Source organism: Chloroflexus islandicus (genome assembly GCF_001650695.1).
GTDB classification, from domain to species: Bacteria; Chloroflexota; Chloroflexia; order Chloroflexales; family Chloroflexaceae; genus Chloroflexus; species Chloroflexus islandicus.
In genome coordinates this window covers 1-57671 of sequence record NZ_LWQS01000040.1, presented here as the reverse complement: position 1 = coordinate 57671, position 57671 = coordinate 1, and the positions used below count along the sequence as shown (strand labels likewise).

General features: G+C 59.9%; 44 protein-coding genes. 18 read left to right on the top strand and 26 right to left on the bottom strand.

The features are described 5' to 3' along the window. The first annotated feature begins 136 nt into the window (after positions 1 to 136). The 4 genes from trxA to A6A03_RS06230 all read left to right on the top strand — a co-directional run bounded on the left by trxA (position 137) and on the right by A6A03_RS06230 (position 5030). Positions 137 to 667, top strand: coding sequence for a thioredoxin (gene trxA / locus A6A03_RS06245; RefSeq protein WP_066785015.1), 531 nt, complete (start codon positions 137 to 139; stop codon positions 665 to 667). Next, entirely contained in the window at positions 664 to 1047 is a 384-nt protein-coding gene (locus A6A03_RS06240) for a NifB/NifX family molybdenum-iron cluster-binding protein (RefSeq protein ID WP_066785013.1), read from the top strand. The genes trxA and A6A03_RS06240 overlap by 4 nt, the downstream gene beginning before the upstream one ends. A 934-nt stretch (positions 1048 to 1981) precedes the next feature. Beyond that, positions 1982 to 2350 carry a DUF3592 domain-containing protein gene (locus A6A03_RS06235; RefSeq protein WP_172812287.1) on the top strand — a complete coding sequence of 123 codons (369 nt, stop codon included), beginning with the start codon at positions 1982 to 1984 and terminating at the stop codon, positions 2348 to 2350. Between the two features lie 694 nt (positions 2351 to 3044). After that, positions 3045 to 5030, top strand: coding sequence for a CSLREA domain-containing protein (locus A6A03_RS06230; protein ID WP_066785006.1), 1986 nt, complete (start codon positions 3045 to 3047; stop codon positions 5028 to 5030). 164 nt (positions 5031 to 5194) lie between these two features. Here the strand turns inward: A6A03_RS06230 and A6A03_RS06225 are convergent, their stop codons facing one another. From A6A03_RS06225 to A6A03_RS20305, 5 genes are all read right to left on the bottom strand, one after another. After that, positions 5195 to 6769, bottom strand: coding sequence for a proline--tRNA ligase (locus A6A03_RS06225; protein ID WP_066785004.1), 1575 nt, complete (start codon positions 6767 to 6769; stop codon positions 5195 to 5197). A gap of 63 nt (positions 6770 to 6832) precedes the next feature. Then, complete coding sequence (locus A6A03_RS06220) at positions 6833 to 7690, bottom strand: DUF72 domain-containing protein (RefSeq protein WP_066785001.1); 858 nt, start codon at positions 7688 to 7690, stop codon at positions 6833 to 6835. 228 nt (positions 7691 to 7918) lie between these two features. Then, on the bottom strand, positions 7919 to 9484 hold the full coding sequence (gene pruA / locus A6A03_RS06215; protein ID WP_066784998.1) for an L-glutamate gamma-semialdehyde dehydrogenase: 1566 nt from the start codon (positions 9482 to 9484) through the stop codon (positions 7919 to 7921). Positions 9485 to 10917: 1433 nt separating this feature from the next. Further along, positions 10918 to 12651, bottom strand: coding sequence for a long-chain-fatty-acid--CoA ligase (locus A6A03_RS06210; protein ID WP_066784995.1), 1734 nt, complete (start codon positions 12649 to 12651; stop codon positions 10918 to 10920). A gap of 103 nt (positions 12652 to 12754) precedes the next feature. Continuing rightward, positions 12755 to 12925: a hypothetical protein gene (locus tag A6A03_RS20305; RefSeq protein WP_156525280.1), complete on the bottom strand. Its 171-nt coding sequence runs from the start codon at positions 12923 to 12925 to the stop codon at positions 12755 to 12757. A gap of 200 nt (positions 12926 to 13125) precedes the next feature. On the opposite strand from A6A03_RS20305, the gene A6A03_RS06205 reads away from it, so the two are divergent. Further along, positions 13126 to 14166 (top strand): tagatose 1,6-diphosphate aldolase, encoded by a 1041-nt coding sequence (locus A6A03_RS06205; RefSeq protein ID WP_066784992.1) that lies wholly within the window; start codon positions 13126 to 13128, stop codon positions 14164 to 14166. Between the two features lie 617 nt (positions 14167 to 14783). Here the strand turns inward: A6A03_RS06205 and A6A03_RS06200 are convergent. The 6 genes from A6A03_RS06200 to A6A03_RS06175 form a co-directional block, all read right to left on the bottom strand. Further along, positions 14784 to 15038: a hypothetical protein gene (locus A6A03_RS06200; RefSeq protein WP_066784989.1), complete on the bottom strand. Its 255-nt coding sequence runs from the start codon at positions 15036 to 15038 to the stop codon at positions 14784 to 14786. Between the two features lie 99 nt (positions 15039 to 15137). Beyond that, on the bottom strand, positions 15138 to 15881 hold the full coding sequence (locus A6A03_RS06195; protein ID WP_066784986.1) for a type 1 glutamine amidotransferase: 744 nt from the start codon (positions 15879 to 15881) through the stop codon (positions 15138 to 15140). Between the two features lie 41 nt (positions 15882 to 15922). Beyond that, positions 15923 to 17191 (bottom strand): glutamate-5-semialdehyde dehydrogenase, encoded by a 1269-nt coding sequence (locus tag A6A03_RS06190; protein ID WP_066784983.1) that lies wholly within the window; start codon positions 17189 to 17191, stop codon positions 15923 to 15925. After that, complete coding sequence (locus tag A6A03_RS06185) at positions 17184 to 17519, bottom strand: hypothetical protein (RefSeq protein WP_066784980.1); 336 nt, start codon at positions 17517 to 17519, stop codon at positions 17184 to 17186. Before A6A03_RS06185 ends, A6A03_RS06190 begins: the two co-directional genes overlap by 8 nt. A gap of 609 nt (positions 17520 to 18128) precedes the next feature. Then, positions 18129 to 18623 (bottom strand): anthrone oxygenase family protein, encoded by a 495-nt coding sequence (locus tag A6A03_RS06180; RefSeq protein WP_066784977.1) that lies wholly within the window; start codon positions 18621 to 18623, stop codon positions 18129 to 18131. 21 nt (positions 18624 to 18644) lie between these two features. Beyond that, positions 18645 to 19124, bottom strand: a complete 480-nt coding sequence (locus tag A6A03_RS06175; protein WP_066784974.1) for a DUF2269 family protein — start codon at positions 19122 to 19124, stop codon at positions 18645 to 18647. A gap of 106 nt (positions 19125 to 19230) precedes the next feature. Here A6A03_RS06175 and A6A03_RS06170 point away from each other — a divergent pair, with 106 nt between their 5' ends. Together A6A03_RS06170 and A6A03_RS06165 are read left to right on the top strand one after the other, a co-directional pair. Further along, on the top strand, positions 19231 to 20127 hold the full coding sequence (locus A6A03_RS06170; RefSeq protein WP_066784971.1) for an AraC family transcriptional regulator: 897 nt from the start codon (positions 19231 to 19233) through the stop codon (positions 20125 to 20127). Positions 20128 to 20681: 554 nt separating this feature from the next. Then, a complete protein-coding gene (locus A6A03_RS06165) occupies positions 20682 to 22100 on the top strand; it encodes a malic enzyme-like NAD(P)-binding protein (protein WP_066784967.1) in 1419 nt (472 codons plus the stop codon). 66 nt (positions 22101 to 22166) lie between these two features. On the opposite strand, the gene A6A03_RS06160 is transcribed toward A6A03_RS06165, so the two are convergent. The 8 genes from A6A03_RS06160 to pyrR form a co-directional block, all read right to left on the bottom strand. Further along, on the bottom strand, positions 22167 to 22979 hold the full coding sequence (locus A6A03_RS06160; RefSeq protein WP_066784964.1) for a gluzincin family metallopeptidase: 813 nt from the start codon (positions 22977 to 22979) through the stop codon (positions 22167 to 22169). 74 nt (positions 22980 to 23053) lie between these two features. After that, positions 23054 to 25051: a M6 family metallopeptidase gene (locus A6A03_RS06155; RefSeq protein WP_066784963.1), complete on the bottom strand. Its 1998-nt coding sequence runs from the start codon at positions 25049 to 25051 to the stop codon at positions 23054 to 23056. A gap of 156 nt (positions 25052 to 25207) precedes the next feature. Then, the gene (gene htpX / locus A6A03_RS06150; protein WP_066784960.1) at positions 25208 to 26101 is read right to left on the bottom strand and encodes a zinc metalloprotease HtpX; all 894 of its coding nucleotides are present in this window, start codon (positions 26099 to 26101) and stop codon (positions 25208 to 25210) included. A gap of 123 nt (positions 26102 to 26224) precedes the next feature. Further along, complete coding sequence (locus tag A6A03_RS06145; RefSeq protein WP_066784957.1) at positions 26225 to 27187, bottom strand: ring-cleaving dioxygenase; 963 nt, start codon at positions 27185 to 27187, stop codon at positions 26225 to 26227. A gap of 544 nt (positions 27188 to 27731) precedes the next feature. Further along, a complete protein-coding gene (locus tag A6A03_RS06140) occupies positions 27732 to 28391 on the bottom strand; it encodes a response regulator (RefSeq protein WP_066784955.1) in 660 nt (219 codons plus the stop codon). 122 nt (positions 28392 to 28513) lie between these two features. Continuing rightward, entirely contained in the window at positions 28514 to 29974 is a 1461-nt protein-coding gene (locus A6A03_RS06135; RefSeq protein WP_066784951.1) for a dihydroorotase, read from the bottom strand. Between the two features lie 11 nt (positions 29975 to 29985). Next, a complete protein-coding gene (locus A6A03_RS06130; RefSeq protein WP_066784948.1) occupies positions 29986 to 30912 on the bottom strand; it encodes an aspartate carbamoyltransferase catalytic subunit in 927 nt (308 codons plus the stop codon). Beyond that, the gene (gene pyrR / locus A6A03_RS06125) at positions 30905 to 31453 is read right to left on the bottom strand and encodes a bifunctional pyr operon transcriptional regulator/uracil phosphoribosyltransferase PyrR (protein ID WP_066784946.1); all 549 of its coding nucleotides are present in this window, start codon (positions 31451 to 31453) and stop codon (positions 30905 to 30907) included. Before pyrR ends, A6A03_RS06130 begins: the two co-directional genes overlap by 8 nt. A gap of 295 nt (positions 31454 to 31748) precedes the next feature. On the opposite strand from pyrR, the gene A6A03_RS06120 reads away from it, so the two are divergent. Continuing rightward, a complete protein-coding gene (locus A6A03_RS06120; protein WP_066784943.1) occupies positions 31749 to 32888 on the top strand; it encodes an MGDG synthase family glycosyltransferase in 1140 nt (379 codons plus the stop codon). Continuing rightward, positions 32881 to 34053: an MGDG synthase family glycosyltransferase gene (locus A6A03_RS06115; protein WP_066784940.1), complete on the top strand. Its 1173-nt coding sequence runs from the start codon at positions 32881 to 32883 to the stop codon at positions 34051 to 34053. The genes A6A03_RS06120 and A6A03_RS06115 overlap by 8 nt, the downstream gene beginning before the upstream one ends. A 27-nt stretch (positions 34054 to 34080) precedes the next feature. Here A6A03_RS06115 and A6A03_RS06110 read toward each other — a convergent pair whose 3' ends face one another. The 3 genes from A6A03_RS06110 to hemN form a co-directional block, all read right to left on the bottom strand. Further along, positions 34081 to 35010: an ADP-ribosylglycohydrolase family protein gene (locus A6A03_RS06110; RefSeq protein WP_066784937.1), complete on the bottom strand. Its 930-nt coding sequence runs from the start codon at positions 35008 to 35010 to the stop codon at positions 34081 to 34083. Positions 35011 to 35421: 411 nt separating this feature from the next. Continuing rightward, a complete protein-coding gene (gene hemG / locus A6A03_RS06105) occupies positions 35422 to 36846 on the bottom strand; it encodes a protoporphyrinogen oxidase (RefSeq protein ID WP_066784934.1) in 1425 nt (474 codons plus the stop codon). 12 nt (positions 36847 to 36858) lie between these two features. Beyond that, positions 36859 to 38232 carry an oxygen-independent coproporphyrinogen III oxidase gene (hemN, locus tag A6A03_RS06100; protein ID WP_066784931.1) on the bottom strand — a complete coding sequence of 458 codons (1374 nt, stop codon included), beginning with the start codon at positions 38230 to 38232 and terminating at the stop codon, positions 36859 to 36861. Positions 38233 to 38629: 397 nt separating this feature from the next. Here hemN and A6A03_RS06095 point away from each other — a divergent pair, with 397 nt between their 5' ends. From A6A03_RS06095 to A6A03_RS06070, 6 genes are all read left to right on the top strand, one after another. After that, entirely contained in the window at positions 38630 to 39478 is an 849-nt protein-coding gene (locus A6A03_RS06095) for a class I SAM-dependent methyltransferase (protein ID WP_066784928.1), read from the top strand. A 247-nt stretch (positions 39479 to 39725) separates the two neighbouring features. Beyond that, positions 39726 to 40988 (top strand): glycosyltransferase family 4 protein, encoded by a 1263-nt coding sequence (locus tag A6A03_RS06090; RefSeq protein WP_066784925.1) that lies wholly within the window; start codon positions 39726 to 39728, stop codon positions 40986 to 40988. Positions 40989 to 41040: 52 nt separating this feature from the next. Next, the gene (locus A6A03_RS06085) at positions 41041 to 41811 is read left to right on the top strand and encodes a LamG domain-containing protein (RefSeq protein WP_066784922.1); all 771 of its coding nucleotides are present in this window, start codon (positions 41041 to 41043) and stop codon (positions 41809 to 41811) included. A gap of 22 nt (positions 41812 to 41833) precedes the next feature. After that, complete coding sequence (locus tag A6A03_RS06080; protein ID WP_066784919.1) at positions 41834 to 44176, top strand: Ig-like domain repeat protein; 2343 nt, start codon at positions 41834 to 41836, stop codon at positions 44174 to 44176. Positions 44177 to 44377: 201 nt separating this feature from the next. Next, complete coding sequence (locus A6A03_RS06075; RefSeq protein WP_066784916.1) at positions 44378 to 45148, top strand: LamG domain-containing protein; 771 nt, start codon at positions 44378 to 44380, stop codon at positions 45146 to 45148. Positions 45149 to 45219: 71 nt separating this feature from the next. Further along, positions 45220 to 47523 carry a sialidase family protein gene (locus A6A03_RS06070; protein WP_066784909.1) on the top strand — a complete coding sequence of 768 codons (2304 nt, stop codon included), beginning with the start codon at positions 45220 to 45222 and terminating at the stop codon, positions 47521 to 47523. 83 nt (positions 47524 to 47606) lie between these two features. On the opposite strand, the gene A6A03_RS06065 is transcribed toward A6A03_RS06070, so the two are convergent. The 3 genes from A6A03_RS06065 to A6A03_RS06055 all read right to left on the bottom strand — a co-directional run bounded on the left by A6A03_RS06065 (position 47607) and on the right by A6A03_RS06055 (position 52045). Further along, complete coding sequence (locus A6A03_RS06065; RefSeq protein WP_066784907.1) at positions 47607 to 48530, bottom strand: nitroreductase family protein; 924 nt, start codon at positions 48528 to 48530, stop codon at positions 47607 to 47609. A 31-nt stretch (positions 48531 to 48561) separates the two neighbouring features. Beyond that, positions 48562 to 50895 carry an FTR1 family protein gene (locus A6A03_RS06060; RefSeq protein ID WP_066784905.1) on the bottom strand — a complete coding sequence of 778 codons (2334 nt, stop codon included), beginning with the start codon at positions 50893 to 50895 and terminating at the stop codon, positions 48562 to 48564. A 73-nt stretch (positions 50896 to 50968) separates the two neighbouring features. Continuing rightward, positions 50969 to 52045, bottom strand: coding sequence for an EfeM/EfeO family lipoprotein (locus tag A6A03_RS06055; RefSeq protein ID WP_066784902.1), 1077 nt, complete (start codon positions 52043 to 52045; stop codon positions 50969 to 50971). A gap of 212 nt (positions 52046 to 52257) precedes the next feature. On the opposite strand from A6A03_RS06055, the gene A6A03_RS06050 reads away from it, so the two are divergent. Beyond that, on the top strand, positions 52258 to 53712 hold the full coding sequence (locus A6A03_RS06050) for a glycosyltransferase family 39 protein (protein ID WP_066784900.1): 1455 nt from the start codon (positions 52258 to 52260) through the stop codon (positions 53710 to 53712). An 824-nt stretch (positions 53713 to 54536) separates the two neighbouring features. Here A6A03_RS06050 and A6A03_RS06045 read toward each other — a convergent pair. Continuing rightward, positions 54537 to 55178 carry a histidine phosphatase family protein gene (locus A6A03_RS06045; protein ID WP_066784897.1) on the bottom strand — a complete coding sequence of 214 codons (642 nt, stop codon included), beginning with the start codon at positions 55176 to 55178 and terminating at the stop codon, positions 54537 to 54539. Positions 55179 to 55391: 213 nt separating this feature from the next. Here A6A03_RS06045 and A6A03_RS06040 point away from each other — a divergent pair, with 213 nt between their 5' ends. Next, positions 55392 to 55784, top strand: a complete 393-nt coding sequence (locus A6A03_RS06040) for a diacylglycerol kinase family protein (protein ID WP_066784894.1) — start codon at positions 55392 to 55394, stop codon at positions 55782 to 55784. Between the two features lie 177 nt (positions 55785 to 55961). Beyond that, positions 55962 to 57635: an ABC1 kinase family protein gene (locus tag A6A03_RS06035; RefSeq protein ID WP_066784891.1), complete on the top strand. Its 1674-nt coding sequence runs from the start codon at positions 55962 to 55964 to the stop codon at positions 57633 to 57635. The last annotated feature ends 36 nt before the right edge of the window (positions 57636 to 57671 follow it).

The window sequence follows — 57671 nt, the reverse complement described above, 5'->3', positions numbered from 1 at the left end:
AGTGCGGTAGTTTAACTGCCGCACTCCATATCGAGCGATGTAACATCAGGAGGGTAGTGCGCATCTTACCTATCAGAGGTATTGCTGTCGCTCTGACCGGCGCACGTGTCTGCCGGCAGCGATTGAGGAGACGATTATGAACCTTGCTGAATTTCAAGCCCAATTGCGCACCTATACCCAGCCGGTGGTAGTGGATTTTTGGGCGCCGTGGTGTATGCCCTGCCGGGTGACGCGGCCCATTTTGAAGCGGCTGGCGCAAGAATATCAGGGGAAGGTGGCGCTCTGGGAGATTAACGCCGAAGATCATCCTGACCTGTTGCGCGAGTTGAAGATTTTTGGCATCCCAACCCTGATCGCGTTTCGCGATGGACAAGAGATTTCGCGCCATATTGGCGCCAAGCCGGAAAGCGATCTGAACGAGATGTTTCGCCTGCTCTCGGAAGGCAAGACGCCGCCGCGCCTAAAGCCGGTCGAGCGCCTGCTGCGGATTGTGATCGCGCTGGTGCTGGTGGCGCTGGCCTTTTCAACCAGCGGCGGTTGGCCGTTGTATGTGCTAGCCGGTCTCGTCTTCTTCAGCGCCGTCTACGATCGTTGTCCGGTGTGGAAAGCGATTACCGGCTGGGTGCAAGACATCGCCAGCAAACAGAACTCGGGGAGGGCTTCATGAAGATTGCCTTTGCCACCGATGACCATCAGACAATTAGCCCGCACCTTGGCCGGGCCCAGTGGTATGAAGTCGTGACGATCGAGCAAGGGCAGGTGGTGAATCGGGAAGCGCGTCCGAAAGGGCGGCACCATCATCAGGCAGAGGAGCACGATCATCACCATCATCACCACCATCATGGCTCGCACCATTGGTTGGTGGAAGCCGTGCCTGATTGCCAGATGGTGGTGGCCCGCGGTATGGGTGAACCGGCCTTTCAGGGGGTGCAAGCTGCCGGTATACAGGCCATCTGCACTCCCTTACGTACAATTGATGATGCGGTGCAGGCGTTTATCAACGGCACGCTCATCCACCATCCTGAGCGGGTGCATCACCGGCATTGAGCAGCGCTGTGTGCTTTGGTGTGGCCCTCACCCCCCGGCCCCCTCTCCCGCCGCAAGGTGGGAGAGGGGGAGCTGTTATAAGCCGGAAGAGGCATAGTAGCGCGGAACGCAGCCGCACCCCGCTCCTGCTGTGCGGGAGCAGGTATGGCGGGGAAGGTACACCCCTCCCCCAGCAGGGGAGGGGTTGGGGGCGGGGGCCAATGATCAAGTCGTAAAGGGCAAAGGCGCAAAGACCTTAAACGCAAAGCCGCCAAGAACGCAGAGAGCGCGAAGATGTTTTGGGGATGGTGAATATTCTCGGCGACTGCGCCTTCGGCGATAAGCTGCCATTCCTCTCTCCCTCAGCGTTCAAGGGCGGACAGAACGTATGAGCGCATATGTGGTTAATAACTTTGCGATGTGTTGGTTCATCCTCATCCCCCTTCCCCTCTCCCACCTCGCGGCGGGAGAGGGGAAGGGGTGAGTGCTATCTAGCTCTTACCCCAAGAGCGCAGGGTCGCGAGGAAGATCGCCATCCCAACGATCTTTGCACTCTCTGCGTTCCTTTGCGCCTTTGCGTTCCCATCCCCTGCGCCTTTGCTCGCTTTGCGCGTTTGTGTTAACTCCCTCACCCTCCTCGGACTCCATTCCCTTCTAACGGCGACTGGCCATCCATCAATGCCACTCATCAATCTACCCTGAAATCATTCTGCGCTGCGATTTGCTGCAATAGAGCAAAGGCAGTTAAATACGATCATGTGAACATTGAGTCTGCACTATTGATCTCATTAGGGTATTATAGAGCGGCGCAGGCTAATACTCCCATAGAGCGCAGCATGTTTCCTTTCGGAGTACGGCAGCTTGACTGATGCTCGCGCTGCCAACCTGTGTCTATATCAGTATTCGTCACCATCAATACACAAGCAACCGCAACATTCACAACAATAGGAGTGGTATGATGAAAGTTATGCATATCGTAATATTTTTTCTTCTTGGTTTAGGATTAATGTTTCTATCAGCTACAGCCTACATCTTTTTTCACATCCGTCCGTTCCAAAACGGTCTAGAAACTCAAGGTGCAGTTATTGGTTTTGTTAAGCGCCGTGTCAAGCATGGCAAGGCCTATGCTCCTTTGGTCCGGTTCGTCGCACGGAATGGCCAAGAGGTTACTATCACCGGGATAATAAATTCTGAACCGCCTGCCTACCAAATCGGCCAAATTGTTACTGTGGCTTACCCGCTCCATCAACCTGAACAGGCTCGCATTAAGGGTAAAGGCAAGCTCTTTCTCTGTTTGCCTTCAGTGTGGCAATTATTTTGCTGATTGGGTCTGGGATGCTGTTAGGCTTGATGAGTCTCTTCGCTTTGCCCTAATGGCGAATTGCCAAAGGGTCGTGGATCGAGTTTTATGTTCGGAATGGGTGTATGCCTTGTAGGCTTGCTTTGGTAGTCTTTATTGTACTGACTGACTGGTTATTCATAGGGTCAAAGTTGGCAATGCTTTGTGGATTGTATTTACTTTAACCTATACCTCTAAACTATAGCTTTGTTGGCATGGATTGGAGCAATAGGTGGCATAACTTAGCACCATGCAGCAAAGAATACGATATTGCGAAATGGTCTCGGTTGGTTCAATGTTTCACAAATGACTTTGTATGCTTTTATTGCTTAGTCAAATGATTTGATGATTTTAGATGAATATTTTGTAACTTCACAGTGAAAAGATCGCAGGTGTATAATTTGTCACAAACAAGACATTTTGCGAAACCTACACATAACTCTTGATAATGTTCACATTGTCACTGGCTTATGTTGTGCCATTTGCCGCTTTGCTTACCTGTCGCTACTTCCAGTATATCCCCGCCTGATCCGCTTGCGCCGCCGCAGCGTCCTCCCAACGCGCCTTGGTTAAGCCTGCCGCCCGCTTGCCGCGCCGCTGCTATACCGGTGATCATCCGGGGCAGCGGCGCAGCGTTATGTTACAGGTTGTCCGCTCAATCACATGACGGAGGTTTGGTATGGTGCCCTCGATCTGGCGGATACGGTTGCTCATCGTTGTCCTATTGGCGGTAGTGGCGGGAATGGCGCCGGGCATACGCCCAGTCTATGCTGCGGGGTATATTGTCAATTCCACTGCTGACACGATAGCTAGTGACGGGCAATGCACCTTACGCGAAGCGATCTTGATGGCAAATAGTATGGTGGTTCCCTTAGCTGATTGTGGCTTGCCTAGCCCCGGCAATGATATCATCACCTTTAGCGTCAGCGGTACGATCGTACTATCTTCTACCCTGCCACCCATTACCGATGCGATCATGGCGGGCGCGTTAACAATTGATGGCAGCGGGCAGAACATCATTATCAGCGGCGATACCAACGGCGACAATACCGGCGATGTGCGCGTATTGCAATTGGATAGCGGCGCCAATCTGACGCTGAACCATGTGACGATCGCAAAGGGGAATGCTGGGATCGGCAATAGCGGCGGCGGTATTCTCAATAATAATGGCCTACTAACGGTGACGAACAGCACCTTTTCTGGCAACAATGCCGGAAATAATGGCGGTGCGATCAGTAATGATCTTGGTACATTGATCGTAGCAAACAGCACTTTCGCCAGCAATAATGCTACAAGTAACGGCGGCGGCATTTATAGTACCGGTACATTGACAGTGATAAACAGCACCTTCTCTGGTAACAGCGCAGGTAATGGCGGTGGTATTATGAGGTCTACAGGTAGCGCCACTATCAAGAACACTATCATTGCAAATAGTGCAACTGGCGGCGATTGTGTTGGTTCACTTAGCGGATCAAACATCAACAACTTGATCAAAGATAGCGCTAATGCCTGCGGATTAACTAACGACGTCAATGGCAACATCATCGGTACGGATCCTAATCTTGGCGCCATCACTGGCTCGCCAGCATACTTCCCGCTTAATTCTGGTAGTGCCGCAATTGATGCAGGTGATAATGCAACCTGTGCGGCGCCGCCAGTCAATAATCAGTCGCAGAATGGCGTCACCCGTCCGCAAGACGGCGATGATAACAGTTCGGCGATCTGTGACATCGGTGCGTATGAAGTGGCATTTGCCGAATTGACCGCTACGAAGGCGAATAATATTGGCGGCATAGCGACGCTGGGACTGCCGTTTACGTGGACAGTGACGGTGACGAATAGTGGCGTGGCAGCGGCGACGTTCAATACTGGGCAGGTGATTGTCCGTGATAACTTGCCGGCTGGGGCGAGCTATGGTACGCCGGCGGTGCAGAATGTGACGAATGTGACCGGCAGCAGCAACATTGTCTGCGCGATCGCAAGCAATACGCTGACCTGCACGGCCACCGGCGGCGCGGTGACGCTAGGAGCGACGAACGGTTCGTTTGCCGTGGCGTTTAATGCCACACCAACGGCTACTGGCACGCTGGCCAATCCGGCGGCAGGCGGGGTGTGCCGGGTTGATCCCGACGGTGTGATTGCTGAAAACAATGAGACGAACAATGATTGTGCCAATTCGGTGACAGTGCAGTCCCCCGACCTGATCGCCACGAAGGCGAATAATATTGGCGGCATAGCGACGCTGGGACTGCCGTTTACGTGGACAGTGACGGTGACGAATAGTGGCGTGGCAGCGGCGACGTTCAATACTGGGCAGGTGATTGTCCGTGATAACTTGCCGGCTGGGGCGAGCTATGGTACGCCGGCGGTGCAGAATGTGACGAATGTGACCGGCAGCAGCAACATTGTCTGCGCGATCGCAAGCAATACGCTGACCTGCACGGCCACCGGCGGCGCGGTGACGCTAGGAGCGACGAACGGTTCGTTTGCCGTGGCGTTTAATGCCACACCAACGGCTACTGGCACGCTGGCCAATCCGGCGGCAGGCGGGGTGTGCCGGGTTGATCCCGACGGTGTGATTGCTGAAAACAATGAGACGAACAATGATTGTGCCAATACAGTGACAGTGAGCGCGAAGGTGTATGTGCCATTTGTGTCGCGCTAGCTCCACTGGTTCGTACAATGTGTCTTGAGGGGGTGCGGCAGTTTGACTGCCGCACTTCACCAGCCGTATTGTCAGCATTCCTTGTTTAGTGTGGCTTGACCGTGCAGATTGCCCTATGGGATACTCTCCATCTTCGCGCTCTTTGAGCTACGGTCGTCATCAGTTTATGCAGAACCCCCGCCTCGCAACCACGCTGCCACCTCTTCCCGCGCGATCACCGTCGCCTGAGCCTCAGTGCGCCGGCGTACTTCCACTTGCCCGGCGGCCAGCAGTTTCTCGCTTACCACCAATCGCCATGGCGCGCCGATCAGGTCGGCGTCGTTAAACTTCACCCCCGCCCGCTCGTCGCGATCATCGAGTAGCACGGCTAACCCGGCGGCGCGCAGGTCATCGGCGAGCACTTGCCCGGCGGCTGCCACCGCTTCACCCCGGCCCAGCGTAATCACATGCGCATCCACCGGCGCGATCGCCGCCGGCCAGACGATGCCGCGTTCGTCGTGATGCTGCTCGACGGCGAGGTGCAGCAGCGGTTCGAGATCGAGTTCGATCCCGGCGAGGTACAATGGCCGGTTTTGACCATCAGCGGCTTGCACCAGCAGATCGGTGGCTTGCGGTTCGCTGATCGCGCCGATGACTGCGCCGCGCCCTTCGCTGCGCGCCGTGCCGCAGCGCGGGCAAGGGTCGCCGGCAGCGGCTTGGGCAATGTCGGCCACCACTGTCGCTTGCCAGTCGCGCCCGTAGACCACATCACGCAGATGGTAGCCGGGCCGGTTTGCGCCGGCCACCAGCGGCGCGCCGTTGGTGACGCTCAGATCGGCCACTACCAGCACCTCGCGCAACCCAACCGGTGAAGCATAGCCGGGAGTCGCGCCGCATGCCTGAATCTGCTCGGTACTGGCCGGCACAAGGTCGCCGGCATCGATCACGGCGGCCAGCTTGGCCAGACTCGCCTCACGGTCGCCGCGCACCACGGCAAACACCAACCGTTGTCCGCGGTTGTCGTAAAAGAAGAGCGCTTTGGCCGTGGCTGCCGTTGGGATACCGAGATAGGCGGCTAGCGCCGCAATCGTATTCGCGCCGGGAGTCTCGACTAGACTCATCGCTGGCGTTGAGCCGGTGTAGGGTGGCGGTGGCGCCAGCGGGGCCAGTTCGAGCGGCGCGCGCCAGCCGCAGGCCGGGCAATCGAGGGTGGCTTGCGGCGCGGCGTGGCTGTCAACGATCAGCGTGGTTGCGCCAGCCGCGAGCAGGGCCTCGGCAACGTGGTCAAGACCGCAGTGGCGCAACGCTGCGCCAAGCTGCGCGCGGGCCGCGGTCAGCAAGCTCTGCGCTTGCTCGCCATCAAGCGCCATCGTTGCCCAGCTCAGCGTAGTTGGCGTCGGTAAATCCAGCAGGGTAGCACGGCTGCGCGTGGGCCGCTTCCGCCGCCGCCAGCTCCAGATTGTCTGCGGCAATTGCCGGTACGAGTCGATGTCGCGCCGGGATAGGGCTAGTACCGTCTCTGGCCATGGTTCGGCGGCAGTGGTCGGCAACGTCACCTCGTGCGCGCCGCCGGCTTGTACCGCCGCCGCCAGATGCGTCGCCAAACGCCGCAGCGCCGCGCTGCCCAACGGCAATAACGCCGGCGCGCCATCGTTCAGCGCGCGCAGCATCCCAGCTCGCCACAACAACTGCTCTGCCGTCGAACCGGCTTCGGCAGGCGCTTGGCGCAACGTGCGCCCGAATAAGGTAGCAAGATGCATCGGTGTCGCTCCATCATCGAGTCAATGCGGTCATGGTCATCGCAGTCGCCTATGCCTTGCCCATCATCCAAATAACCCCAACTGCTCCGGCGCTTCAGGCGGGCTATCCCCTGCCGCGGCCACCGGCGCTCCCAACCCGTGTAGCCGGGCCGCGATCTGGCGGCACAGATGCGGTGACTGCGCTTCATCGGGACAGTGCATAAACAAGTAGATATTAGAGTCGGTCGTGGCCCATTCCGTAATCCGCGCCGCCCATTCATCCAGAAACGGCGCATTGCGGGCCAGATCGGGATGGCCGATATAACGCACCAACGTTGGCCCGCTGCTGCGCAATGGGCGTAACGGCACGTCGGGCTTGCGCTCGCGGGCATCATCCAGCAGCGCTCCGCCGGGATCATTCGGATCGCGGATTGGGCGCACATCCATAATCACCCGCCCGATCCGGTATCGCTCGAGCAATTCCATCAGCGGCGCTTCCCCCACCGGCAGATACCAATCGGGGTGGCGCACCTCAATCGCCAGTTCCACCTCGCGCGGCCAACCGGCCACAAACCGCTCAAGATCGGCGCGGCGGGCCGGGCCATACCCCGGCGGCAATTGCAGAAAGAATGGGCCGCACCGTTCCCCTAGCCCCTGCATCCGTTCGACAAAGGCACGCGCCTGCGGCAACTTCTCGGCCAGCGGACCGGCATGGCTTACCTCGCGCGGCAATTTGCAGCAAAACCGAAAAGTGGCCGGCGTCTCGGCGGCCCACCGCGCCACCGTCGCCGGCGCTGGCGTTGCGTAGAAGGTGGTATTGCCTTCCACCGTCGTCAACTGCCGGCTATAGAGCTTAAGAAACTCGCTGCTGCGCGTCCCCGGCGGGAACAAGTCACCCACCCAGCCGGGGTAGGCCCACACCGCGCAACCAATTCTGATCATGGTTGTGCCCTAAACTGCAATCTGTTGGGAAACGCAAAGACGCAAAGCTGCTTCGAGAGACGTTCTGATACGACTATGCATAACCGTGCTAGGTTGGCTCTTACCTTCTCAAGCCACCCTCACCCCAACCCCCTTTGCGCTCTTTGCGAACTTCGCGTCTTTGCGTTAAAAAACTCTGCGCCTTTGCGGAGCCGGACAGCCGTCCGGCTCTACCGCGCCTTTGCCTCGTTAGAACCGCTCGCTGATCACCTTGGGTTGGGTGAACAGGTGCAGATAATCGCTCCCGCCGGCTTTGCTATCGGTGCCCGACATATTGAAGCCGCCGAACGGCTGCACCCCCACCAGCGCGCCGGTACACTTGCGGTTGAAATAGAGATTGCCAACGTGGAACTCCTCGCGCGCCCGTTCCAGCCGTTCGAGGTTGCGGCTATAGAGACCTCCGGTCAGGCCGTATTCGGTATCGTTCGCAATCGCCAGCGCCTCGTCGAAGTTGGCGGCACGGATAAAGGCCAGCACCGGCCCGAAAATCTCTTCTTGAGCAATGCGGGCATGCGGCTTGACATCGGCGAAAACGGTAGGATTAATGAAGAAGCCGCCGTCTTTCACCAATTCGTGATCGATCACCTCGCCACCGGCCACCAGCCGGCCCTCTTCCTGCCCAATCGCAATATACTGGCTGATCGAATCGAAGGCGCGCTGGTCGATTACCGCACCCATATCGGTTTCCGGCTTGGTCGGGTTGCCCAGCCGCAGCGCCTTGGTCTTCTCGATCACCCACTGCAAGACCTGATCGTAAACCTGATCAACTACAATCGCTCGCGAGCAGGCGCTGCATTTCTGGCCCTGAAAGCCAAAGGCGCTCACGACAATCCCGGTTGCCGCCGCTTCGAGATCAGCCGTCTCATCAACGATAATCGCATCTTTGCCACCCATCTCAAGGATCGGGCGCTTGAGCCAATTTTGGCCGGGTTGGCGCACGGCGGCGCGCTGCTGGATGCGCAAGCCGACATTCTTCGAGCCGGTGAAACCGATGAAGCGCACCAGCGGGTGATCGACCAGAAAATCACCGATCACCGCATCCTCACCGGTGATGAGATTGACCACTCCCGGCGGCAAGCCAGCCTCTTCCAAAATCTGTACCAATAGATTGGCCATAACCGGCGCGCGCGGCGACGGCTTGAGCACGACCGTGTTCCCGACCACGATTGGGGCTACCGTCAACGTTGTTGCAATTGCGAGCGGGAAATTCCACGGCGGAATCGCCAACCCCGGCCCCAGCGGAATGTAGCGCAACTCATTAAATTCGCCGGGATAGGGCACGAGCGGTTGCCGCTCGCCTTGCAACGCGAGCGCTTGCCGCGCATACCACTCACAGAAGTCGATCGCTTCGGCCACATCAGCATCGGCTTCGACCCAATTCTTGCTGACTTCGTGCATCATCCACGCCGCTAGCTCTTCCTTCCGCCGGCGCATAATCGCCGCTGCGCGCAACAACACCTGCGCTCGCGCGCTCACCGGTGTGCGCGACCACGTGCGGAAGGCGGCGTCGGCTGCCACTACCGCCTGATGGGCCTGCTCTTGCGAGGCGTTGCTGGCGTAGCCGACGACCTTCTTCGGCTCAGCCGGGTTGATCGAGGCCAGCTTGCGCTCGGTGATGATGTGCTCGCCGCCGATCACCAGCGGGTAGGTTCCTCCCTGTTGTCCGGCGACGTGCCGGATCGCCCGCTGCATCGCCGCGCGCCGGTTGCCGCTGTCAAAATTGCCAAACGGTTCGTTTTGAAAGGGGGTCAGCATATCTATTCTCCTTGCCATTGTGGGGCTGCCATCACTGCTCATTGTAGCAGGGAAATGGGCGAACCGCGCGAACCATCACTCCTCTCCCGCGCCGCTGGATGGGGAGCAATCGCCACAAAGAGACGCAAAAGCTACAAAAAGGTTTTGTTTTTATGGGTCTTGGTGGCTATCCAACAGCCCGCGCAGCGGGCTTCGTAAGGATAGCCCGGCCCTTCAGGGCCGGGCCCTGCCGGAGCGTGAGCAATCGCCACAAAAAGACACAAAATACGCAAAAACAGGTTGTGTTTTTGTGGCTTTTGTGTCTTTTTGCGGCTATCAAAAAATCCCCCCTCCCCCAGCGGGGGAGGGGCTGGGGGTGGGGGCATCAGCCCGCGCCGCTGGATGGTGAGCAATAGCCACAAAGAGACGCAAAAGCTACAAAAAGATTGTGTTTTTATGTTCGGAGAAACGCCGCTTCCGGCTTGTCATTGCGAGCCGAGCGGTCGGGGCCGAGCGCCACTCGGCCCGCCGTGAGGCGAAGCAATCTCCCGCGAGGGCGGGATCCCATCACTCATCGATCAGTCTGTGCAGCAGGCTTCGTAAGGGTAGCCCGGCCCTTCAGAGCCTGCTATCCCTGAGCCGGCTCATGCCGCTGGAACGGGAGATTGCTTCGGTCGGGCGGCCCCCAGCCGCGCTGGGAGCCGCCGCTCCCTCGCAATGACAGCCGGAAAGCGGTCGAGGGTGTACCCTCACCCCCAGCCCCTCGCCCACTGGTCGGGAGAGGGGCGTGGCTGCGTTCCGCTCCTGCCCTGCTGTGCCTGCCAGCACGTGGCTCCCCCTCTCCCGCACTAGCGGGAGAGGGGGCACGGGGGTGAGGGCCATCGCCCGCGCCGCTGGATGGGGAGCAATCGCCACAAAGAGACGCAAAAGACACAAAAAGATTTTGTTTTTATGGGTGTTGGCGGCTATCCAACAGCCCGCGCAGCGGGCTTCGTAAGGATAGCCCGGCCCTTCAGGGCCGGGCCCTGCCGGAGGGTGTTCAATCGCCACAAAAAGGCACAAAATACACAAGCATGTGGTGTTTTTGTGGCTTTTGTGTCTTTTTGCGGCTATCAAAAAATTCCCCCTCCCCCAGCGGGGGAGGGGCTGGGGGTGGGGGCATCAGCCCGCGCCGCTGGATGGTGAGCAATCGCCACAAAAAGGCACAAAATACACAAAAATAGGTTTTTGCGGCTTTTGCGTCTTTTTGCGGCTATCAAAAAATCCCCCCCCTCCTCCAGCGGGGGAGGGGCTGGGGGTGGGGGCTATGATCCCGCCCTGCCGGAGGGTGTTCAATCGCCACAAAATACACCAACATGGTGTGTGTTTTTGTGGCTTTTGCGTCTTTTCGTGGCTATCAAAAAATCCCCCTCTCCCAGCGGGGGAGAGGGGGCACGGGGGTGAGGGCAACCACCTTACGCGGTCGCCATCGCCGCCTTCTGCTTAGCCTTTTCTTCCTCGACCAGCACACGGCGCAACACCTTGCCGACTAGCGTCTTGGGCAGCTCGGTGCGGAACTCAACCTCACGCGGCACCTTATACGGGGCAAGATGCAGCTTGCAGAACTCCTTAATCTCTTCGACGGTCGGATTTTCTCCCGGCTTCGGCACCACAAACGCCTTCACCGTATCATCGCCGCGCTGCGGATGCGGAATGCCGACGACCACTGCTTCCATCACCTTGGGGTGCATAAAGAGCACTTCCTCGACATCGCGCGGCAGCACCTTGAGACCGCCGACGTTGATCATATCCTTCTTGCGGTCAACGATGTAGAAGTAGCCGTCTTTATCGACCCGCGCAATATCGCCGGTGTGCAGCCACCCATCGGCGTCGATCGTCTGCGCTGTCTCGTCGGGCCGTTGCCAATACCCCTTCATCACCTGCGGCCCGCGCACGCACAGCTCACCGGTCGCGTCGCTGCCCGGCTCAATCTCCTTGCCTGTATCCAGATCAATCACCTTCGCCTCGGTGTCAGGCAGCGGGATGCCGATACTACCGGCGCGGCGTTCGCCAAAGACCGGGTTGCAATGCGTCACTGGGCTGGCCTCAGTCATGCCGAAGCCTTCGACGAGACGGCCACCGGTCAGTTGGCCGAACTTCTCTTGCACATCCATCGGCAGCGGCGCCGACCCGCTGATACAAGCCTTCACGCTGCGCAGGTCATACTCGTTGACCTTCGGGTGATTAATAATACCGATGTACATCGCCGGTACGCCGGGGAAGAGCGTGCAGCGCTCGCGCTGAATAACGTTCATCACGTTATCGATCGGGCGCGGGCTGGGCACGATCACAATCTCGGCTCCGATGTGGATGCTGTACATCATTGCCACGGTCATGCCGTAGACGTGGAAGAAGGGGATAGCGGCCATCATCTTCTCGCCGCCGGGCTGGCCGCGGGTCAACCACGAAGCGACTTGTACCGTATTGGCGATCAGATTGCGATGGGTCAGCATCGCCGCTTTGGGCAGGCCAGTCGTGCCGCCGGTGTATTGGAACAAGGCGACATCATCGGGCTTGAGATTGACTTTGGGCGGCGTCGGGCCGTACTTCTCGAGCAGGTGCTGGAAGAAGAAGATGTCCTGCTCAGGCATGACATCAACCCATTCCGGCGTCTTTTTCTGCGCACTCTTCACCAGCAAGTTCGAGGGGAAGCCGAGCGTGTCAAAGATGTGCGCCACGATCACGCGCTTGACCGGCGTCTCCGCGCGCACCTCACGCAGACGCGGCCAGAACAGGTTGAGCAGCACGATCGTCTCGGCGCCCGAGTCATGCAATTGGTGCTGCAATTCGCGCCCGGTGTAGGTCGGATTGGTGTTGACTACGATCGCGCCGAGCCGCATACAGGCAAAGAAGGTGATAATGTAGTGCGGCGAGTTGGGCAGCATCACCGCCACCCGATCTCCTTTGCGCACACCGAGCTGGTAGAGCGCCGTCGCCATCCGGTCAACTTTTTCGTTCAACTGCCGATAGGTGAATTTGCCGCCAACGGTGAATCGCCCGCCGAGTAGATAGCGCAACACAAAGTTGGTTGCAGTGTGATCGGCGTAGGTTTTGGCGCTGTTGTTCAACATGTCGCTGAGCGTAATATCAGGATAGGTCAGCGACTGCGGCACGCCCGGCTCGTAGTACGACAACCAAATCTTGTCCAAATTGCACCTCCTTGTGCGCCCTAACGTGACGAAGGGGAATACAACGAATTGCTTACTGCTCAGCGGTGAAGGCGATTGCCTTCACCGCGCCGCCGGCCATTGCCTACACATCGTCGCGGAGCCAACCCCGCTCGCGGGCGATGAACTTGATCGTTGCATCGTCGGGCGGGTACAGTCCGGCTGCTTGATAGGCGTAGGCCAGCAAGGCTGCGCCGCCGATCAAGCCGATAATCAGACCAAGCAGAAAGGTGAAGACACCGATCACCTGTTTCATACAACCTCCCCGTGTCTCTTCCCGTGTACATTGGGGGAATACATGTCGATTGTACCATATTTTACCGGCGTTGGAAGTGAATCGAGTATAATAAGGGTGTAGCCGCTCTGCTCTTTCCCAGTCTGTGTACGCAAGCTATTTCCCTTCTGCCAGACGATCACGCTGGTTGTTGCCCGATGATGTAAACAAGGAGTTGTCCAATGGCTAAAGTGAAGATGACGCGGGGCAAGTTTAATGGGATTCAAGCCTGTGCTGACGCCAATGGCATTATTGCAGCGGCGGCGATGGATCAGCGCGGTTCGCTGAAAAAGGCAATCGCCAAGGCGCGCGGTGCGGATGCATCGAACGAAGATCTGACGGTCTTCAAAACCGCTGTCACCCGCATTCTCACTCGCCACGCGAGCGCTATTTTGATGGATCCGGAGTATGGCTTGCCGGCGATTGCCCAGCGCGCTCCCGGTACCGGTGTCTTGCTCGCCTACGAGAAGACTGGCTATGACGCTTCAGTGCGCGGTCGTATGCCCGATCTGCTCGATGTCTGGAGCGTGCGCCGTCTGAAGGAAGCCGGCGCTGATGCGATCAAGATTCTGCTGTACTATAACCCCTTCGACGATGCTGCTATCAACGAGGTGAAACACGCCTTCATCGAGCGTATCGGCGCTGAGTGTGCGGCGAACGATATTCCCTTCTTCCTTGAGCCGATCGCCTACGATGATACGGTTGGCGATGAGAAGAGCTTTGAGTTTGCGCTGGTGAAGCCCAAGTATGTCACCGCCTACATGGCTGAGTTCTCGAAGCCGCAGTATGGCGTCGATGTGCTCAAGGTCGAGGTGCCGGTGAATGTGAAGTTTGTCGAGGGGATGCGCGTGTTTAGCGGCCAGAAGGCCTATAGCCGCGAAGAGGCGAAAGAATACTTCCGGCAGGCTGCCGCTGCTGCCTGCAAGCCGTTCATCTACCTGAGCGCCGGCGTCTCTGATGAGGTGTTCCGCGAGACGCTCGAGTTGGCTGCCGAAGCGGGGACGCCCTTCGCCGGTGTGTTGTGCGGTCGCGCCACGTGGCAAGATGGCATCCCGGTCTATGCCCAGCAGGGGCTGGCGGCGCTGGAGGCATGGCTTGAAGATCGCGGCGTGGCCAATATTACTGCGTTGAATGAAACGCTGGCCAAGGGCGCCAAGCCATGGTGGACGATCTACGGCGGTCTGGAGAATATCGAGGTCGTAGATCTGCCGGTTGTGAGTTGATTGCCGGTATTGAAGTGGAATCCCGGCCCTGAAGGGCCGGGAGCTGCCGGAGCGTGATCAATCGCCCCAAAAAGACGTCAAGCGCACCCCCATGTTGTGTGTTTTGTGTCTTTTTGTGGCTATCCAAACCAACCCCCTCTAGCGGGAGGGGGCCGGAGGGTGAGACCCATCAGCCCGCGCAGCGGGCTTCGTAAAGATAGCCCGGCCCTTCAGGGCCGGGAGCTGCCGGAGCGTGATCAATCGCCCCAAAAAGACGTCAAGCGCACCCCCCCACGTTGTGTGTTTTGTGTCTTTTTGTGGCTATCCAATTCAACCCTCTCTAGCGGGAGGGGGCCGGAGGGTAAGACCCATCAGCCCGCGCAGCGGGCTTCGTAAGGATAGCCCGGCCCTTCAGGGCCGGGAGCTGCCGGAGCGTGATCAATCGCCCCAAAAAGACGTCAAGCGCACCCCCATGTTGTGTGTTTTGTGTCTTTTTGTGGCTATCCAAACCAACCCCCTCTAGCGGGAGGGGGCCGGAGGGTGAGACCCATCAGCCCGCGCAGCGGGCTTCGTAAAGATAGCCCGGCCCTTCAGGGCCGGGTTCTCTGCTTCGACCTTGAACCAGCGGGAGCCGGGGATTACAGACCTACAATCCCCATTCCACCTTTGCCGGCCCGGCGCAGCCGCTCGATCGTTGACCAGCGCGGCGTATCAGGAACGCGCGTTGGTTGCAACCCCTGCGCCATCAACCGCATCGAATCACGCCAGCGCGCCGGTGGTGCAGCAGGTGTATGATCGGCCTGCGCTGCCTCTTCAGCCAGCAACAAGGTAATCGCTGCAACCGCCGCTGCGGCCTCTTCTTCGGTTGGCGTGCCAGTCGTCGTGACGCGCATGATACTGTCTCCTCCAAAGCAGGATGATCGTTCCGCGGTACAGCCCAACGACGATCCGCGTTCATCCGTTGCACCAGTGTTTATCCGTGTTCTATTCCCCTACACCCGCCCAATCAACCGCTGCACCATCACCCGCTGCGCCGCCAATTCGCGTTCGGCAGGCAAAGGCGCCAGTTCGGCGTTCGCGCCGTAGCGCCGGCGCAGCGCCAGCCCGATCAAGTGATCGGTCAGTTGCGGGTTTTTCGGCAACAACGCCCCGTGGAGATAACACCCAAACGTATTGCGGTAGATCGCGCCGCCCCAGCCATCTTGGCCGTTATCGCCGTAACCGGCCAGCACCTTGCCCAACGGCTTCACGCCTGCCCCGTGGAAGGTGCGCCCGCTGTGGTTCTCAAACCCCACCAATCGCCACGGCCCCTGCCCGACATCGACCTCGATCACGATATTGCCAATCATCCGCTGTTTGCCGGCGATGGTATGCACATCCAGCACCCCCAAGCCGGGCAGCCGCTCGCCGGTGTGGGTCAGGAAGTAGTGGCCGAGCAACTGGTAGCCGCCGCAGATCGCCAGCATCACCAGATCGTTCTCAATCGCGGCCCGCAACCCCGGCCCCTGCCGCTCGATCAGATCGGTAGTGATCAGCGCCTGCCCGCTATCTTGCCCGCCGCCGAAAAATGCCAGATCGACCGATCCCCAATCAATCATATCACCGGGATTTACAGGAATGATCTCTAACTCGATCCCGCGCCGCAGGCAGCGTTGGCGCAGGGCGATCACGTTGCCGCGATCGCCATAGACATTCATATGATCAGGGTAAAGATGGGCCAAGCGCAATGTCGTCATGCTCGCATCCGCAGCCGGGGCAACGTATGCGTTGCCCGCTCTTATGCCCGTGCCAAATAATCTCCCTCACCGATCCACGTATACGTCGTCAATTCCTGCAACCCCATCGGCCCGCGCGCGTGCAGCCGGTTGGTCGAGATCGCCACCTCAGCGCCCAACCCAAACTGGCCGCCGTCATTGAAGCGCGTGCTGGCATTGACAAAGACCGCCGTTGCATCGACTTCGCGGGTGAAACGGGCCGCGCTAGCCGGATCACCAGTCAAAATCGCTTCCGAATGGCCGCCGTACTGGGCAATATGATCGAGCGCCTCGTCAATATCGCTCACAACCTTGATCGCTACAATCAGCGCCAAAAACTCACGGCCAAAGTCAGCCGGCTCAGCGGGTTTGATGTTCCATTGCTCATGGCCCGGTGCATCAGCCAGAATCGCCAACGCTTCGAGATCGCAGCGCATCTCGACGCCATGTTGGGCCAGCGCTGCGGCGACCAGCGGCAAGAAGGCCGGTGCTGCGTCGCGATGCACCAATAGCGTGTCGAGCGCATTGCATGCCCCCGGTCGCTGGACTTTGGCATTCACAATCACCGGCACCGAGCGGGCAAAGTCGGCACTTGGCTCGACATAAATATGGCTAACCCCCATCCCGCCCACAATCACCGGCACCGTCGCGTTTTCAACGCAGAAACGGTGCAGGCTAGCGCCACCGCGCGGGATGATCATATCCACATAGCGATCGAGCCGCAACAATTGCCGTACCAATTCGCGGTCGGGATCGGTAATGCTCTGCACCGCAAACACCGGCAGGCCGGCCTCCTCCAAGGCGCCGGCAATGACCGTCGTCGTCGCGGCTACGCTGCGCGCAATATCGCTGCCGCCGCGCAAGATCACCGCATTGCCAGCCTTGAGGCACAGTGCGGCAATGTCAACCGTCACATTCGGGCGCGCCTCGTAAATCGCACCGATCACCCCAATCGGCACCCGCCGCTTATACACGCGCAACCCCGACGGCAACTCGCGCTGATCAAAAATTTCACCGACTGGGTCGGGCAACTCCGCCACCTTCCGGCAATCGTCGGCGATCGCTTGCAACCGCGCCTCAGTCAACAGCATACGATCGACAATCGCCGGCGGCGTGCCGGCCCGCTCGGCATCGGCCACATCAGCCGCATTCGCGGCCAAGATCTCGCTCTGCCGCGCTAGCAGGCCATCGGCAATCGCGTGCAGCGCGGTATTCTTTTGCTCAGTCGCCAGATTTGCCAGCGTGCGCGCCGCTTTCTTCGCCCGCCGGCCAATCATCTCTAGATCAATCATCGCGCGAACCTCCCCGATCGTGTTCATCATAGCGGCGCCGTTCCGATTCTAAGTAGCGCCGGGCGCGATCAAAGCGATCCTCTAACTCGCCGCGCTGGTACGCTTGCCAGAGCAACCATACCGCTGCCAGCGCCAATCCGCCACCCACTACCATCAGCGGTAAGAGCGCCGCCGTAACCATATTTGACGTGGCAATCACGACCATTGCCGCCGCTCCCAACCCAAACGCCAGCCGCCGCCGCGAACCAGCCGTGCTGCGCTGAAATTGCGCCAAGAGCAACACCGCGATGATCAGCGCCACAATGATCCGGATGATGTCAGGATTCATGATCGTATTCCTGTGGTACGTATCTTGGCGGCATTGTACCACGGTCTGCTAGCGGTGCTGGTTATCGATGGTCGCCAAAAGACCCAAAAGATGCGAAAATGAGGATCCATGGAGTGCCGTTTGTGTCTCTTTGCGGCTATTCCGCTTGTGCTTCTTGTGGCCTCTTTGTGGCTATTCCAACCCAGCCTGCGCAGCGGGCGGCGGCAGGGTAGTCCGGCCCGTGGCGGGGCGCGGGCCGCTGGCCCGCATGGATAGCCACAAAAAACACAAACGACGCAAAAATGATGTTTGGGTCTCTTTGCGGCTATTCTGCTTGTGCTTCTTGTGTCTTTTTGTGGCTATTCTACCCCAGCCCGCGCAGCGGGCTTCGTAATCCTAGCCCGGCCCTTCAGGGCCGGGTACCGAACAGATGTTTTGTTCGCCCTTGAATGCTAGTGGGAAAGGGGCTGGGGGTGAGGGTGAACCAAAGCATCTCAAAGCCATCAACTACATCTACGCTCGTATGTTCTGTTTGCTGTGGACGTAACACAGCCGCGTTGTGTTCCTATCCGTCCTCGCAATCGTATAGAGAGTACATGCGTCGTTGCCAAAAAACGTCGTAGTCATCATTTATGTACTGGCCTCTCCTTCCATAAACGCCGCCCAGATCAACAAGCCAAAGCTCACGTAGTTGATCGGCGTCCGGATCGCATTCAACTGATTCCACGCCTCTCGCGCTTGTGCCCAATCTGCTGGCGGCGCTGCTGGATCCCATCCCAAAACGGTATTGTTGATCGGTACGTTCAGCACAATCGTAAAGACGCCAACCCCAAAAAAGAACAGCACCCATCCTAATGCCGTGAGTCGCCAATAGGCTGTGTGGCGCTGCGACCATAGCCGGACGAGCGGGTACAAGGGCAGCCACATCGCCAGATTCGCCACAACGATAACGCCAGTGGGAAAGGCGTCGAGCGCCCGAATCAGGCCCTGTTCGATACGCGCGTACTCGGTGGCGTTCAGCGTAGCTAGCGTTGGGATCACGCCTTGCTCGAAAGTGTAGAGCAGGCCAGCAAAAAGCCCTATCGCGAACGTGAAGATGAGATGGACGATCCGGATGCTCAGCATACAATTGCTCCTAGTGTGTGCTTACCAGAGCGGCGGTTCAAAAATCTTGAGCGCCAGAATAATGATGACCAGTATGCCCATGGTGACGCCAACCTGATTGGAACGGCGCGCTAGCGTCTGATACTCCGGGTCGCCGCTCCCTTTCGCATCAAGCATCTTGATTTGCCGGCTCAGCAAGGGAGTGTAGACCCCATACGCTAGCGCCATTGCTACCACGTAGAGCGCGATTGCTACCCACAGAAATGGCGCGACGCTCTTGCCCATTGCAATCATGAGCGCGCCGGTGACACCTCCGATGAGGTAACACGGATTGGCTACATAGTCATCAATAAACTTGACGCCGCGCAGGGCGAACGGCAAACTGGCTGGATCGCGCGTGCCGCGGGCGATCCAGATGGCGTAACTGGCGTTTAAGCCAACCGCTGTCATGGTGGCAACGATGTGCAGGAAAACCAGCAGTGTGTAGATGAAGGGCTGCGCCCCTTCCGGTGGTGGGTGCATCGGCGTTTCTCCCCTTGGCAGACGGCTCATACCGCGACTATAATGGAACAATGCTGGATGATCTATGTTGATCTATCTATAAATCTTTGCCAATCGTCCACACATCATGGATGCACTCACCCACATCCTTGATACGCTACGCCTCAGTAGCAGTGTCTATTGCCGTTCGGAGCTTGGCTCGCCGTGGGGCTTGCACTTTGCCCCCCGCCCGTGCGCGGTCTTTCACGTGCTGCATCGCGGCAATGGCTACGTGCAGCTAGCCGGTGATGATGAACTGCTGCCATTGGGTGAGGGTGATGTGCTGCTCTTGCCGGGCGGCGATGAGCATATCCTCTGCGAGACGCCTAATGCGCCGCTCTTCCGCAATCTTGAACTGGATCAGTGGGGAACCTGTGCATTGATGCGCTGGAGCGATCAGCCAACCGCGATCGTGCTGTGCGGGACGTTCGCTATTGAGCGGCGCGATCTGTTGCCGCTGCTGCAACAGATGCCCCGGATCGTCCATATTCCGCATCGCGAAGCCGGCGCGTTTACCAGCGTGCTGGTCTTGATGGCTGCCGAAGCCGAAGCGGCTCGTCCCGGCAAAGAGGCGGTTTTGCGCCGGTTGGCCGATATTTTGTTTATTCAGATCATCCAGCGCTGGGTTGAGTTGCAAGGGGTGGAGCGTTGCGGCTGGCTTGGCGCGCTGCACGATCCGCTGATTGGCAAGGCGCTCGGCCTCATTCACAGCCAGCCCCAGCAGCCGTGGACAGTCGCCGCGTTAGCGCGGGCAGTGGCTTGTTCGCGATCGGCCTTTGCCGCTCGTTTCGCTGCCCTGACTGGCGAAGGGCCAATCGCCTATCTCACCCGCTGGCGTATGCAACTGGCTGCTCGGTTGCTGGCCGACCACCCTCATGCGCGGGTGAGCGAGATTGCCGAACAGGTAGGCTACCATTCGGAAGCGGCGTTTAGCAAAGCGTTCAAACGTGTAATGGGAGTCGCGCCACGGAAGTATCGGCAATAAAGGCGGCGAATAGCCACCAACAGCCATAACAGACGCGCATGCATGCGAGGTGTGGTTGGCGGGCGAGCCGCCCGCACTCCGTAGTGGGGCGCGGGCCGCAGGCCCGCATGGATAGCCACAAAAAACACAAACGACGCAAAAATGATGTTTGGGTCGCTTTGCGGCTATTCCTCTTGTGCTTTTTGGGTCTTTTTGTGGCTATTCCCAACCCACCCCGCGCAGCGGGCTTCGTCAGAGGATCATGGCGGGCGGACAGAAATTTGGCTGCGACCAACCGTTGAACGCTGGGCAATGCCTCAAAGTATCGCCCTGCTCCCCTCTCCCGCGTCAGTGGAGAGGGGCTGGGGGTGAGGGTGAACTACCGCGGGGCGACGCCATTTGCGCCTTTTGTGTCTTTTTGTGGCTATTCTACTCCAGCCCGCGCAGCAAGCTTCGTCACCCCAATCTTGCTCACCATTTTTGTTACTTGTGGTACTATACAAAAATAAGGCAGTGATGCCCGTCGCCGTGACGGGCATTTTTGTATCTTTGAGCCAGAAAACGAGGTGAAGGGTATGTCCGTTGGGGTGGCTTATACGCTGACCTTGCGCTGCCAAATCGAAAATCGGCCCGGTATGCTGGGCCGGCTCACGACCCTGATCGGCGAGGTCGGCGGCGACATCGGCGCGATCGATATTGTCCGCGCCGAACGCAACATTCTTGTGCGCGACATTACCGTGCGCGTGCAAGATGAACAGCACGGCGAGCAACTGGTAGCCGCAATCAATACGCTCCAAAACATCAAAGTGCTTCAGGTAAGCGACCGTGTTCTTCTGACCCACCTCGGCGGCAAGCTTGCTACCCAGAGCCGCGTATCGCTCAAGACCCGCGATGACCTCTCGCTGGCCTATACGCCGGGGGTGGCCCGCGTCTGCCGCGTGATCGCCGACGATCCCGAACAGGTCTATTCGCTGACGTGGAAGGGGAATAGCGTGGCGGTGGTTAGCGATGGCTCGGCGATCCTCGGTTTGGGCAATCTTGGCCCCGAAGCGGCGATGCCGGTGATGGAGGGCAAGGCGATCCTGTTCAAAGAGCTGGCCAATATTGATGCAGTGCCGATTTGTCTGCGTTCGCAAGACCCGGATATCATTGTGCAGACGGTTGAGCAGATTGCGCCGAGCTTCGGCGGCATCAATCTCGAAGATATCGCTGCCCCCAATTGCTTTATCGTCGAGGGCCGGCTGGAAGAGAGCCTTGATTTGCCGGTCATGCACGACGATCAGCACGGCACCGCTGTGGTGGTACTGGCTGCCCTGCGCAATGCGTTGCGTCTTGTGGGTAAAACGCTGGCCGATGTGCGGGTGGTGGTGAATGGCGTCGGCGCTGCCGGCACCGCGATTATTCGCACGTTGATCGAGGCCGGCGTCGGTGAGATTACGGCGGTGGATCGGTTCGGGATTTTGGTCGAGGGTGATTATGCCCGCCAGACTCCGATGCAACGCATTGTCGCTTCACAAACCAACCGTGAACGCCGGCGCGGCGATCTGGCCGTCGCCTTGCGTGGGGCCGATGTCTTTATCGGTGTCTCGAAGGGCAATATCCTCACCCCTGATCACGTGCGTTCAATGAGCGCTGATCCGATCATCTTTGCGCTGGCGAACCCGATCCCCGAAGGCGATCCCGATATGCTGCGCCAGTATGCCCGTGTGGTCGCGACCGGACGCAGTGATCAGCCAAACCAGATCAATAATGTGCTCAGCTTCCCCGGCATCTTCCGCGGCGCGCTCGATGTCAATGCCCGCAAAATTACCTCGGCGATGCGCCTTGCCGCTGCCGATGCGCTGGCCAATGTCATTCCACCCGAAGAGATGAACGAAGACTATATTGTGCCGAGCGTTTTTAACCGGCAGATTGTGCCGGCCATTGCCGCCGCGGTGGCCCAAGCCGCGATTGCCGATGGCGTTGCCCGCCGCACCCACATGCCGGGTGATTGATGATGGCAGCAGGGGCAAGGCATGCCTTGCCCCTGCCTTGCCCCTGCCTTGCCCCTCGCTAAGCTGCTACCGCAACCACTCCCGCCACGCGGCTTCGAGGGTTGCCAAATCAACCCCGTAGACGCCTTGATAATCGGCGCTGCCGGGAACGCCATTGCCGCTGCGGTAGAGCCGGTCGAAGGCGTCGCGGCCATACGTGACCAGCAGATATTCGACAAAGCTGGCCCATTGGTAGTAGAGGGTATTCATTTCGGCGGCGGGCCGGCCCAGATGGTTAGTGATCAATGGCAGCGGCGCTTGCCCGCCAAGGAAGGCGCGGAAGGTGGCGTGCCGGCCCAGCCAGTAGTGACCTGCGCCCCATGTGGCCCAGCCTTCGAGCAAGATCGGGTCACTGCGCAGATGAGCGTCGCCGTAGTAGTCATGGGCCAGTTGGTGAACAAATTCGTGGGCGAGAATGTTGACAGCGCGCGCCGGCGGAATGGCGGCGCACGTGGTGACGTGGACTTCGCGGGTTTGGGTATAAGCGGCGCCGTGCAAGGCGCACTGCGGGTCGGCAAGGATCTGCACTGTGATCGGCCCCGCCAGCGTCGTCCCGGTGCGCGCGCTGACGTAAGCCAGCGCCGTGTACAGCTCTGCCGTGATCGCGTCGAGGCTGGCATCGCTTGGCAGTGCCTGCGGCGCAACGCTGATCCGCAATGTGTCAACCTGCACCGGCCGCATTGACCGGCTGATCGCCGGCACGGCCCCGTCCCCACTGAAATTTACGACCAGCGGGGCAAGGCGGCGTGGCTGATGGGTGCGGCTAACAGTGATCGCCGCCGCCGCGACGATCACGACGATGGCGGCGAGCAGCCAGCGTGTTCTCAGCGTAAGTATCACCTGTAGCCTCTCGTATGGGCACAGCGTATTGTGTCCTAGCGTGCTGTGCCCTAGTGCGCAGTGCTCCGGCGTCGCTACTCGCTGATCACCTCGTACTGCGCCCGTTCACTGGTGTGCGGCGTGACCGCAATCACCACCAAGACCCCTCGCTCGCCGTTGTTTAACGTGGCCGTCGCAACGCCATCGGCATCGACCGTTAGCGGTTCCACCGTGATCTGGCCATCGGTCGCGGTGCGCACCAGCCGTAGTTCCCACTGCTGCGGCAGATCGCCGTCGATGCGCACAAAGCCGGCAGCTTCCCAATCGCCTGCCCCGCTTTCCACATCGTCGCGGAAGCCGATTTCAGGAATGGCGATGTTGTCAATGATGATCCCCGGTGCATGCACCCCTTGATCGTTGATCGACCAAAAGCGCAACAATACCTCTTGCCCGGCAAACGGCGTCAGATCCATCTCCTCGCTCACCCAGCGTCCGCGCAGGCCATCTTCAAGGTTCGCCTCCGGCCTCCCCGACACCCCGGTCAACCCATGGCCGTAATTCACCCCCTGCGGGTCGTAGTCGGTTGTCCACTTGCCGGGCAGGGTCTCCCACGTCCGCCCGCCGTCGGTCGAAACGGTGACGAAGGCGTAGTCATAATCGTCTTCGATCTCGAACCACGTGTCAAAGGTGAGCGTCGCCGAACTGACCCCACGCAGATCGATCTTGCGGGTGAGCGTCGCAATACTATCATCGCTGCGGTTGCTCCACCACGCATAGCGCCCGCGCGGCATCTGCCCGGCGATGCGCACGGTGGTGTCGCCGCGGAAGGTGACGGTGCGCGTGTTGCGCGGCAACGACAGATAATCGACGCCAAACTGCACGATGTCGTCGCTATGGCGGTTCTCTATCACGTCTGGCCGCACGGTGCGCGGCAACAAATTGCTCAATTCGGTGCCGGTGTCGTAGGTGTAGCGCCCGTCTCCCACCTTGGGGTCATTGATCAGATTGGCAACTGCCCAGTCGGCCATAATCTGGCGAAAATGGGTGATGTCAGGCCGGGTGCGTGCGGCCAGTTCGACGAATGCTTCGAGGTTATTGCCCGCATTGGCCCGGATTAAGGGTCGCAGTTGGTCTTGACCGGCGTATTGGGCATAGATGTAGCGCATAAAGAGGTGGGCAGCGCCGTAATGCACGCCCGATTGGCTTGGCGCAAAGCCCCACCCGGTCAGTTGAATGTCGGTATTGCGCAGGTAGAGCGGGATGAAACCTTCTTGCTGAAAGCCGTTGAGGTCTTCGGCCAACTGTGACATTCCCTCATTGAGCCAGAGCGCTCCTCCCGGCTGTTCGTTTTGATGGATCATGTGCTGAAATTCGTGGGCCAGCACATCGAGGTAGGTGTCGCTGCCGAACGGCATCAGGTCGATGTTCATAAAGAACATCTCGCGTTCGTTGCTGTAGCGATTGACTTGCCGCGTCAGCGAGTCGCTCGACGAGTAGTAGCCGAGAATCTGGCTGCTGCGCTCGACGGCATTAAGGATCGTGATCCGGTTGTCGCCATCGACGCCGGGTTGCGCTTCACTGCCAAAAATCTCGCGGGTGCGCGGGTAGATCTCTTGTTCAAACGTGCGCGCTGCTCGTTCGAGGTCGCGCTGTTCGTAAGGCACACCGGTTTCGACGTACATCAACACCACCGGCCCAGCGTAGCGAAGCTCGGCAGTGATCTCGTACTGGGTGTCGGTGCTGAAATCGGTCACGAAGAAGGTGCGCCGTTCGCCAACTTGCACCTCGAGCGGATCGGTGCGGGCGACGTCGGGGCAGGCCTCTGGCGCCGGACGGCACGCGCCGAGCTGGCGCGCGAGCTCAATCTGATCGCGTGGTAAGCGACGCGCCGCATCGATCAGAGCGATTTCATCCGCTCCGGACGGGTCTGGATTGGTCACTGTCACCGGTGTGGGCGGGCGGGTCGGTGCGCTGGTGGTGCCGGTAGTAGGGTGCGGTGTGGCAGTTGGCTGATTAAGTTCCGGCGGTTTCTCGTCTACCGGTATGCAGCCGGCCAGCAATGCGAGCACAAGCAGAAGAAGGAACCGTTTCATAGGAGAGTCCGTTACGCAAAGGCGCACCGTCGCTGCGCCTGCGGGTGTGGCAAGATTGCAATCGCATTGTACCGCAAAATGGGCGCCACTCGCCATTGAGTGACGCCCGCTGAAGGGGGAAGGAGGAAATCTATGCTAACGCGCTGCGTGAGCCAGTTACGCCGCGATCGCAGTATTGCCGCTGCGATTGGCCATCGCCCGCAAGCGCGAGATGCGCTTGTGCGTCTCTGGGTGAGTGCGGAAGAGACTGGCCAGCCCGCCCAACACCGGGTTGACGATGTACAGGTGCGCTGTCGCTGGACGAGCCTCGTCCATCGGCATCCGGCCAGCCGCCCACTCTAGCTTCTCAAGCGCGCTGGCAAGCGGCAAGGGGTTGCCAAGGATTTGCGCGCCGCCAGCGTCAGCCATGTACTCACGCGAGCGCGAGATCGCCATCTGAATTATCAGGGCCATAATCGGGGCCAGCATCGCAGTGAGTACGCCACCCACCAAACCAGCGATGCCACCACCCTCTTCCTCATCACTCCCGCCAAGGCCGGCGAAGATCATCCCCCACATCACCATATCGGCCAGCATGCCAATCGCACCAGCAATTGTCGCCGCAATCGATGAGATCAGCGTATCGCGGTGCTTAATGTGCGCCAGCTCGTGCGCAATCACGCCGGCCAGCTCTTCACGGGTGAGCAGCCGGGCAATGCCGGTTGTCACCGCCACCGCGCCGTGCTCAGGGTCACGTCCGGTCGCAAAAGCATTCGGCGCATCGGTATCAATAATGTAGACTCGCGGCTTGGGAATGCCGGCCCGGCGCGAGAGTTCTTCGACCATCGCATGCAATTCGGGCGCTTCGCTCGGCGAGACCTCTTGCGCGCCGCTCATCTTCAGCGCGAGTTTGTCCGAGAACCACCACGCGCCCATGTTCATCACAATAGCCAGAACGAAAGCGATAATCATACCGATTTGGCCGCCGACCGCGCCGCCAATCACAATGAAGAGACCGGTGAGCAGGCCAAGCAGACCAACCGTTTTCAAGCTATTCACAAATATTGTCATGTGGCGTCCTCCACAATTAAGAGCAAGGTTCTTGCGATTGCACTGGTAGTATACCGGGTAGCAAAAAGGCGGCCAAGGGGCCGCCTTCCCATCGTAATGGGGAGAAGTTCCCGGTTGTGGCGATTACCCGTGTACCACCAACGGTTTCAACCCAGCTTCAATCACGTGCCGGTGCGGTTCGAGGAACGGCGGCAGCGCCAATCGCTCGCCCAGCGTTTCTGCCGGTTCATCAACGGCAAATCCCGGTTCGTCGGTGGCTAGCTCAAAGAGGATGCCGTTCGGTTCGCGAAAATACAGGCTGCGGAAATAGTAGCGATCAACGATGCCGCTGTTGGGAATGCGTAATTCGCGCAGCCGCTGCGCCCACGCCGTATGCTCGGCAAAGGTCGGCACCCGGAACGCGACGTGATGCACGCCGCCAGCTCCGGCTTGCGCCGGCGGCAAGTGCGGTTGGGCTACCACGTGGACTTCCGCTGCCGGCCCGCCGTTGCCCATCGCATAGACATGCACCGTGTCGTTGGAGAAGTCGGGGTGCGGATAGGTGCGCTGCGGCTGCATGCCCAAGACCATGCGCAGCACCGCATCGGTCAGGCCGAGCCGCGCCACGCTGAGCATCACCGGCCCTAACCCGCGAATCTGATATTCGGGCGGTACCGGACTCTGCTCCCACGGCACAAACGTGCCCGTCCCGCCGTCATCGATCAGTGAAAGCCGTTGCCCTTCCGGGTCTTCCAGATCGAGCGTTAACCGGCCATCGCGCTCGGTTATATCGCCGGTTTGCACCCCTTCGGCGCGCAGCCGCTTGGCCCACCACTCCAGACTCGCCGCACCGTTGACGCGCAGCATCGTGCGGGTAATACTGTGCGTCCCCCGCCGTTCCCGCGGCAACGGCCAGTCGAAGAAGGTCAGGTCACTGCCGGGAGTGCCGGCTCCATCGGCATAGAACAGGTGGTAGGCGCTAGTGTCGTCTTGGTTAACGGTGCGCTTCACTAGCCGCATCCCCAGCACACGGGTGTAAAAGTCATAATTGCGCCGAATATCGGCAGAAATGGCGGTCACGTGGTGAATGCCGGTAAGTGTGAGCATGTTTCCTCAATCTAGTGTGAAATAAAATCCTCGCTGATAGGTAGCCTTGGAAAGTGCAAGTGCATTTTCGCCTCTATTCCCCGCTCGCGTCCCAGAGGGGCAAAGCCGCAACGAACGCGAAGATTGCCAAGATGTTAAACGCAAAGCCGCAAAGGATGGGGAATGGGGAGCAGGGAGGAAGGGAGTAGCCTTACCTTTTCCCGGCTCCCTATTCCCTCTCCCCCAGCGGGGGAGGGGCAAGGGGTGGGGGCATCTCTCCCCTCCCCCAGCGGGGGAGGGGCAAGGGGTGGGGGCACATCCCCCACACTCCCGTGCCCCCGGCGGTGAGTACGATGACACCCTCACCCCCAGCCCTTTTCCCGCGCCAGCGGGAACGGGGCGCTGCTACGTTCCGCTCCTGCAATCCCTTGCCCGCCATCCAACGGCTCTCCCGCTCCCGCCGTCAGGTGGGAGCGGGGGTTGGGGGGTGAGGGCCATCAGCCCGCGCAGCGGGCTTCGTAACCCTAGCCCGGCCCTTTAGGGCCGGGTACCGGCGTTCCCACCCCTACCGCAACTCCGGCGGCGGCACCAGCCCCCGTTGCACCGCCACAATCGCCGCCTGTGTGCGATTGCTCACCCCCAACTTCTGGAAGATTTCGCTCAGGCGGTTGCCGACCGTCTTTTCAGCCAAACTCAGCTTGAGCGCAATCGCGCGATTATCGTCGCCTTGCGCCACGAGCGCGAGAATATCGCGTTCGCGCGGCGTCAACACTTCGTTGAGCGCCGGCGCATTGTCGTTGCGGCGCAGCAGATCGAGCACGCGCGCCGCTGCGCTGCCCGCCAGCGCGGCTTCGCCGCGATACACCACGTGAATCGCTTCGATCAATTCGCTGGCATCAGCGTCTTTGAGCAGATACGCATTCGCGCCGGCGCGCAACGCCTCCAGCACCGTCTGTTCGTCGCGGTGCATGGTTAACACCACGCAACGAGTTTCCGGGCTTACCTGTGCGATCTGGCGCGCCGCCTCGATCCCGGTCATCACTGGCATCGAAACGTCGAGCAAGGCAATATCGGGTTTGGTCGCTTTGGCTGCCTCGACGGCGGCGGCGCCGTCACGCACCTCGGCCACGACCTGAAAGCCGCCTTTGCGCTCAAGGATTTCGCGCAGCCCTTGCCGGAACATGGTATGATCATCGGCGATGAGAATGGTGATCGGATTACTCATAGCCCCTCCTTCTCTCTAAGCATCTTACCATGGGAAACAGCAGCCGCGCAGGTTATGCGCGGCTGCAATGCGTCGCGCGCGGCAAACCGCCGCGTGCGGGAATGCCATTGTTACCGATGAGGCTATTCGGTGCCCAAAATCCCTTCCAGCCGTGAAGGTTGCGGCGCGGCCTGCGCTTGCCGGCCAAAATCGTCGCGGCGGAAGACGATCTTGCCGGCGGCCATCGTCAACATGACCTGCCCTTTCAGGCGCTGGCCGCGCAGAGGCGTGTTTCTGCCCCGCGACACAAACTGGTCTGGATCAACCACCCAACTGCGTTCCGGATCGAAGATCACGATGTCAGCCGTTGCGCCGGGGCGCAGGTTGGCCGGCGAGCGGTTAATCACTTGGGCCGGGCCTTCGGTCAGTTTGGCGATCAGGTTGACGATATCAAGCTCGCCCCGGTGGACGAGGGTCAGCGCCAGTGCCAACGCCGTCTCTAACCCGCTCATGCCGGGTGGCGCGATGCCGTATTCGCAATCGCGATCGACCAGCGCATGCGGCGCATGGTCAACGGCAATCGCATCAATCACGCCGTCGCGCAACCCTTCAACCAATGCCTCGACATGTTCGATGTTGCGCAGCGGCGGTTCGACACGGGTCGAACTATCGTACGGCGGCAGTAGGGCTGGATTGAGCCACGACGGCAGGCTGAGATCGGGATGCGCGCCGGGCCGGCCCGTCTCGATTTCGTTGCGCTCTTCCAGCCAGCCGAGCAGCCAGCGATCGGTCAAGGTGAGGTGGTGCGGCGTGACTTCGGCAGTCACCCGCACACCGCGCGCGCGGGCAGCGCGGATCAGCGCCACGCTGCCGGCGGTGCTGACCCGGCTGATGTGCAGGTGGGCACCGGTTGCCTCGGCTAGCGCAATGTCGCGGGCAACGATCGCCTCTTCAGCGGCAGCGGGTATGCCGGGCAGCCCTAAGCGAATGCTCACCGCACCCTCATGAGCGACGCCGCCGGCAGCGAGCTGCGGATCTTGGCAGCTCACCATCACCGGCAAGCCCAAGGCCGCCGCGTAGGCCATGGCATTGCGCATCAGCGCCGCATCGGCGATCGTGCGCCCGCCATCACTGAAGGCGATGCAGCCGGCTTCCGCCAGTTCCCGCATCTCGCTCAGCACGCGCCCCTCATTGCCCAACGTCAGCGCGCCGATCAGATCGATCCGCACGCTGCCGTGACTGTCGGCCAATTCGCGCAACTGCCGGATCGCGGCGGCGTTGTCAGGCGTGGGGCGCGTGGTTGGGCGCGCGCAGAGCGTGGTGAACCCCCCGACCGCTGCGGCGGCGCTGGCGCTAGCGATCGTCTCTTTGTGCTCTTCACCCGGTTGGCGCAGATGGGTGTGGAGGTCGGTAAACCCCGGCGCCACCACGCAACCGCGCGCATTAATCACTTCCACATCCGGCCCGATCGGCTCGCGTTCGCTGTGCAAGTCGGCGAGATCGTACAAACGCTCCACTTTGCCGTTCGCAACCAGAATATCGCCGATCGTCGCCACCCGGTTCGCCGGATCGATGATCGTGCCATTTTTGATCAGATACCGCATTGTATCCCCCCTTAACCGGCCATTCGGTAGAGCAGCGCCATGCGCACGGCGACGCCGTTGGTGACTTGTTCTTCAATCGCTGCCGGCGAGGCCGTGGCGACTTCAGGAAAGATTTCGATGCCTTCGTTCATCGGGCCGGGATGCATCACGATCGCGTGCTTGGGCAGGCGTGCCAGCCGTTCGGCGGTTAGACCGTAGACTCGTGTGTATTCGCGCAGCGCCGGCAACAACCCGCTTTGCATCCGCTCCTTCTGCAAACGCAGCGCCATCACCACATCCGCTTCTGGCAAGAGCGGATCGAGCTCGTGGACGACCCGGATTGTGGGCCACGTCGCCGTCCAGAACGCAGCCGGCCCGATCAGCGTTGGCGGGCCGCAGAGCGTGACCCGCGCGCCGAGCCGGGTTAAGCCCCACAAGTTCGAGCGCGCCACCCGGCTGTGCAGCACATCACCGACGATCACCACGTTGAGATCGCGGATCTGGCCGAGCCGGCTGCGCATCGTGTACAGATCAAGCAACGCTTGGGTCGGATGGGCGTGGCGTCCGTCGCCAGCGTTGATCAGCGAGCCGCGAAAATGGCGCGCTACTAAATAGGGTGCGCCCGATTGGCTATGCCGCATGACAATGATGTCGGCGCCGAGCGCCTGTAACGTGCGCACGGTGTCAACCAGCGACTCGCCCTTTTCAACGCTGCTGCCGCGGGCGGTGAACGCGACGACGTTGGCCGATAAGGCGCGCGCGGCGAGCTCGAATGAGATGCGCGTGCGGGTGCTCTCTTCAAAGAACATATTGACGACGGTTTTGCCACGCAGCACCGGCACCTGCTTGATCTCGCGCCCAAGCACTTCGCGCATGCTTTCGGCAGTCTCTAAAATCTCTTCGATCTCGGCGGCGCTAAAGTCATCGAGATCGATCGCGTGGCGGCGCAGTTCACTCATTGCTTGCACCTCGCTGAATTACAACTTCATCAACCCCGTCGGTTTCGCGCAGGCGCACCATCACCCGCTCCGAAAGCGAGGTTGGTACGTTTTTGCCGACGAAGTCGGCCCGGATAGGCAATTCGCGGTGGCCGCGGTCGATTAGCACGGCCAATTGAATGCGGGCCGGACGGCCTAGATCGGCAATTGCATCGAGCGCGGCCCGCACCGTGCGTCCGGTGAAGAGCACGTCGTCGACCAACACCACCGTCTTGCCGGTAATGTCAATCGGCAGATCGGTCTTGCGCACGCGCGCTGCTGGGCCGCGCAGCTTCAAATCGTCGCGGTAGAGCGTAATATCAAGTTGGCCGACCGGCACCCGCGTGCCGTCAAAATCGGCGATCGCGGCGGCGATCCGTTCGGCCAGCGGTACGCCGCGACTGCGAATCCCCACAATCACCACGTCGCGCAGGCCGCCGTTGCGCTCGTCAATCTCGTGGGCGATTCGTACCAGCGCTCTCCGAATCTCGTCGGCTGACAGAATCTGCTTCTCGTTGCTCATGCTTTCCTCCGCATTTCCGCATCCGGCGGGCTGCGCAAACAAAAAAACCCTTGCCCGCCGCAGCGGGGCAAAGGGATAACGGCATTTCAGGCCGGGTCGTATTCTGGTTCATCTATTTATGCTCCTTTACAGCCTCACGGGGCTGTATTAAAGGCGGTTGCATCGTACCACACCCCGGCGGGGGTGTCAACAAACGGTGGGGCGCCTCGCCACACATAACGGCGAAACATGGTACCATACCGTCAAGTGAGCAACTACTTGCGCGCCGAGATGGCGCCTCGCCGGAGATACTGTTATGCCGCGAGTCTTGATTTTGCACGCATCGGTTGGCACTGGCCACAAACGCGCAGCCGAAGCGTTGGCCGCTGCGTTTAGCCGTCGCCAGCCGGGAGAGGTGCGGGTTGAGGATGTGCTCGATCATACTTCGCGCCTGTTCCGTCTCGCCTATGCGCGCTCGTACCTTGAATTGACCGATCGGGCGCCGCTGGTGTGGGGGTATTTTTATACCCAGACCAACGCTGATCCGAATCTGGCTGAAATTACCAACAATATTCGCAAACTGGTTGAGAGCATCGGTACCAATGGTCTCAAAGAGGTGCTGCGCGCGTTTCAACCAGAAGTGATTATCTGCACCCACTTCTTGCCGATGGAGCTGCTCGTCGGCTATAAACGCAGCGCGCGCCTCGTTGAGCCGATCTATTGCGTGATTACCGATTATGCGGCCCATACCTTCTGGACATATACCGAAATTGATGGCTATTTTGTGGGTGATGAGCAAACGCGCGCCCAATTGATCGAGCGCGGCATTAGCCCGCAGCAGATTGTGGTGAGCGGGATCCCGATCGATCCCCAGTTTGCCCAGCCTAACGATTGCCGGATGGCCCGCATGCGGCGTGATTTGCCGCTTGATGGCACGGTTGTCACCTTATTCGGCGGCGGGGTTGATGATGATCACGTGCGCCAAATCGTGAGCGGCTTGATGCAAAGTGACCTCAAGGCGACCCTCGTGGTTGTGGCTGGACGCAATACCACGCTGGTCGAGTCGCTGAGCGATTTTATCTCGACCCCGAGTGTCGATCTGCGTGTGCTTGGTTTTATCGATTACGTCGATGATCTGATTACGGCGAGCGATTTGGTGATTACCAAAGCGGGTGGCCTGATTGTCAGCGAGGTGATGGCGCGGGGAACGCCTATGGTAATTATTGACCCCATCCCCGGTCACGAGGAATGGAATGCTGATTATGTGGTCAGCACCGGCAGCGGCATCCAATTGCGGATGTGCGAGTCGACCCCGCGGGCCGTGCTCAATCTGCTCAACCATCCCACCATGTTGCTGGAAATGCGCCAGTGCGCGCAGGCGGCGGCCCGGCCACACGCTGCGCTTGAGATTGCCGAGAAGGTCATCGCTGATCTAGAACAACATCGCTATGATTGAGACCGCTACGAATCGGCAGCCGATTGATGTGCTGTTTGCCATTTCTGATACCGGCGGCGGCCACCGCAGCGCAGCGGTGGCGATTAGCGCGGCGCTCGAACAGTTGTCGGGCGGGAGCATTACGTGGGCCATCGAGGATCTGTTGCAGGCCACAAATGTGCCCGGCGTGCGCAGCGCTCCCGGTCTCTATGACCAGCTTTCGACTCGCTGGCTGAAACTGTACAATTTCTCGTTCCAACTGACCAATTCGCGCTCAACTGTTGGCTTTCTCTCGCGAGTGGTCTATCTGATTGCCCGCCAGAATCTCGAACGCCTGCTGGCCGAACGCCGTCCGCGACTAGTGGTTGTCACCCATCCGCTGGTGCATCGCCTCGTCTGCGCGGCCCGGCGGCGCCGGCATAATGCGTTTCGGGTGGTGACCGTCGTGACTGATCTCGTGACGCTGCATGCGGCGTGGAGCTATCCCGGCGTTGATCTGGCCCTCACCCCCACCGATGAGGCGTACCGTCTGATGCACAAGCGCGGCATGAAGCCGAGCCAGTTGCAGCGTTGCGGCTTTCCGGTGCATCCCAAGTTTGCCGCCGAGAACCGTGATGCGCTGGCTGTGCGCCGCGCTTTGGGGTTTGATCCCGATCGCTTCACCGTCTTGCTGACCGCCGGCGGCGTCGGGTCGGGCCGGCTCGGTGAGCTAGTACAAACGCTCGAGCAGCAGATGCCTGATAAGCAGTTGCTCGTCGTCACCGGCAAGAACCGCGCTCTCTACGAAGAGTTGCGCCGGGGGCCGCGCTTGCCCCATACCCATCTGTTTGGCTTTGTCAACAATATGGAAGAGCTAATGGCCGCGAGTGATGTGGTGGTAACGAAAGCCGGCCCCGGTACGCTGATGGAGGCGCTGGTGATGCGCAAGCCGGTGATCGTGACCGAGGCGGTCGGGATTCAAGAGCACGGTAACATTGATTTTGTGCTGAATTACGAATTGGGCTTTTTCTGCCCCACCAACGAGCGGATTGTCGCTGCAATTAGCAATCTCGAAGACCCGGCCCTCTATACGGCGACGGTCGAGCGGCTGAAGCATGCTGTGCCCCGTGATGGCGCTATGCAGATTGCCCGCGTCATCCATCAGCAGTTGAGTTTGCAGCCGAAAACGCCAACCCGGCACGGGTAACGGGTAGGGAGAACGCATGCGTTCTCCCTACCCGTGGTGTTGCCATAACCGCGCCAATAATGGTTCTACCAATTCCTGCCCGCGCAGTTGGCGCCGCCAGCCTTCAGGGATGCCGCTAAGACCATAGCGGATGCCGGCAATCCCGCCTGCGACGCACGCCGTGGTGTCGGTGTCGTATCCGAGCCGAATCGCTGCCCGCACCACCTGCTCGTAGTTGTGGCCTTGCTCCACTGCCCACCGCGCCGAGCGTAGCGTGTCAACCACGTAACCTTTGCCTGCTCCCGGCGCCGGATCGTCGGGCCGGATATGCGTTTCCAGCTCGATCCGTGCTTGCCCGTTGCCGTAGATCTCGCGCAGCCGGTGGGTTGCCGTTGCCCATGCATCGTTGTCGCCAACCAATTCGTAGCGTGCCCACAAGCAGTACAACGCGCAGCAGATTTGTGCCCGCAGATGGCCATGGGTCGGCAATGATTGCATGTGCGCATCGGCCACCAGCGCCCGATCGTCGCCGGTGTGCCAGAGGGCGAGCGGCAATACCCGCATGAGCGAACCGTTGCCGTTGTCGTATTCGCCTGCCGGCCCCGACCGGTACGGTGGCAAGCCTCGCTGCAACGCTTGGATGGCTTTGACCGTTTGAATACCTGCATCGAAGACGATGCCGTCAGGGGTATACGCGCCCTGTTCATACCACGCTCTGAACTTGAGGGCAACGTCATTGAGATCGAGCCGGTCACATGTGAGCAATGAGTCAAGCAGTGCCAAGGCCAAAGCCCCGTCGTCTGACCACGTTCCCGGCGGGACATTGGGGTGGCTGCGCGCGAAGTTAACCGGCGGCTGCATGTCAATCTGTTCGGGTGGCGGCAGCTCGTTAGGTGGGTGAAATTCGTATGGCACCCCTAGCGCGTCGCCGATCAGGAGGCCGTATAACCCTCCCGCGATGCAGTCATATCTGTCCATTGTCCCTCTCCTATAAGCTGGCTCTTATGGCAGTGAACGTTGGTATTGTACTGCATTGATGAGGCAGAAGAGAGGGATAGTGGTTGGTTGAGCGTGAATTGTTACCAGAGCGTGCAGCAGTGCAACTGCCGCTGCAACAGATGAAATGCGGCAGGGTACAACTATGGAATGCGGCAGTGATACTGCCGCACGCCAAAGGCTCCGCTTGCACCCTTACTCGCGCGCCGAGCGGCAACTGCCGCCGTCATGATGGAATGCGGCAGGGTACAACTATGGAATGCGGCAGTGATACTGCCGCACGCCAAAGGCTCCGCTTGCCCCCTTACCAGCGCGCCGAGCGGCAACTGCCGCCGTCATGATGGAATGCGGCAGTGATACTGCCGCACTCCATACCCCTGCCTCGCTTGCTCTTTACCCGCGTGCCTGCTCGAAGGTGGCGGTCGTTGCGCCTTGCGCGTCGAGCGCGGCTGCCACCCGCTCGCCGGCCTGCACGCCAGTGGCCCACGTCTTGGGCACGCCGACGCCGCCGCGGTAGCTGCCGGTCAACTGCAACGTTGGCCAGCGCTGTTCGAGCCGCTCGATCGCGGCCATCCGTTCGCGATGGCCGAAGGTGTACTGCGGGATCGCATAGCGCCAGCGCGTGACGTGGGTCAACAGCGGTTGGCCGCTGATGCCCAGCACCTGCTGGTTGTCGCGGAGGGCCGACTCGATCAGCGCCTCCTCGCTCTGCTCGGCCAATTCGGGCCGGATCGCGCCGCCCGCCAGCGTAATTGTCAGCGCCCGATCAGCCGGCGCGACGTGTGGGAAGAGGCTGGAGGCCCACAGAATGCCGAGGAACTGCCGCCGTTCGCTCGATGGGGCCAGTACGCCAAACCCGTTCAGCTCGCGCGAGAGCTGGTCGCGGCGGAAGCCAAGGTGAACCACGGCCACCGGCGCATACGGAATGTGCCGCAATGCGCTGGCGGCGCCGGTATCGAGTGATTCGACCAATTCGGCAGCGGCGTAGGCTGGTGTGGCGATGATCACGCTACGCGCGGTGATTGTCTCAATCTCGCCCGCACCATCCACCGTCACTTCCCAGTAACCGCCACGGTTGCGCAAGCCAACCGCTTTTCGTCCCGTCCAGACATTGCCCGCGCCAAGCGCGCGAGCCAGCGCACGCGGCCATTCGGCCAAGCCGGCCCGGAAGCTGAAGGTGCGGCTGCGCATCTTTGGTTCGCTTACCGCCGGTTTTTGCTTGGGTTGCTTGAGCATGCCGCGCACAATGCTGCCGCCGCGTTGGGCCGCTTCCCACAGTGAGGGGAAGACCGCTGCGATCGATAGTTGGTTGGGATCGCCGGCATACACGCCGGCCACAAATGGGTCGAGCAGGCGCGCTGTCGCTTCGGGGCCGATCCGGCGGTTGAAGAAGGCGGCCACGCTCTCGTCGGCACTGGCCGGTTCGTTCTTGACAAACGGTTCGGCCAGCACGCGCAGCTTGCCTTGCCACGAGAGCAATGGCGTGGTGACGAGACTGACCGGCGAGCTGGGAATCTCAACCGGCTTGCCGTTGATCAAGATAAACCGCCGCTTGCCATGGCGCGTGGCCGGCGTGATCCGCTCGCGCAAGCCAAGGTCGATCAGCTCTTGCCACAACCGCACGTCTTTCGTGCCCAGCGTGTTTGGCCCGCAATCGAGCGTAAACCCTTCCGGCGTGGTGACACTGTGGATCACGCCGCCAACCCGGTTGGCCGCTTCGATCACCAGCACCCGGTACCCCCGTTTGTAGAGGGTATAGGCTGCCGCCAACCCGCCGATGCCGCCCCCGATCACGACACTGTCGTATGCTGCCATCATACGCGCTACTCCTCATACCGTGCTCGAAAAGATCGGCCGTTCCGTCGCCTGTTGCAGATAGCGATCCAATTCCATCGCCAGATTCCGCACAAAGAACCGTCCGCGCTCGGTGACGCGCAAGCGGCGCGGTTCCACCTCGACCAACCCGTCGTCGGCGTAGGCCGCGATCCGTTCGATCTCGGCAGCAAACGCCTCGCCGAGCGGTTGTCCGTGCGGCGGCAATGCCAGATCGAATGGCACCTCAAGGTTGCACATCAGATGCATGATCGCCTTCCGCCGCATCAGATCGTCGTCACTCAGCCGCATCCCGCGCGTGATCGGCAGCTCGCCGGCATCAATTGCACGCTGGTAATTGCCGAGATGGGCATCGTTCTGGGCATAGCGCCCGGCCAAATCGCCGATCGCGCTCATCCCGAAGCCGATCTGGTGCGGCGCGGGCAACACCGTATACCCCATAAAGTTGCGCTGCAACCGCCGCTCGCGCGCCGCGACCGCCAATTCGTCATCGGCCAGCGCAAAGTGATCCATCCCGATCCATTCATACCCTACAGCGGTGAAAGCGTCAATCGCTTGCAAGAAGAGCTGGAACTTGTCGTAGCCGGTCGGCAACTGGCGCGCATCGACCCGCTTCTGGTTCGGGCGCGCCTGCGGCAGGTGCGCGTAGCTAAAGCAGGCAACCCGGTCAGGCCGCAGATCAATCATCGCCTGCAACGTCGCCGCAAAGCTGGCCGGCGTCTGGTACGGCAGGCCGTAGACCAGATCGATATTCACGCTGGCAAAGCCGGCATCGCGCGCCGCCAGCACTACCGTCTCGGTCTGGCTGAGCGGCTGAATCCGCCCGATCGCTACTTGCACATCGTGGGCAATATCTTGCACCCCGAAACTGATCCGGTTAAACCCCAGCTCGCGGAAGAGGAAGACCTGCTCGCGGCTGCCGATGCGCGGATCGACTTCCAGCGCCACTTCCGCCTCAGGGTCAATAGTAAAGGAGGCCCGCAGCAGGCCCATCAAACGGCGCGACTGCGCTTCATTCAAGAAATTGGGCGTGCCGCCGCCCCAATGCAATTGCACCACCTTGCGCCCCGTGCCGAGCGCGGCTGTCACCATTGCCAGCTCGCGTTCGAGCCGGTCGAGATAGTGATCAACCACGTCGGCCCGTTTGGTCGAGGTAGCGTTGCAGCCGCAGTACGCGCACCGTTCAGCGCAGAAGGGCAGATGCACATACACGCTGATCGGATCGGCGGTGGCTGCCACGTCGCGCAGCGCCGCCAGATAGTCATCGGCAGTGAATTGGGCGTTCCAATGCGGGACAGTCGGGTAGCTGGTGTAGCGTGGGCCGGGACGGTTGTAGCGGTCGATCGTTGCGCGGGTGATCTCAACAGTCATAACAACCCCTCTTGCCGGCTGATTCTGTAGTTCCGTTTGCAAACTACGTGGACAAGAAAGCAAAAACCAAACCCAGAGCTTGCCCAAAGACGCATGATCGAATCTGATTGTAGCATGATAGTCAATCATTTGATTGTTTGAGCAATTCGCCGGCAGGATGTTGGCAGAGCGGTTTTGGCTGATAAGAATGAGGAATACGCCCTTGTGGGCAGTGACTTGCGTTGCGAAAGCATAACTGTGATGAGAAACTTTTTCTGAGCGTCGATCTGTTTGCCCAAATCATCGCGTATAGTCATCTAAGGATTTTCAGGAATGTAGTTTGATTGATCAGCTTCGATCTCATGCTATACTGATGTGCCGCGTTCCGGGCGGTATTTCAGTAGATGTGGTGATTTGCATGAACCGTTCTCGACGACGACCAATCCGGTTGAGTGCATTGCGCTGTATTGCGTATGAAGTAGCGCTCAACGGCTGGCGTATCTTACGCCGCACCGTTAACGATTTTAGTCTCTGGCGATTGATTGAATATCCGTGGGCCACCAAGGCGCTCGATGTGCGTCGCGGCGATCTGGTGGTTGATATTGGCTCAGGCACCTCTTCCTTTCCGCACATGCTGGCCAAAGAGGGCCTTGATGTGGTCGTACTCGAACTTGACGCCGATCGGGTACGCTGGCAAAAGGCGAAGCGGGCCGCCACCGCGCGTCCCGGTGATGGCCGGTTCTTCCCGATTGTCGCCAGCGCAACTGCGATGCCGTTTCGTTCCAATTCGGTGGCCCGAATTGCCGCTGTCTCAACCCTTGAACACATTCCTGATGATGAAGCGGTTGGGCGTGAAATTGGCCGGGTGTTGGCCCCAGATGGGATTGCGGTGATTACGATTCCGTATACCAGCGGCGAGCGCACCGGTTTCTTTGAAGGGATCCGTCGCTTCAAGCGCGTGGCCCGCAATGCCTTTGTCCAAGAAGGGAAGTCTGGTTCGTTCTTCCGCTTCTACAATGACGAAGATATCCAACGGGTCTATGTGCAGCCGGCTGGGTTGCAGATCAGTCCGTTGCGCGGTTTTGGCCGCTCGATCCTCAATTGGCGCTATCACGAGACCAAACTGACCCGATTTTGGCGAACTTTTATCTTAAAAGATCTGCTGCTGGCGTGGATCGTGCATCCGTTGGAAGAGCGGTTTGATCGCACCGACCCGCTCTATGTCATGTTTACGCTGCGTAAGCCGCGTTCGAGCGCGCCAAAGTGATGGGTATAGCTTGTTTCCCCATATATTATCGTTGGTTGACAACGTTTTTGGCGCTGTTCCCCCTCCTGACCCTTCTCTCGCTGATGACGGAACCATACAGCTTCGGTTGCCGGCGGAGTGAGAGACCGGCTTGGGCGGCAATACCGAACAACCTGTTTCTCAACGAAAGTGACCCGCAAGTGGGAACAAAGTACTTGCCTCCGGCGTCTCTTCTCATGATAGAATATGCCCGGAAATGGAATCCTGCATGCGCATCCTATATTTCTTGCCACGCTACGACCGCGCGGCCATGGGCAACCGAATCCATACCGAAGTGATCGAGGCTTGGCGTTCACTCGGTATTGAAGCCGAAGTGTTGAGCTTAGCCGCTGATCAGCGTCGCCCTTCGCGTGTGGTCGAAGATGGGATCGTCGTGCATCGCCTCCCTTCAGGAGGCGGTCTACCGCTGAGAATGGCCAATCGCGCCTTGGCTCCGATCTTCCCCTATCCTTACTTGGCCGGTGCCATTGTTGGCTTACGCCGCTTCTTTGCTTCTGCGCCTCCCTTCGACCTCTGCCACGTCGAAACCGCGTTTCCGCTCGGTTTTGCCGCCTTGCTGGCCAGCCGGCGCGCGCCGCCGTTGGCCGTGACTTTGCCCGGCGCCGATGTGATGGCTGAACCAGAATATGACTACGGCTATGCCCGGTTTCGCACTGTGCGCGCGATCTTGCCGTCCGTCTTCCGCCGCGCATTGGTGATCCGCGCTGATTCGCCGCAGATTCGCGAGTTGGCCATTCAGCGCGGCGCGCCACCGGCAAAAGTAACCGCAATTCCGTACAACATTACCGCAGATAGCTTCCCGCCATCTGGCGAGGCGCTGGCCCGCGTGCGCGCGCGCAGCCGGGCCGAGCTCGTTGTTCGCCACCAACTCGATCCTGAGCGACCGATTATCGTGAGTTTGAACCGGTTACATCCGTTCAAGGGGATTGCGTATCTGGTCGAAGCCTTGCCTACGGTGCGCGCCGCCGGTATGGCGCCGCAGGTGTTGATCGTTGGCCCCAACCGTTCGACGCCGCGATTCGGTGATTATGGCGCGTTTTTGCGCCGTCGCGCTGCCGAATTGGGTGTGGCTGGCGATGTGTTGCTGACCGGGGCAGTTCCGCATCACGATGCCTTCACCTACCTAGCCGGGGCCGATGTGGCGGTGGTGCCCTCGGTTGCCGAGTCATTTAGCCGGGTGGTGATTGAAGCATGTGCTGCCGGTACACCGCCGGTCGTGACCCGCACCACTGGCGCGAGTGCGTATGTGGCGGCAGCGCAAGCGGGTCTGGTCGTCGAGCCGCGTTCCGGCCCGGCGATTGGCGAGGCCATCGTGGCGCTCTTACGCGATCAAACGGTGTGGAAGTCGTATAGTCTGCGCGCTGCCGAGTTGGCAAAGCAGTTTTCCTCCAGCCGGATTGCCGCTGATCTGGCTGCATTGTACCGCGCAGCGTTGCGCGGTGAGCCGCTGCCTGAACCAGTGATGGTGTAGCAGTGGCGAGGGTTTGCGCGAGAGTGGTTCGCACGTCTCTGAGGAGGTTTCAATGGCTCGAACATCAAATCGGATGCCCTTGTTGGCATTAGCCGTTGTTGCGCTGGCCGTAGCAGCGGCGTTGGTCTTTGCTCTCCGTCCCGGCCAAGCCGAAGAGGGTGGGCCGATCTTGCAATACCCGCCCGAACCGCCGGCACCGACGATTGGCCCCAATCCGACCGTGCCCGCCGGTTTGGCCGCCGGGCCGCGCTTTGTGGCCGATTTTGCCTCGGCTGACAGCCTGCGCGATTGGCAGATGGTCGAACTCGATTTCATTCTGCCCGAAGACCGCGCCAATTGGGTGATTGAGAACGGGCGGCTACGCCAAGATTTCGCCAGCGAAATCCGCAACAGCGCGTTGACTCAGGTAGCAGCGTTGGCGCCGGTTGCATTTGCCGATGGTGTGGTGCGCGCGAGCTTTTACGATGAGTTTAACGGTATCGCCGGATTGGTGGCGCGCTATCAGGGCGAGGTCGGGTACGAGGCGAGCTACTACCGGTTGCGGTTGCTCAAGAACGAGTATGAAGCGACGCCGAAGTATGCGCTGGAAAAGGTGGTTGATGGCGTCGTGACGCCGCTAGCCACGGTAGCGGGGCCGGGCTTTGCGCCTCGCCAGTGGCACGTGATTGAGTTGGAAGTGCGTGGTGGTGAGTTGACGGCGCGCCTGAATGGCAAGGTGTTGTTGCAAGCAAGCGATGCCCAACCCCTGCCAGCCGGCCGGGTTGGCGTCTACACCCGCGCTTTGGGCGGCATAATGTTCGATGATGTGATTGTCGCGCCTTAAGCCCATCAGGAGGACTGCATCCATGACGATATTCTTCCGCACCACGCTTGTGCTGGGGGCACTACTGGCGCTGCTGGCCGGGATGTTACCCGTGGCATCCCCAGCTACTGCTCAGAGTCTGCCGCGGCTTATTACAGAGACCGTCCTGCCCAATAGTAGCGGTATCAAAATACCTCAAGCAGCCGTTGCTGGTAATCAGATCCATTTGACCGCGATTGCCGAATCAAGCGGCGCTTCTGAGGGTAAGGCACGGGTTTGGACTAAGACCGAAGGCGCGAATGTATTTCCCTCCCCTTTTACCGTGGGTACGACGACCCGTACCGATCTCAACCCTGAATATATTAATAGCGCGATAGCGACCTCACCCAGTGGGGAAGTTTTATCGCTTTGGATCGATCAGGTAACCAAGATTGTTCGTTTCCGCAAGCGTGATACCGCCGGCAATTGGGGGCCAACCTTCGAGGTGACGCGCAATGTGGTCTTCCCGATACGGCCAGCGTTAACAGTTGTGAATGGCGGATCTCAAAACGGCCGGATTATTGCCGCATGGCGTGATGACTCAGCGCCCGGGGCAAACAATGAGAGCATTTACTACACCTATTCGGATAACGGTGGCGCATCATGGGCGCCGGTGGCGCGCGCGTTTGGCGTGAAGGTGTACCGGTCGGTCGTGCAATTGGCCAGCGGCTCGAATGGCGAGGTAGCATTGACGTTCACGCGCGATAATCCACGACCGCTGCATATTATGGTTGCGCTGTGGACGGGCAGTGGTTTCAGTGTGCCGGTTGATGTTAATCTCGGTGATGAGGGGCAGTATGCTGACAGCAGCGTCACCATCTACAACGGGCGTATCTTTGTCGGCTACCGCCATGTTGATAAGGGCATCTTCTACGCTGAAAAAGATATCAGCAATCTCTTTGATAATCAGCCATGGCCGCGTTCGCGCTTGTTAGGCGAAAAAGGCGATGGTCAAGTGTCGGTGAGTGCCGATGCGTATGGCAACCTGCACGTGTCATGGATTCGCACGCCGCCTGATGGTAGGCGCAGCCAAAACCGGCTCGGCTACGCAGTGCGCCTCTTTGATGGCCCCTTCCTTGGCCCCATCGAGTCGGCCACCTCAGGGCCGTTGTTTAACGCATGGGGTGTCAGTAGCTCGGCCAGTGGTTTTTATATGCACGTCGCTCACGAACAGTTCACTGGTGAGACTCCATCGCTGCGCTACGCGCTGTTCCAAGCTCCCGGCTCGCCGTTTGGCTCGGCGCCGGTGATCGAGGGCGGCGCCGCACGGGTTGGCGGTGATGGCCGCACCTCGGTTAAAGTAACCTTCCCCGGTCTCGGCACAACCCCGCAAAACATTAGTGTGCGCTGGCGGTGGGGTGAACCGCCAAGCGACGCTGATCCGTGGGTGCTGTTAGCGCCAGATGCCACGGCGGCCACAGAATTGACCGTGCCGATCCCGCCAGCGTATCTTAACGTCAACGACTGCTCGCCGCGCACCCTGTATACCCAGTTGCGCCGGAATAGCGACAGTGTTGTTGAGATATCTGCGCGTACGGTGAATGTCATTATCGATACCAACGTCGTAGCAGAAGTAGACGTAACCAACCCCTTGCTGTACAACACTTCAAGCTGGTATGCCAGTAATTACATTGTGCGTGACCTCGATCACGGCAGTACACCGGCAACCCAAGTCAGGTTGTGGGTGGCTGACGGTGGTGATTGCACCGGTATTTCGCGAGTGCGGGTAGCGAATAACACAGCTTCGTTAGCTGTCAATAGCGATCTCGATGTCGAAGGCGACCTCACCGCGATTATCCCCTTGCCCGGCATCACCTTCTCGCCACCGTCGCCTGATGGCAATTACAACGTGGTGGTGAAAGTGTACGACAAACTCGGCAACTCGCAGACCGTTACCAAGACCATCCGGCTTGATCGTACACCGCCGCAGATCGCCCTCAGCGGCAGTGAAGTGATTACTGCGACCGGCTCGCCGTTGGGTGATATCTTGCAAGACCTGACATTCGATCTCTCATCAGCCACGATTACCGAAGCGAATGGTATTCACGGTCTGATGCTCGCCGTGAGCCCCATGCCGGTGACAAGTACGGCCGGGTTGTCGTCGCTGCGTTGGATTGTCGCCCCAACCAATGTGAGCAGTGGCCAGTTTACGGTGTCGTCGTGGAGTATGGCCAACGCTCCCGGGGTGACAATGGCGACAACGAGCTCTGCCCCGCAAACGTTCTATATCTATGCACTGCTGATCGATCGGGCCGGGAATATCAGCTCGTTTGATACGGTGCTGGAAACGACGGCCACGAGTACGCTAACTCCAGCGCGAACCTATGTGCCGTTGGTGAGTCGCTGACGCTGTTCCCCCGTCTAGCTAACCGGACTGCTACTAGTATTACTAGTAGCAGTCCTTCTTTTTTTCGCTTCGTTCCCAAAATTTTGCAAAAAATGTTACCATTTTTGGCCAATTTTTGTCGTATGCTATCAGTACACCATGGTGCCGGTAGCGTTGTACAATTCGACTAACATGGATCGACATCGACAAGGAGCTTCTCCAATGCAACATCATCAATCACCTCTTCTTCGCCTATCGCTTGCTATGATCCTTGTCGCAATCGTGGGCGGAATCTGGCTTTCGCTCCGTCCCGGCCAAGCCGAAGAGGGCGGGCCGATCTTGCAATACCCGCCCGAACCGCCAGCGCCGACGATTGGCCCCAATCCGACCGTGCCCGCCGGCTTGGCCGCCGGGCCGCGCTTTGTGGCCGATTTTGCCTCGGCTGACAGCCTGCGCGATTGGCAGATGGTCGAACTCGATTTCATTCTGCCCGAAGACCGCGCCAATTGGGTGATTGAGAACGGGCGGCTACGCCAAGATTTCGCCAGCGAAATCCGCAACAGCGCGTTGACTCAGGTAGCAGCGTTGGCGCCGGTTGCATTTGCCGATGGTGTGGTGCGCGCGAGCTTTTACGATGAGTTTAACGGTATCGCCGGATTGGTGGCGCGCTATCAGGGCGAGGTCGGGTACGAGGCGAGCTACTACCGGCTGCGGTTGCTTAAGAATGAGTATGAAGCGACGCCGAAGTATGCGCTGGAAAAGGTGGTTGATGGCGTCGTGACGCCGTTAGCCACGGTAGCGGGGCCGGGGTTTGCGCCCCGCCAGTGGCACGTGATTGAGCTGGAAGTGCGTGGCGGCGAGTTGACGGCGCGCCTGAACGGCAAGGTGTTGTTGCAGGCAAGCGATGCCCAACCCCTGCCAGCCGGCCGGGTTGGTGTCTACACCCGCGCCTTGGGCGGCATAATGTTCGATGATGTGATTGTCGCGCCGTAGGAACTCGTCGTTGTTATACCTAGCACTTCTACGCTTCGTTCTCGAGTCACTGAACACATGAGGAGAGACTTATGGTGCGAATAGCTTCATTGGTGGCGGCCTTTGTTCTTGCTATCGCCACGGTGCTGGCTGGAACAGGCCCGCTCATCTTGCAAGCCCAAGAGGGTGCTGCGTTCATTACGGAAACAATGTTGCCTGCTAGCAATACCAAATATCCCCAGTTGGCCGTCGATGCCAATGGTGTCTATGTGAGTGCAGTTGATGGCATCCCCGATAATGGGAATGCCAATCTGTGGATAAAAGGCGAAGAAGCGCCAGCGTTTCCTGCCCCGCTTGTGCTAGGCACGGTGATTGGCGGCTTTGCCCAAGACTGGTATCAAACCGCAGTTGCGACTGCGCCCACTGGTGAAGTATATGTGTTGTGGATCGATCAGGGGGCGAAGACGATCAAAATTCGCCGCCGTGAGCCAAATGGAGTTTGGAATCCGGCCACGTTTGAAATCATGAACGGCCATATCTTCGCGGTCGAGCCGGCCCTTGCCGTGCGGACGAATGGGCAGGTAGTGGCGGCGTGGCGTGACGACAAGAATATCCGCTTCGCTTTTTCCAATGATCGCGGCGCCACATGGTCACCGGTTGGCACGATTACCGCAGTAGAGGCGTATAAGTCGCAAACTGCGCTTGCTGCCGGCCCTAATGGCGAGTTGGCGATCACCTTTACCCGTGATACACCCCGCCCATTGCACGTGATGGTCGCTCTCTGGAATGGCTCATCGTTCAATCCACCGGTGGATGTGAATGGCAGTGCGTCCGCTGTATTCGCGGATGCGAGTGTTTCGTTTAGCCCTGATCCAGCGCCGAATACTCGCATTGCCGTTGCCTTCCGCGGCGCTGATGATGGTATCTTTTTCGCGGAAAAATTGGTAAGCGATTTCGGCGGTCCGTGGTCAACCATCCAGTTGATTAACGGCAAGGGTGATGGCCGCGTGTCCATTGATTATGATCAGCGCGGTAATTTGCATATCACGTGGATTAGACAAGGATCAAGCCGAAGTGTGAATCAGTTGTTTTACGCGGTGCGTCCGGTTGGCCAAGGCTTTCTGCCGGTGGTGGGCACGCCAACGGTGGCGCCGGTGTTTAACGCATGGGGTGACGCGCGGGTTGGCACGCGGGCCTACATGCATGTCGCACACGAGTTCTTCCAAGGCACGGTACCGCGCCCACGCTATGCCCTCTTCCGCGCGCCGGGTGAAAGTTTCGGATCGCGTCCCATTATCGAAAATGATGTGGCTGTAGTTGGCGGCGAAAGCCGAGTCTCAGTAAATGTCACCTTCCCCGACCTATCCACCTCTAATCTGCCCGATCAGGTGCGCTGGCGCTGGGGCGCGCCGCCGACCGATGCCGAGAATGATTCGGGCGGCTGGCAGCCATTTAATCCGACCGGCCCCGCCAGTGTGCTGACTGTGCCGATCCCGGCGGCGTTGCGCACCGATGCCGGCTGTGTCGAACGGGAGTTGTTTACCCAGTTGCGCCGTTCGGCGAATAACCTGACCGATCAGCCGCGTTCAGATAAAGTGGTGATCGATGTTGGTGTGCTGGGGAGTGCTGTGGTGGCGAACCCCTTCTCGCGACTTAGAACCTCGCCTTTCACGGCGGTGACGCTAGCCGATCTGATCGGTGAAGGCGGCGCCAGCGATGGCCACCCGGATTATACGCGCGTGCCAGCGGTATTCGTCGAGCTGCGCAGTCTCGGCGATTGCAGCGGTTTGCAGAACTTTGCTCTCGCGCCAAGTACGGCCACGCTAACGAGTGTGAGCAATTTGGCAATCAGTGGCAATCGCTTCGCGAATGTCTTGCCCTATCCCGGCACGGTGGCCGAAGGACCAATGCCGGTGATCCTCCGGATGCGTGATGCGCTTGGCAACCCGATGATGCTTGAACGCACCCTTACCTATGATGTGACAGCGCCAACGCTCAATAGCGGCACGCTGCAAGTGCAAGCCATTGATGGCGCCCCTAGCATCATCGTCAATCTGCAATTCACCAGCCTCAACGTCACTGATAACTTCTACCCCGGTCGCGGGTTCTGGGGGGTGTGGCTGGCCAATAGCCGGACTCCGGTCGCCAATCCTGCCGCTGATCCCACGCTGGTGTGGGTACCGGTCGAAGCGCCGGGTGATGGCAATAGCTTTACCATTGTCTGGAGTCTGGCTAGCGGCTTGCCGGAGGCGCAATTGACTGCGGGCACATATTATGTGTATGCGCGCGCGCTTGATGGCGCCGGCAATCCGAGCGCAACAGCCTTGCCGGTGGCAACCATCTCGCTTGATCAGGTAACGTTGCCGCAGGTGTTTGTTCCGGTGGTAAGCCGGTAAATTGATTGGTGGCAGCGACTAGCTCACCGCCAGATCGAGTGCATCGATCTGGCGGTGAACCACGATCGGGCCGTTAGGCTGGGCTAGTTTGGCAAGGGGCGCCCACCGTGCCACACGACTTTGCCGTCAAGTGAGCGGCGCTGGCCGCGCGGCCAGTCACCTGAGGCCGGTTGGCCAGTGTAAAAGAACCCCAACAGGCGCGTGTCCGGCGCAAAGCCTACGATTTCAGCCACATGGGGATGAATCGCGCAGGCGCCGCTCGTCCACTTACCGGCTAAGCCAAGCGCCGAAGCCATAAGATGCAGGTTTTGCACGGCGCAGCCGGTAGCAATCAGCTCTTCCCATTCTGGTCGCTTGGGGTTTGGGCGCATGCCGATCGCAATCCAGACCGGAGCTTGCCAGACCCGGTTGCGTTGGGATGCTTCGCCGGGGCTGCCGGCTGGTTGGTCGGGGTTAAGCAAGCGGTAGGCGGCGCCAAAGGCGTCGCTCAATGTCTGGCGGGCCTCGCCGCTATATACGGCGAAGCGCCATGGTTCAGTTTGACCATGGCTGGGCGCCCAATTGGCGGCTTCGAGCATCAGGGCCACGTTGGCGAGATCGATCGGGTCGGGCGCTATATCATTGAGCGCAAAGCTCCGGCGCGTCGCGATCATGTTCAGGAGTTGCTGCGCGCTGTTAGCGTCGCGTTGGGGGGCTGGCGACGCAATGAATGTAACTGAAGAAAGTTGTTGGCGTGCGCGCTGGGCCAATTGTACCAGCGTGGGCCGCAATTGATCCGCATGGGTAAGCGGTGGCTCGAAGGGAATGCGCACCGTGGTTGTTTGGCCGTTCCCAGTTACGCGTAACTCGATACCGCTTGCTTCGAGCCGGGTCACGAGCGCCATTTCAGCCCATGCTATTCCGGCCAGTCCGCGTGCATAGGCTAGCACGGCATCGGCATGGTCGCTATTCATGTGTTCGATAGCGGCAAGGGCAATCGGCGCAATTGGATCATACGTAGCAGTCATTGCACTCCTCGTAGGGTTAGATGCTTGGCTCTTAGCCAGCCAAAGCGTAGCGTTGTCGTTCGCGCTGCTGCATGTATTCAGCTAGATAGTAGCTGCCAATCACAAAGATTGCAGCGGCAGCTTGGAGGCCAATCCCTTCCCATGTGGGATACAAGCCAAACCAGAAACCGGCCCAGTACGGTAATTCCAACCAGCGAATCGGATGGAGCGGCAACCATCCGATCACTTGCAAGATATTGACGGTGTGGCCAACCATCTGCAACAGCACCGCTCCGATCAGAATGCCGGTGACAATCAGCATCTTCTTGTGCGGCAATTTCGCCTGCATCACAAAGACGGCGAGCCCAACCAACAGGGTAAAGGCCAAGCCAAGCCCGACACCGAGCAAAACGACCGTAGCGTTGCCCTCAAGCGTCAGCGCTTGCAAGAAGAGCACGGTCTCGAAGCCTTCGCGATAGATGCTGGCGAAGCCGAGGGTGATGAGCCCTAGCCACTGGCCGGCTTGGCCGCCGAGAATCTGCTTCTTTTGCTGGTGGAACGAGGCCATCCAGTCCTTCCAGTAGACATCATGGAAGAACCAGTTGGTGATCAGCAAGAGCACCGCAATCGCGATGAGCGAGACAATCGCTTCGAGTTTCTCGCCAAAACGAGCCATCGCCATTAAGGCGCCTTGGGCCAGCAGCCACGTGATCATGGTCGCCAGCAGCGCCAATCCGGCGCCAATCCAGAGCGGGCGGCGGAAGCGGCGTTGGGTGGCCGTTTTCAGGCTGCCCATCAGCGATGCCAAAATGAGCACTGCTTCTAACCCTTCGCGGAAGACGATCACGGCGGCGTTGGTGGTGATTGCCAGCGGCGCATTGCTACCGGCTAAGGCTTGCTCTGCCTCGACCAATGCCTGATCAAGCGCGGCGCGGGTGGCGGCGATTTCGGCCGGCGGCGCGCGCCGTTCGATCAAATATGCTAGCCCTTTGTGATCGTTTTGGCCATACCAGAAGTATCCTTCAATGATGGGCTTGTATTGGGGCGCAAATGCGATCAGCTTCGCTTCGGGGCCGATCTCCATGATCGCATACGCCTCCAGCCGGGCCGACTCGGCCAGCGCGTACTCGCCGGCCCGCGCCGCCTGCTCCATCTGATCAAGCGTCGAACGAATCACGTCAAAATCAGCGCCGCTGTCTGGTTTTTGCCATTCCGGCGGCAAGAGCTGGTTGAGATCAGCCAGCAGCGTCTCGGCGGCAGTTCGGATGACGGTTGGATCGGCGACGGCGCTGCGATTGCCGGCATTGGCTAACATGGTGTCTAGTTCGGTAAAGCGTGCGGCGACGGTCGCAGTGAGGGTGGGATCGCGCTGTTCGAGCAGATCGCGCAGATCGGTAAAGGCGGCTAGCGCGCCGCTATGGAAGGTGATCGCCTCGCGAATCTCGAGATCGATCGTCACTTGCCCATTCCGTACCCCGCGCTCATACTCGATCGGGACGAGTTGCAAAAACCGTAGCATCTGGCCGCTGCGCCGCACTTGCTCGGCAGGGCTCAGCGGCGCGGCGCGGAAGCCGTTTAGCACGGCTTGCGCTTGATCGAACAGTGCGCTGATGGGCGCGCCATCGAGCGCAGCTTGGGTTAATGCCGTAAAGATCGCTTGCGCATGCGTCGCCGCTGCGGTACCGCGTTGTTCAGCATAGGCCGGTGCCAGAATGGCAAAGTATCCTGCCGCGAGCGCTGCCGTCTCGGCGCGCCGGACGGCGAAGCCTTGCTGATCGGCGGCAGCGAGGGCGTTCAATGCTTCGTGGAGCCGGGCCTGATAGGTGTCGAGCAGGTCGGACTGCACAGCGGCGAGCGCAACCGCTGGCGATATATCGCCGGCCCCTACCGCGCGCACCGCTTTGGTGGCGTCGGCATTGGGGCGGGTAAAGCGATTAGCATGGCGAAATTCACGCACCGGCAGCCACTGTTGCGCCGTGAGTGCGTCACCAGCTTGCAGCGCGCCGGTGACGACCGTGTAACTGCCGTTGAGGATCGCCGTCCAGATTTGGGCCCGGGCCGCGGCAAAGTGCGGCAGATCAGTGGCGGCCAACGCTTGTTCAAGGTTGTCAAATCCGCTCTGTACCGCAGCATCGGCGTCAGGGGCATAGCGGGCAATCGTGGCGGCCAACACCGAGTATTCACGGCGCAAATCGGCTACTTGGCCTTGCACCATTGTCCGATCAGCAGCCTGCAATTGCATTTGTATCAGCGTCGCGCGAATATGTTCGGCCAGTTGGCTGGGGGCGGGTGCTTGTGCCTGTGCGTTGCTAGGGCGCAGGCTCATCCCTAGCACCATCATCAGTAGCCAGAGAATGCTACGCCGGCAGAAGTTGTTGTGCAGCATACCTCAACTCTCAGTACGTGCTAGTACGCGATCGTGAGCGCCGGCGCAATGCAACCGGCGTTTCAGCCAATAGTTATTCAGCCAACGGTATACCCAGCGCGCCGGCCATTTGGCTAAGCTGGCCGGTGATGGCAGTGGCCCGGTTTTGCGCTTCTGCCCCCAGCATATCCGCCTCTTCAGGCGTAAAGCGGCGACCGCTGCGCTCTTGCGCGTAAATGCCGGCGACAAAGGTTTTCAGATCACGCAAGCCGGTTGCAATCTGCTCGGCTTGGGCCGGATCGATCGTCGCGACCTGCGGACGGACCTGCGCATACACAATCTCAAGTCCATCGAGAATATCTTGGATGTCGGCCAGACGCGAGATGACATTGAAATCGCGCTGGGTTGACGTTTCGCCCAACACAAAGCGCGAATCGCGCCACGAAGCGAAATATTCGCTCATCGTCGGCACCATCACCACTAGCGCTGTGAACGCATCGGATTCGGTCGGTGTCCATGCGCGAGCAGCCGTGTCAAGTTCACGAGCCTTTTGCGCAAGGAGATCAACGCCGGCTTGCAAGACATACGCATCGGGAAGCGCCTCGCCGAACTCCAACGTGCCATTGCCGTTCCAATCAGCCGCTACCGGTGCAGTGAAGGCGGGTTCGGTTCCCCATAATGCGCTTTCAGTAACGCCAAACAGGTTGCCCGGCTTGGGCAGGGTGCGGCCATCAGCCAGCGCCAAATCGAATGACACGGCGTTGTCAGGGTCTTCATTGCCGGCTGCGCCAGCATCGAGATCAACATCGAATTGGGCAAGCGATGGGGTGCCGGCCACGATCCCTTCCATCTTTTCGTAGATGGGGCTGGCTGCAATCCATGCTTCACGCGCGGCAACAATCGCAGCCATCGCTTCATCGCGGCGGTTTTGCCAGAGAGCGGTATAATCGAAGGCGGTTGTTTCAGCCAGTTGGTAGTAACGGCTGGTTGCCGTCTGCAGTTGCGCGGTGGCCGCAACTAAGGCGCTGGTTTGGTCTAGCAGGTACTCTTTGATGCCATCTAGATGAGTAGCAGGCATAGCTGTCGGGGCCGGTGTTGCGGTCGAGCTGCATGCGCTGAGGAGTAGCGCCATCCATGTCGCTAGTAAACCGAGACGTAGCAGGCGTGTCATAGTTCCTCCGGCAAGAGAGCAGTGATGCAGGTGACGATGGTCTGTTCAGGCCAGCACAGTGCTTGGCGAAGCTTCGCTGTTAGCATATCCTAATAAAAAAGGTTTGTCAACCAAAAACACCAAAAATGAGTAGCTGCCGTACCCTAAGCTCCCATTCGCCATCCGAGCAGTGTGAGCGATGGGGATGAAGCGGTTTGATCCTGAGGAGACGTATGCGTGCGTTCTTGGCCAGCCGCGAGTTTGGGCCATTGGTGATTGTGTTGCTCTTTGCCGCTCTGTTGCCGATCAGCCTGCCGCGGATTGCATTGAGCGATGAGGTGCAGTATTACGCTTACCTGCGCTCGCTGTACTTCGATCACGATCTCGATTTCTACAACGAATACCAGCACTTTGCCGCGATTGGGCTGCGCAATAACGATCCGGCGATCTTCAATGCCCTGCTGCGGCCTGATGCCGCTAATCCGAACCCGATCACCGGCAAGCTGCGTAACGTGGCCCCGGTCGGCTCGGCCTTACTGTGGGCTCCCGGTTTTGTTCTGGCCGATCTGTGGGTGCAGGCGGCCAATGCGTTTGGCGCGGCTATTCCCCGCGATGGCTTCAGCCGGCCTTACATTGTGGCCGTGTGTATGATGTCGGCCCTCTATAGCTTGCTCGGCCTGCTCTTGACCTACCGGCTGGCCCGCATCTACGCCGGTCAAATTCCGGCCTTGCTGGCGACATTGACCGTCTTTCTGGCGACGCCGTTGGTGTTCTATACCTATCTGGCGATGGCATGGTCGCACGCGAATGGTTTTTTTCTGTTCGCGTTGTTTTTGACCATCTGGTTGCGCGGGCGGGCAGGGAATCTCAGCCACAGCGATGGCCGCCGGCATTGGAGTGTCTGGCTGGCGTTGGGGGTGGTGGCCGGCTTGATGGTCATGACCCGTGAGCAGTTGGGTTTGCTGCTCCTCATTCCGGCGTTCGAGGCGCTGGCGGCCTATATTGGGGCGCTGCGTCGCCGGCAATGGGCCGCAGTGCGCGAGTTGATCGCGGGTCACGCCGTGTTTCTCGGCGTGTTTCTATTGGCGCTGACGCCGCAACTGGCCGCCTATTGGGTGCTCAATGGGCGGATCGGGCCATCAACCACGGTGGGGGGCAAGTTGGCGGTGGTGAATCTCGGCCCGCTGCCGGTACTGGTGAGCCCGCGCTTCTTCGATACCTTGCTTGATCCGGCCCACGGCGCGTTTCTGTGGAGCCCCATTCTCGTAGTGGCGCTGACCGGCTTGATCTGGCTCTTCCGGCGCGATGGCCCGCTGGCATTGCTGTTACTCGTTGGCTTCCTTGGGCAGGTCTATATCAACGGCGCCTTTGGCACCACGTGGCACCTGAGCGGTTCGTTCGGGTTCCGGCGCTTGATCGAGTGTACCCCCATCTTTGTGCTTGGCCTTGCCGCGTTGCTGGCATGGTTGCAGCCGCGGCTGGGCTGGAAGCCGTTACTGGCCGGCGCAACCCTCTTTGTGCTCTGGAACGTTGGCCTGATCGCGCAGTGGACGTTTGTCAGGCCAGAGTTGCGCAAAGGTTTGATTTGGGATGGCATGCTCTACTACCAACTGCAAGTGCCGTTGCAGGTGCTGGGCCGGTTGCACGATATTCTGTTTAACCGCTGCCGGTTGACAACCAATTGTTGAATGAGCGCCGTGGCGCATGCCCCACGGCGCACCCTTGAGGGACGGACAGAACAGATCGCTTTGCGATGCCTCACAGCCTAGCTCTGCACGTCCCTCTCCCGCGCCAGTCGAGAAGCGGACAGAACATTTGTGTAAATACAACCATTGATCGCTGTGCGATGCCGTCAAGCCCCGGGCTGCGCTCCCCATCACCCCTCCCCCAGCGGGGGAGGGGCAAGGGGTGGGGGCGAAACGCCGCATCTCAACGCCATCAACCACCTCTGTGCGTATTGCGTTCTGTCCGCCCTTAAACGCCAGCGGGAGCGGGGCTGGGGGTGAGGGGATGCCAGCAAAGGACTGGCAGCCAGCAATGGTATGTTTGCCTACGCACACCGTTCGCACCCGGCGGTCAAGATGCGTACACGCATGTCATTGCGCGGACGCGCAGCGCCCGAAGCAATCTCCCGCTTCCGCGGGACGCCGGCACGGACTGCATAGGCTCCCCTCTCCCGCGCCAGTCGAGAAGCGGACAGAACATTTGTGTAAATACAACCATTGATCGCTGTGCGATGCCGTCAAGCCCCGGGCTGCGCTCCCCATCACCCCTCCCCCAGCGGGGGAGGGGCACGGGGTGGGGGCATCAGCCCGCGCAGCATAGCCACAAAGACACCCAAACGATGCCAACAATCTTGATCATGTTTGTGCCTTTTGTGTCTTTTCGTGGCTATCCAACCCGCGCAGCGGGCTTCGTCAGGCGAACCCGGCCCGCAAGGGCCGGGTTCTGGTCAGAGGTTCTGTCCGCCTTTGGGCGCATCTCACGGCGGTGATGGCAAGAGGATGGTGCCCTACAAGGCGTGCTGTTGTTCGCGGGTCGTAGCCAATTGGCCGAGGTGGCACGCCTCGCTCAGACTGACGAGGTAGGGCAGATCATCGCCATACTCGATCACGCTGATGCTGGCATTCGTCACCCAAATCCGGTTGATCCGATCCATGTTCATGCCGAGCGCGTCAGCCACCAGTATCTTCACAATCACATCATGCGTGCTGATCAACACCGTCTTGCCGGCGTGTTCGGCATAGATGCGCTCGCGAAAATCGAGCACCCGCTTAAGCACGTTCGAGAAACTTTCGCCCCCCGGCATTTGCGAGCGGGTCGGATGTTGCCGCCACTCGCGCAACCCGTCGGCGTACAGCTCCATAATTTCGTGTAAATACCGGCCTTCCCAATCACCGTGGTTGATTTCGAGCAAGGCATCGTCGTAAATCACCTCAAGGCCGGGGTGATGGGCGACGATCGCCTGCGCAGTGTGGGCGGCGCGTTGCAGCCGGCTGCTATAGACAAGATCAATCTTCTCGTGGCGCAGCCGCTCGCCGAGCGCGGCAGCCTGCATCCGGCCTAATTCCGACAGCGGGGCGTCTTGCTGGCCTTGATACCGGTTGATCCGGTTCCATTCACTCTCGCCGTGGCGCACAATAATGAGTCGCATAGTTGCCCTACCCTCAATGTAGATCGCGAGCTGGTCAACGACGTTGCCGGTTGTTGTACCACGCAGGCCCTTCGTCAGCGTAGGGTTTGGCGGTGGCAACACGTTACAAACTTCGTCTCCAAGCCTCTCAGGTTAGCCGTGCAGCGCCATTATAGCCGAGGTGGTATCATTCGCGGCGTGAAGCTGTGCGTATCGTAGAGAGGAATGATCGCAATGGCGGCGCCAATTGATCGCAGCACTCGCCGTTTTCTGATCGCGTTTCGCTACGCCTTTGCCGGGATTGGCCATCTGTTGCGCTCCCAACGCAATTTTCAGATTCATCTGCTCATCGGCGCTATCGCGATTGCGTTGGGGGTGGTCTTGCGGATTGCGCGGTGGGAGTGGGTTGCGCTGGCCTTGACCATCGGGATGGTGCTCGCCGCTGAAGGCTTCAATACCGCGATTGAAGCGACGGTTGATTTAGCGACCAGCGAGCGCCATCCGCTGGCCCGCATCGCCAAAGATGTCGCTGCCGGCGCGGTCTTGCTCTGCGCATTGACCGCCATTGTGGTGGGTCTGCTCATCTTTGGCCCACGGTTGTGGCTGCTTTGGGTGATTTTGACATAATCAGTTTCATTGCTGCAAGCTGCTGAAACTAGGGTATACTGGGCTTGTTCGTTGCACGTGCTTGGTCTGGGCAGCGCGCTAGCCCGCTGAGCAGACGTATCGCGAGGAGTGCGACGGCGTTGCCGAGCCGTCGTTCGAGCGCGACGGCCCAACGGGCCGCCGCTACTGGTGTCATCTATGTGGCCACTTGTCCGGCAGGCCCGTCATCTTGGCCGTTACCGTGAAATTACACAGGTGTTGGTGCATCACGGTTTTGGCTATTTGGTCGATCAGCTCGGTCTCACTGCGTTGCTCTCCTTGCCGCGCCGCGCCATTCTGCGCGCGCCGGCCCCGCCGCCGTTGGGCAGCGCCGAGCGGTTGCGCGAGGCGTTGGTTGAGCTAGGCCCGGCCTTTGTCAAATTGGGTCAAGCGCTCAGCACGCGCCCTGACTTGCTGCCAGCCGATATGGTAGCCGAACTGAGCAAGCTGCAAGATACGGTGCCGCCATTCCCCGGCGCGCAAGCGGTGGCGCTGATCGAAACCACGTTTGGCCAGCCGATCGACCGCTTGTTCGCTTCCTTCGAGCGCGAGCCGTTCGCGGCGGCGTCGTTGGGGCAAGTGCATGCAGCGGTTTTGCCCGATGGCACGCCGGTAGTGGTGAAGGTGCAGCGGCCCGATATCGCCAATCGCATTCAAACCGATCTGGCGATTTTAGCCGATCTCGCGGCGCTGGCCCAAGAGCGGCTGGCCTTGGCTGCCCAATATAACCTGAGCGAGATTGTTTGGGAGTTTAGCGCCACGCTCCGCGCCGAACTTGATTATGTGCGCGAGGGGCGCAACGCCGATCGCTTTCGCCAGATGTTTTGCGATAATCCGCACATCTACATCCCGCGCGTCTACTGGGAATATACCGATACTCGCGTCCTCACTATCGAGCGGATAACTGGCATCAAGCTGAACGATATGGCGGCGTTGCGCGCGGCTGAAGTTGATTTGCCCCGGCTGGCCCGCGTGAGCGTCGAGATTACGCTCGAAGAGATTTTCGGGCATGGCTTTTTCCATAGCGATCCGCATCCGGGCAATTTCTTCGTCATTGATGGCGAGGTGTTGGGTGTGGTCGATTTTGGTCAGGTCGGCATGCTCGATCACGCCACGATGCAAGGGTTGCTCTTGATGATGGGGGCGCTGATCAACCACGACAGCCAAAGCTTACTGCGCGCGCTCGAACGGCTCGGCGTGATTCCGCGCCGGGCAGCGACGGCGGCGTTGCGCCGCGATCTCGAACGGTTCGTTGATGGGTTCGTCGATCGCCCGTTGGGCCAAATTTCGGCCCGCGAGACCTTTGATGGCTTAACGGCCTTGTTACGCCGGCACCGGCTGATTATTCCCGGCCCGCTGGCTACCCTGCTCAAGACGATCGTGATGATGGAAGGGCTGGGGATGCAGCTCGATCCCACGCTTGATGTCTTTGCCGCAGCGCGTCCGTACATCCAGCGCGCCTTGCGTGAACAGATTACGCCAACGGCGTTGGGGGCGCAAGCGTTGGCCGGCGGGCGTGAGTTGGGTGAGCTGGCGTTTGAGATTCCCGAACAGATTAGCCAGAGCCTGCAACGCCTCAACGAAGGCGAGTTGCATCTGCAAACCCGTGAAGTGGAGTTGCGGCGGGTAGCTGGTGCGCTGATCGGCGCGGCAAACCGCGTGGCGCTGGCGCTGGTCGTGTCGGCGTTTATTCTCGGCGTGGCGGTGCTGGTGGTGGCGATGCGGGCCTTTGAATGGTACGGCTGGTTGCCGTGGACGTTGTTGTTCTTCGGCGTGGGTGGGGTGGTCACCGGCGGGATCATGTTGACGTTGGCGTTGTTGCGGCGGGAGTAGGGGCGCAGCGTGCTGCGCCCCTAGGCGCAGCACGCT

Coding starts and splice junctions, on each gene's coding strand:
- trxA (WP_066785015.1), top strand. CDS start 137: ATGAACCTTGCTGAATTTCAAGCCCAATTGCGCACCTATACCCAGCCG.
- A6A03_RS06240 (WP_066785013.1), top strand. CDS start 664: ATGAAGATTGCCTTTGCCACCGATGACCATCAGACAATTAGCCCGCAC.
- A6A03_RS06235 (WP_172812287.1), top strand. CDS start 1,982: ATGATGAAAGTTATGCATATCGTAATATTTTTTCTTCTTGGTTTAGGA.
- A6A03_RS06230 (WP_066785006.1), top strand. CDS start 3,045: ATGGTGCCCTCGATCTGGCGGATACGGTTGCTCATCGTTGTCCTATTG.
- A6A03_RS06225 (WP_066785004.1), bottom strand. CDS start 6,769: ATGCATCTTGCTACCTTATTCGGGCGCACGTTGCGCCAAGCGCCTGCC.
- A6A03_RS06220 (WP_066785001.1), bottom strand. CDS start 7,690: ATGATCAGAATTGGTTGCGCGGTGTGGGCCTACCCCGGCTGGGTGGGT.
- pruA (WP_066784998.1), bottom strand. CDS start 9,484: ATGCTGACCCCCTTTCAAAACGAACCGTTTGGCAATTTTGACAGCGGC.
- A6A03_RS20305 (WP_156525280.1), bottom strand. CDS start 12,925: ATGAAACAGGTGATCGGTGTCTTCACCTTTCTGCTTGGTCTGATTATC.
- A6A03_RS06205 (WP_066784992.1), top strand. CDS start 13,126: ATGGCTAAAGTGAAGATGACGCGGGGCAAGTTTAATGGGATTCAAGCC.
- A6A03_RS06200 (WP_066784989.1), bottom strand. CDS start 15,038: ATGCGCGTCACGACGACTGGCACGCCAACCGAAGAAGAGGCCGCAGCG.
- A6A03_RS06195 (WP_066784986.1), bottom strand. CDS start 15,881: ATGACGACATTGCGCTTGGCCCATCTTTACCCTGATCATATGAATGTC.
- A6A03_RS06190 (WP_066784983.1), bottom strand. CDS start 17,191: ATGATTGATCTAGAGATGATTGGCCGGCGGGCGAAGAAAGCGGCGCGC.
- A6A03_RS06185 (WP_066784980.1), bottom strand. CDS start 17,519: ATGAATCCTGACATCATCCGGATCATTGTGGCGCTGATCATCGCGGTG.
- A6A03_RS06180 (WP_066784977.1), bottom strand. CDS start 18,623: ATGCTGAGCATCCGGATCGTCCATCTCATCTTCACGTTCGCGATAGGG.
- A6A03_RS06175 (WP_066784974.1), bottom strand. CDS start 19,124: ATGCACCCACCACCGGAAGGGGCGCAGCCCTTCATCTACACACTGCTG.
- A6A03_RS06170 (WP_066784971.1), top strand. CDS start 19,231: ATGGATGCACTCACCCACATCCTTGATACGCTACGCCTCAGTAGCAGT.
- A6A03_RS06165 (WP_066784967.1), top strand. CDS start 20,682: ATGTCCGTTGGGGTGGCTTATACGCTGACCTTGCGCTGCCAAATCGAA.
- A6A03_RS06155 (WP_066784963.1), bottom strand. CDS start 25,051: ATGAAACGGTTCCTTCTTCTGCTTGTGCTCGCATTGCTGGCCGGCTGC.
- htpX (WP_066784960.1), bottom strand. CDS start 26,101: ATGACAATATTTGTGAATAGCTTGAAAACGGTTGGTCTGCTTGGCCTG.
- A6A03_RS06145 (WP_066784957.1), bottom strand. CDS start 27,187: ATGCTCACACTTACCGGCATTCACCACGTGACCGCCATTTCTGCCGAT.
- A6A03_RS06140 (WP_066784955.1), bottom strand. CDS start 28,391: ATGAGTAATCCGATCACCATTCTCATCGCCGATGATCATACCATGTTC.
- A6A03_RS06135 (WP_066784951.1), bottom strand. CDS start 29,974: ATGCGGTATCTGATCAAAAATGGCACGATCATCGATCCGGCGAACCGG.
- A6A03_RS06130 (WP_066784948.1), bottom strand. CDS start 30,912: ATGAGTGAACTGCGCCGCCACGCGATCGATCTCGATGACTTTAGCGCC.
- pyrR (WP_066784946.1), bottom strand. CDS start 31,453: ATGAGCAACGAGAAGCAGATTCTGTCAGCCGACGAGATTCGGAGAGCG.
- A6A03_RS06120 (WP_066784943.1), top strand. CDS start 31,749: ATGCCGCGAGTCTTGATTTTGCACGCATCGGTTGGCACTGGCCACAAA.
- A6A03_RS06115 (WP_066784940.1), top strand. CDS start 32,881: ATGATTGAGACCGCTACGAATCGGCAGCCGATTGATGTGCTGTTTGCC.
- A6A03_RS06110 (WP_066784937.1), bottom strand. CDS start 35,010: ATGGACAGATATGACTGCATCGCGGGAGGGTTATACGGCCTCCTGATC.
- hemG (WP_066784934.1), bottom strand. CDS start 36,846: ATGATGGCAGCATACGACAGTGTCGTGATCGGGGGCGGCATCGGCGGG.
- hemN (WP_066784931.1), bottom strand. CDS start 38,232: ATGACTGTTGAGATCACCCGCGCAACGATCGACCGCTACAACCGTCCC.
- A6A03_RS06095 (WP_066784928.1), top strand. CDS start 38,630: ATGAACCGTTCTCGACGACGACCAATCCGGTTGAGTGCATTGCGCTGT.
- A6A03_RS06090 (WP_066784925.1), top strand. CDS start 39,726: ATGCGCATCCTATATTTCTTGCCACGCTACGACCGCGCGGCCATGGGC.
- A6A03_RS06085 (WP_066784922.1), top strand. CDS start 41,041: ATGGCTCGAACATCAAATCGGATGCCCTTGTTGGCATTAGCCGTTGTT.
- A6A03_RS06080 (WP_066784919.1), top strand. CDS start 41,834: ATGACGATATTCTTCCGCACCACGCTTGTGCTGGGGGCACTACTGGCG.
- A6A03_RS06075 (WP_066784916.1), top strand. CDS start 44,378: ATGCAACATCATCAATCACCTCTTCTTCGCCTATCGCTTGCTATGATC.
- A6A03_RS06070 (WP_066784909.1), top strand. CDS start 45,220: ATGGTGCGAATAGCTTCATTGGTGGCGGCCTTTGTTCTTGCTATCGCC.
- A6A03_RS06065 (WP_066784907.1), bottom strand. CDS start 48,530: ATGACTGCTACGTATGATCCAATTGCGCCGATTGCCCTTGCCGCTATC.
- A6A03_RS06060 (WP_066784905.1), bottom strand. CDS start 50,895: ATGCTGCACAACAACTTCTGCCGGCGTAGCATTCTCTGGCTACTGATG.
- A6A03_RS06055 (WP_066784902.1), bottom strand. CDS start 52,045: ATGACACGCCTGCTACGTCTCGGTTTACTAGCGACATGGATGGCGCTA.
- A6A03_RS06050 (WP_066784900.1), top strand. CDS start 52,258: ATGCGTGCGTTCTTGGCCAGCCGCGAGTTTGGGCCATTGGTGATTGTG.
- A6A03_RS06045 (WP_066784897.1), bottom strand. CDS start 55,178: ATGCGACTCATTATTGTGCGCCACGGCGAGAGTGAATGGAACCGGATC.
- A6A03_RS06040 (WP_066784894.1), top strand. CDS start 55,392: ATGGCGGCGCCAATTGATCGCAGCACTCGCCGTTTTCTGATCGCGTTT.
- A6A03_RS06035 (WP_066784891.1), top strand. CDS start 55,962: ATGTGGCCACTTGTCCGGCAGGCCCGTCATCTTGGCCGTTACCGTGAA.